General features: G+C 66.6%; 54 protein-coding genes and 1 pseudogene (1 of these 55 cut by a window edge). 32 read left to right on the top strand and 23 right to left on the bottom strand.

What is annotated here, in order from left to right:
* The 6 genes from J2X09_RS24400 to tsaD all read right to left on the bottom strand — a co-directional run.
* On the bottom strand, window positions 1-698 hold the 5' portion of the coding sequence (locus J2X09_RS24400; protein ID WP_204735486.1) for an NAD(P)H-quinone oxidoreductase. 292 nt of this gene lie to the left of the window's left edge; the window shows 698 of its 990 coding nt (coding positions 1-698); the start codon lies at window positions 696-698; the stop codon falls past the left edge of the window.
* Window positions 699-718: 20 nt separating this feature from the next.
* A complete protein-coding gene (gene pnp / locus J2X09_RS24395; protein ID WP_204735487.1) occupies window positions 719-2,848 on the bottom strand; it encodes a polyribonucleotide nucleotidyltransferase in 2,130 nt (709 codons plus the stop codon).
* A gap of 262 nt (window positions 2,849-3,110) precedes the next feature.
* On the bottom strand, window positions 3,111-3,377 hold the full coding sequence (gene rpsO, locus J2X09_RS24390; protein WP_204735488.1) for a 30S ribosomal protein S15: 267 nt from the start codon (window positions 3,375-3,377) through the stop codon (window positions 3,111-3,113).
* A 131-nt stretch (window positions 3,378-3,508) separates the two neighbouring features.
* Complete coding sequence (locus J2X09_RS24385) at window positions 3,509-4,720, bottom strand: pyridoxal phosphate-dependent aminotransferase (protein WP_310309613.1); 1,212 nt, start codon at window positions 4,718-4,720, stop codon at window positions 3,509-3,511.
* Window positions 4,717-6,021, bottom strand: a complete 1,305-nt coding sequence (locus tag J2X09_RS24380; RefSeq protein ID WP_204735490.1) for a branched-chain amino acid ABC transporter substrate-binding protein — start codon at window positions 6,019-6,021, stop codon at window positions 4,717-4,719. Before J2X09_RS24380 ends, J2X09_RS24385 begins: the two co-directional genes overlap by 4 nt.
* Window positions 6,022-6,135: 114 nt before the next feature.
* Window positions 6,136-7,227 carry a tRNA (adenosine(37)-N6)-threonylcarbamoyltransferase complex transferase subunit TsaD gene (gene tsaD / locus J2X09_RS24375; protein WP_204735491.1) on the bottom strand — a complete coding sequence of 364 codons (1,092 nt, stop codon included), beginning with the start codon at window positions 7,225-7,227 and terminating at the stop codon, window positions 6,136-6,138.
* A gap of 74 nt (window positions 7,228-7,301) precedes the next feature.
* Between tsaD and J2X09_RS24370 the strand changes: the two genes are divergently transcribed.
* The 14 genes from J2X09_RS24370 (at window position 7,302) to J2X09_RS24305 (ending at window position 23,487) form a co-directional block, all read left to right on the top strand.
* Window positions 7,302-8,582 carry a nitrate- and nitrite sensing domain-containing protein gene (locus J2X09_RS24370; RefSeq protein WP_204735492.1) on the top strand — a complete coding sequence of 427 codons (1,281 nt, stop codon included), beginning with the start codon at window positions 7,302-7,304 and terminating at the stop codon, window positions 8,580-8,582.
* A 332-nt stretch (window positions 8,583-8,914) separates the two neighbouring features.
* Complete coding sequence (locus tag J2X09_RS24365; RefSeq protein WP_204735493.1) at window positions 8,915-10,198, top strand: CmpA/NrtA family ABC transporter substrate-binding protein; 1,284 nt, start codon at window positions 8,915-8,917, stop codon at window positions 10,196-10,198.
* Window positions 10,199-10,208: 10 nt separating this feature from the next.
* A complete protein-coding gene (ntrB, locus tag J2X09_RS24360) occupies window positions 10,209-11,132 on the top strand; it encodes a nitrate ABC transporter permease (protein WP_204735494.1) in 924 nt (307 codons plus the stop codon).
* Complete coding sequence (locus J2X09_RS24355; protein WP_204735495.1) at window positions 11,129-11,935, top strand: ABC transporter ATP-binding protein; 807 nt, start codon at window positions 11,129-11,131, stop codon at window positions 11,933-11,935. Before ntrB ends, J2X09_RS24355 begins: the two co-directional genes overlap by 4 nt.
* A gap of 11 nt (window positions 11,936-11,946) precedes the next feature.
* Entirely contained in the window at window positions 11,947-14,436 is a 2,490-nt protein-coding gene (gene nirB / locus J2X09_RS24350) for a nitrite reductase large subunit NirB (RefSeq protein ID WP_204735496.1), read from the top strand.
* On the top strand, window positions 14,433-14,816 hold the full coding sequence (gene nirD / locus J2X09_RS24345; RefSeq protein WP_204735497.1) for a nitrite reductase small subunit NirD: 384 nt from the start codon (window positions 14,433-14,435) through the stop codon (window positions 14,814-14,816). The genes nirB and nirD overlap by 4 nt, the downstream gene beginning before the upstream one ends.
* Window positions 14,813-17,593: a nitrate reductase gene (locus tag J2X09_RS24340; RefSeq protein ID WP_204735498.1), complete on the top strand. Its 2,781-nt coding sequence runs from the start codon at window positions 14,813-14,815 to the stop codon at window positions 17,591-17,593. The genes nirD and J2X09_RS24340 overlap by 4 nt, the downstream gene beginning before the upstream one ends.
* Before the next feature lie 56 nt (window positions 17,594-17,649).
* A complete protein-coding gene (ybiB, locus tag J2X09_RS24335) occupies window positions 17,650-18,579 on the top strand; it encodes a DNA-binding protein YbiB (protein ID WP_204735499.1) in 930 nt (309 codons plus the stop codon).
* Entirely contained in the window at window positions 18,563-19,351 is a 789-nt protein-coding gene (cobA, locus tag J2X09_RS24330; protein ID WP_204735500.1) for a uroporphyrinogen-III C-methyltransferase, read from the top strand. The genes ybiB and cobA overlap by 17 nt, the downstream gene beginning before the upstream one ends.
* Window positions 19,352-19,406: 55 nt before the next feature.
* Window positions 19,407-20,534, top strand: coding sequence for a sterol desaturase family protein (locus J2X09_RS24325; protein WP_204735501.1), 1,128 nt, complete (start codon window positions 19,407-19,409; stop codon window positions 20,532-20,534).
* A 108-nt stretch (window positions 20,535-20,642) separates the two neighbouring features.
* Window positions 20,643-21,326: a methyl-accepting chemotaxis protein gene (locus J2X09_RS24320; protein WP_204735502.1), complete on the top strand. Its 684-nt coding sequence runs from the start codon at window positions 20,643-20,645 to the stop codon at window positions 21,324-21,326.
* Window positions 21,327-21,345: 19 nt separating this feature from the next.
* Complete coding sequence (locus J2X09_RS24315; protein WP_310309612.1) at window positions 21,346-22,566, top strand: BaiN/RdsA family NAD(P)/FAD-dependent oxidoreductase; 1,221 nt, start codon at window positions 21,346-21,348, stop codon at window positions 22,564-22,566.
* A gap of 151 nt (window positions 22,567-22,717) precedes the next feature.
* Window positions 22,718-22,930 (top strand): 30S ribosomal protein S21, encoded by a 213-nt coding sequence (rpsU, locus tag J2X09_RS24310; protein ID WP_056273869.1) that lies wholly within the window; start codon window positions 22,718-22,720, stop codon window positions 22,928-22,930.
* A gap of 107 nt (window positions 22,931-23,037) precedes the next feature.
* The gene (locus J2X09_RS24305; protein WP_204735503.1) at window positions 23,038-23,487 is read left to right on the top strand and encodes a GatB/YqeY domain-containing protein; all 450 of its coding nucleotides are present in this window, start codon (window positions 23,038-23,040) and stop codon (window positions 23,485-23,487) included.
* Between the two features lie 95 nt (window positions 23,488-23,582).
* Here J2X09_RS24305 and pmbA read toward each other — a convergent pair whose 3' ends face one another.
* The gene (gene pmbA / locus J2X09_RS24300) at window positions 23,583-24,998 is read right to left on the bottom strand and encodes a metalloprotease PmbA (protein ID WP_204735504.1); all 1,416 of its coding nucleotides are present in this window, start codon (window positions 24,996-24,998) and stop codon (window positions 23,583-23,585) included.
* A gap of 71 nt (window positions 24,999-25,069) precedes the next feature.
* Here pmbA and yjgA point away from each other — a divergent pair, with 71 nt between their 5' ends.
* From yjgA to J2X09_RS24285, 3 genes are read left to right on the top strand one after another with little or no spacing between them, the layout of a single operon-like run.
* The gene (yjgA, locus tag J2X09_RS24295) at window positions 25,070-25,723 is read left to right on the top strand and encodes a ribosome biogenesis factor YjgA (protein WP_204735505.1); all 654 of its coding nucleotides are present in this window, start codon (window positions 25,070-25,072) and stop codon (window positions 25,721-25,723) included.
* Window positions 25,720-26,316, top strand: a complete 597-nt coding sequence (gene mog / locus J2X09_RS24290) for a molybdopterin adenylyltransferase (protein ID WP_204735506.1) — start codon at window positions 25,720-25,722, stop codon at window positions 26,314-26,316. Before yjgA ends, mog begins: the two co-directional genes overlap by 4 nt.
* Before the next feature lie 19 nt (window positions 26,317-26,335).
* Window positions 26,336-26,812 carry an FKBP-type peptidyl-prolyl cis-trans isomerase gene (locus J2X09_RS24285; RefSeq protein ID WP_204735507.1) on the top strand — a complete coding sequence of 159 codons (477 nt, stop codon included), beginning with the start codon at window positions 26,336-26,338 and terminating at the stop codon, window positions 26,810-26,812.
* 23 nt (window positions 26,813-26,835) lie between these two features.
* Here J2X09_RS24285 and cysE read toward each other — a convergent pair whose 3' ends face one another.
* Both cysE and J2X09_RS24275 read right to left on the bottom strand, forming a co-directional pair.
* Window positions 26,836-27,606, bottom strand: coding sequence for a serine O-acetyltransferase (cysE, locus tag J2X09_RS24280; RefSeq protein WP_204735508.1), 771 nt, complete (start codon window positions 27,604-27,606; stop codon window positions 26,836-26,838).
* Between the two features lie 11 nt (window positions 27,607-27,617).
* A complete protein-coding gene (locus tag J2X09_RS24275; RefSeq protein ID WP_204735509.1) occupies window positions 27,618-28,352 on the bottom strand; it encodes an RNA methyltransferase in 735 nt (244 codons plus the stop codon).
* A gap of 122 nt (window positions 28,353-28,474) precedes the next feature.
* Between J2X09_RS24275 and J2X09_RS24270 the strand changes: the two genes are divergently transcribed.
* Complete coding sequence (locus J2X09_RS24270; protein ID WP_204735510.1) at window positions 28,475-29,401, top strand: inositol monophosphatase family protein; 927 nt, start codon at window positions 28,475-28,477, stop codon at window positions 29,399-29,401.
* Between the two features lie 150 nt (window positions 29,402-29,551).
* Here the strand turns inward: J2X09_RS24270 and J2X09_RS24265 are convergent, their stop codons facing one another.
* A complete protein-coding gene (locus J2X09_RS24265) occupies window positions 29,552-32,863 on the bottom strand; it encodes a PAS domain-containing protein (protein ID WP_204735511.1) in 3,312 nt (1,103 codons plus the stop codon).
* A gap of 195 nt (window positions 32,864-33,058) precedes the next feature.
* Here J2X09_RS24265 and J2X09_RS24260 point away from each other — a divergent pair, with 195 nt between their 5' ends.
* Window positions 33,059-34,948, top strand: coding sequence for a sensor histidine kinase, YfiR-like protein-associated (locus tag J2X09_RS24260; RefSeq protein ID WP_204735512.1), 1,890 nt, complete (start codon window positions 33,059-33,061; stop codon window positions 34,946-34,948).
* 5 nt (window positions 34,949-34,953) lie between these two features.
* On the opposite strand, the gene rpoN is transcribed toward J2X09_RS24260, so the two are convergent.
* Entirely contained in the window at window positions 34,954-36,441 is a 1,488-nt protein-coding gene (gene rpoN, locus J2X09_RS24255; protein ID WP_204735513.1) for an RNA polymerase factor sigma-54, read from the bottom strand.
* A gap of 289 nt (window positions 36,442-36,730) precedes the next feature.
* A complete protein-coding gene (locus J2X09_RS24250) occupies window positions 36,731-37,003 on the bottom strand; it encodes a GlsB/YeaQ/YmgE family stress response membrane protein (protein WP_310309611.1) in 273 nt (90 codons plus the stop codon).
* A 149-nt stretch (window positions 37,004-37,152) separates the two neighbouring features.
* Between J2X09_RS24250 and J2X09_RS24245 the strand changes: the two genes are divergently transcribed.
* From J2X09_RS24245 to J2X09_RS24235, 3 genes are read left to right on the top strand one after another with little or no spacing between them, the layout of a single operon-like run.
* A complete protein-coding gene (locus J2X09_RS24245) occupies window positions 37,153-37,629 on the top strand; it encodes a CBS domain-containing protein (RefSeq protein ID WP_204735514.1) in 477 nt (158 codons plus the stop codon).
* 9 nt (window positions 37,630-37,638) lie between these two features.
* A complete protein-coding gene (locus J2X09_RS24240; RefSeq protein WP_204735515.1) occupies window positions 37,639-38,502 on the top strand; it encodes a YihY/virulence factor BrkB family protein in 864 nt (287 codons plus the stop codon).
* Entirely contained in the window at window positions 38,499-39,656 is a 1,158-nt protein-coding gene (locus J2X09_RS24235) for a zinc-binding metallopeptidase family protein (RefSeq protein ID WP_204735516.1), read from the top strand. The genes J2X09_RS24240 and J2X09_RS24235 overlap by 4 nt, the downstream gene beginning before the upstream one ends.
* On the opposite strand, the gene J2X09_RS24230 is transcribed toward J2X09_RS24235, so the two are convergent.
* The 4 genes from J2X09_RS24230 to J2X09_RS24215 form a co-directional block, all read right to left on the bottom strand.
* Window positions 39,647-40,921 carry a sensor histidine kinase gene (locus J2X09_RS24230; RefSeq protein ID WP_204735517.1) on the bottom strand — a complete coding sequence of 425 codons (1,275 nt, stop codon included), beginning with the start codon at window positions 40,919-40,921 and terminating at the stop codon, window positions 39,647-39,649. The genes J2X09_RS24235 and J2X09_RS24230 overlap by 10 nt on opposite strands.
* 81 nt (window positions 40,922-41,002) lie before the next feature.
* Window positions 41,003-41,506 (bottom strand): MgtC/SapB family protein, encoded by a 504-nt coding sequence (locus tag J2X09_RS24225; RefSeq protein ID WP_204735518.1) that lies wholly within the window; start codon window positions 41,504-41,506, stop codon window positions 41,003-41,005.
* Window positions 41,507-41,510: 4 nt separating this feature from the next.
* Complete coding sequence (locus J2X09_RS24220) at window positions 41,511-41,969, bottom strand: response regulator (protein WP_204735519.1); 459 nt, start codon at window positions 41,967-41,969, stop codon at window positions 41,511-41,513.
* A gap of 101 nt (window positions 41,970-42,070) precedes the next feature.
* Complete coding sequence (locus J2X09_RS24215; protein ID WP_204735520.1) at window positions 42,071-42,757, bottom strand: outer membrane beta-barrel protein; 687 nt, start codon at window positions 42,755-42,757, stop codon at window positions 42,071-42,073.
* Between the two features lie 299 nt (window positions 42,758-43,056).
* Here J2X09_RS24215 and J2X09_RS24210 point away from each other — a divergent pair, with 299 nt between their 5' ends.
* Window positions 43,057-43,515 carry a PA2169 family four-helix-bundle protein gene (locus J2X09_RS24210; protein WP_204735521.1) on the top strand — a complete coding sequence of 153 codons (459 nt, stop codon included), beginning with the start codon at window positions 43,057-43,059 and terminating at the stop codon, window positions 43,513-43,515.
* 74 nt (window positions 43,516-43,589) lie between these two features.
* On the opposite strand, the gene J2X09_RS24205 is transcribed toward J2X09_RS24210, so the two are convergent.
* From J2X09_RS24205 to J2X09_RS24190, 4 genes are all read right to left on the bottom strand, one after another.
* The gene (locus tag J2X09_RS24205) at window positions 43,590-43,832 is read right to left on the bottom strand and encodes a hypothetical protein (RefSeq protein ID WP_204735522.1); all 243 of its coding nucleotides are present in this window, start codon (window positions 43,830-43,832) and stop codon (window positions 43,590-43,592) included.
* A 76-nt stretch (window positions 43,833-43,908) separates the two neighbouring features.
* Complete coding sequence (locus J2X09_RS24200; RefSeq protein ID WP_204735523.1) at window positions 43,909-45,345, bottom strand: sigma-54-dependent transcriptional regulator; 1,437 nt, start codon at window positions 45,343-45,345, stop codon at window positions 43,909-43,911.
* A 170-nt stretch (window positions 45,346-45,515) separates the two neighbouring features.
* Window positions 45,516-45,788 carry a hypothetical protein gene (locus J2X09_RS24195; protein ID WP_204735524.1) on the bottom strand — a complete coding sequence of 91 codons (273 nt, stop codon included), beginning with the start codon at window positions 45,786-45,788 and terminating at the stop codon, window positions 45,516-45,518.
* Between the two features lie 150 nt (window positions 45,789-45,938).
* Window positions 45,939-46,196: a hypothetical protein gene (locus J2X09_RS24190; RefSeq protein WP_204735525.1), complete on the bottom strand. Its 258-nt coding sequence runs from the start codon at window positions 46,194-46,196 to the stop codon at window positions 45,939-45,941.
* 119 nt (window positions 46,197-46,315) lie between these two features.
* On the opposite strand from J2X09_RS24190, the gene J2X09_RS24185 reads away from it, so the two are divergent.
* Window positions 46,316-46,690, top strand: coding sequence for a hypothetical protein (locus J2X09_RS24185; RefSeq protein WP_204735526.1), 375 nt, complete (start codon window positions 46,316-46,318; stop codon window positions 46,688-46,690).
* A gap of 10 nt (window positions 46,691-46,700) precedes the next feature.
* On the opposite strand, the gene mdeB is transcribed toward J2X09_RS24185, so the two are convergent.
* Window positions 46,701-49,283 (bottom strand): alpha-ketoglutarate dehydrogenase, encoded by a 2,583-nt coding sequence (gene mdeB / locus J2X09_RS24180; protein ID WP_204735527.1) that lies wholly within the window; start codon window positions 49,281-49,283, stop codon window positions 46,701-46,703.
* A 103-nt stretch (window positions 49,284-49,386) separates the two neighbouring features.
* Between mdeB and J2X09_RS24175 the strand changes: the two genes are divergently transcribed.
* The 7 genes from J2X09_RS24175 to J2X09_RS24145 all read left to right on the top strand — a co-directional run bounded on the left by J2X09_RS24175 (window position 49,387) and on the right by J2X09_RS24145 (window position 54,062).
* Window positions 49,387-49,857, top strand: a complete 471-nt coding sequence (locus tag J2X09_RS24175) for an Lrp/AsnC family transcriptional regulator (RefSeq protein ID WP_204735528.1) — start codon at window positions 49,387-49,389, stop codon at window positions 49,855-49,857.
* Between the two features lie 49 nt (window positions 49,858-49,906).
* The gene (locus J2X09_RS24170) at window positions 49,907-50,032 is read left to right on the top strand and encodes a hypothetical protein (RefSeq protein ID WP_310309604.1); all 126 of its coding nucleotides are present in this window, start codon (window positions 49,907-49,909) and stop codon (window positions 50,030-50,032) included.
* 112 nt (window positions 50,033-50,144) lie between these two features.
* Window positions 50,145-50,546, top strand: a complete 402-nt coding sequence (locus J2X09_RS24165; protein ID WP_204735529.1) for a GreA/GreB family elongation factor — start codon at window positions 50,145-50,147, stop codon at window positions 50,544-50,546.
* 88 nt (window positions 50,547-50,634) lie between these two features.
* The gene (locus J2X09_RS24160) at window positions 50,635-51,504 is read left to right on the top strand and encodes a universal stress protein (RefSeq protein WP_204735530.1); all 870 of its coding nucleotides are present in this window, start codon (window positions 50,635-50,637) and stop codon (window positions 51,502-51,504) included.
* Window positions 51,505-51,512: 8 nt separating this feature from the next.
* Window positions 51,513-52,385 carry a hypothetical protein gene (locus J2X09_RS24155; RefSeq protein ID WP_204735531.1) on the top strand — a complete coding sequence of 291 codons (873 nt, stop codon included), beginning with the start codon at window positions 51,513-51,515 and terminating at the stop codon, window positions 52,383-52,385.
* Between the two features lie 49 nt (window positions 52,386-52,434).
* Window positions 52,435-53,559 carry an MBL fold metallo-hydrolase gene (locus J2X09_RS24150; protein WP_204735532.1) on the top strand — a complete coding sequence of 375 codons (1,125 nt, stop codon included), beginning with the start codon at window positions 52,435-52,437 and terminating at the stop codon, window positions 53,557-53,559.
* A gap of 53 nt (window positions 53,560-53,612) precedes the next feature.
* On the top strand, window positions 53,613-54,062 hold the full coding sequence (locus J2X09_RS24145; protein WP_204735533.1) for a GAF domain-containing protein: 450 nt from the start codon (window positions 53,613-53,615) through the stop codon (window positions 54,060-54,062).
* Between the two features lie 11 nt (window positions 54,063-54,073).
* Here the strand turns inward: J2X09_RS24145 and J2X09_RS24140 are convergent, their stop codons facing one another.
* A complete protein-coding gene (locus J2X09_RS24140; RefSeq protein ID WP_204735534.1) occupies window positions 54,074-54,556 on the bottom strand; it encodes an NUDIX hydrolase in 483 nt (160 codons plus the stop codon).
* 288 nt (window positions 54,557-54,844) lie between these two features.
* On the opposite strand from J2X09_RS24140, the gene J2X09_RS24135 reads away from it, so the two are divergent.
* Complete coding sequence (locus J2X09_RS24135) at window positions 54,845-55,189, top strand: hypothetical protein (protein ID WP_310309631.1); 345 nt, start codon at window positions 54,845-54,847, stop codon at window positions 55,187-55,189.
* Window positions 55,190-55,215: 26 nt separating this feature from the next.
* On the opposite strand, the pseudogene J2X09_RS24130 reads toward J2X09_RS24135, so the two are convergent.
* Window positions 55,216-55,515: pseudogene (locus J2X09_RS24130) on the bottom strand (SulP family inorganic anion transporter); the annotation flags it as partial.
* Window positions 55,516-55,897 lie beyond the last annotated feature (382 nt).

The following is a 55,897-nucleotide window of genomic DNA, read 5'->3' as shown; positions in this document are numbered from 1 at the left end:
TCGGCCAGGCAGTCGATTTCCCGGGCCACGTAGGCGCCGGCCACCATGTCGAGGATGACATTGACGCCCTGCTTGCCCGTGATCTCGGCAACGGCGGCCACAAAGTCCTGCGCCTTGTAGTTGATGGCGTGGTCGGCACCGAGCTTCAGGCAGGCCGCACACTTGTCGTCGCTGCCGGCGGTGGCAATCACGCGCGCGCCCATGGCCTTCGCCATCTGGATCGCGGTCACGCCAATGCCACTGGTACCACCCTGCACCAGCAGGGTTTCACCGGCCTGCAGGCGACCCCGGTCGAACACGTTGCTCCAGACGGTGAAGAAGGTCTCGGGCAGCGAGGCAGCGGCAATATCGTCGAGCCCTTCGGGCACCGGGAGACATTGGCCCACAGGCGCCACGCACCACTCGGCGTAACCGCCACCAGCCACCAGCGCGCAAACGCGGTCGCCCACCTTCAGACCCGCTTCGGCCAAGGCCGACACATCGCCCGAATCGATCACCCCCGCCACCTCGAGGCCAGGAATGTCAGATGCACCCGGTGGCACCGGATAGTTACCGGTGCGCTGCAGCACGTCGGGGCGGTTGACGCCCGACGCACGCACGCGAATCAGCACCTCGCCGGCGCCCGCGACCGGCACCGGGCGTTCACCCAGGCGCAGGACATCGGGTGCGCCAAAGGCGCTGATTTCGACAGCTTTCATGGCCGGCACCACCCCGGACCTCAGGCCTGCGGCTGTTGCGGCGCCTGCTCGCCGGCGTTGCGCTCGATCAGGGCTTTCATGGACAGCTTCACGCGGCCCTTTTCGTCCGTTTCAAGCACCTTCACGCGCACCACCTGACCTTCGCTCAGGTAGTCCGTGACCTTCTCGACGCGTTCGTGGGCGATCTGACTGATGTGCAGCAGGCCGTCCTTGCCGGGCAACAGGTTCACCAGTGCACCGAAGTCGAGGATCTTGGTGACCGGGCCTTCATAGACCTTGCCCACTTCCACTTCGGCCGTGATCTGCTCGATGCGGCGCTTGGCTTCGTCGGCCTTGGCCGAGTCGGTCGAGGCAATGGTGATCGTGCCGTCTTCGTCGATGTTGATCTGCGTCCCGGTCTCTTCCGTCAGCGCACGGATGACAGCGCCCCCCTTGCCGATCACGTCGCGGATCTTTTCCGGGTTGATCTTCATGGTGAAGAGCTTGGGCGCGAAGTTGGACACTTCGGTCTTGGCTTCGCCCATGGCTTCCTGCATCTTGCCGAGGATGTGCATGCGGGCTTCCTTGGCCTGGGCCAGTGCGACCTGCATGATTTCCTTGGTGATGCCCTGGATCTTGATGTCCATCTGCAGCGCCGAGATGCCGTTCGCCGTACCGGCGACCTTGAAGTCCATGTCACCGAGGTGATCCTCATCACCCAGGATGTCGGTCAGCACGGCGAAGCGGTTGCCGTCCTTGATGAGGCCCATGGCAATGCCGGCCACGTGCGCCTTCATGGGCACGCCAGCGTCCATCAGCGCCAGGCAGCCGCCGCAGACGGAGGCCATCGACGACGAGCCATTGGACTCGGTGATTTCGGAGACCACACGCATGGTATAGGGGAACTCTTCCTTGCTCGGCAACGCGGCGACCAGCGCACGCTTGGCCAGGCGGCCATGGCCGATCTCGCGGCGCTTGGGCGTGCCGAAGCGGCCGGCTTCACCGGTGGCAAAGGGAGGCATGTTGTAGTGCAACATGAAGCGGTCTTCGAACTCGCCTGCCAGTGCGTCGATGCGCTGTGCGTCGCGGTCGGTGCCGAGCGTGGCCACCACCAGAGCCTGGGTTTCGCCGCGGGTGAACAGCGCCGAACCGTGGGTGCGCGGCAGAACGCCGTTGCTGATCTCGATGGCGCGCACGGTGCGTGTGTCACGGCCGTCGATGCGGGGCTCGCCGGCCAGGATCTGGCCGCGAACGATCTTGGCTTCGATCTCGAACAGCAGGGCCTCAACCGCCACGCTGTCGAATTCCACCCCTTCGGCCTTCAAGCCGGCCATCACGTCGGCGTAAGCGGTGCGGCAGGCTTGCGTACGGGCCTGCTTGTTGCGGATCTGGTAGGCAGCTTCGAGCTTGGCCTTGGCCAGTTCGTCGACCTTGGCAATCAACGGCTCGTTCTTGGCCGGCGGCTGCCAGTCCCAGGCCGGCTTGCCGGCGTCGCGCACCAGCTCGTTGATGGCGGCAATGGCGATCTTGCCCTGGTCGTGGCCGTAGACCACGGCACCCAGCATGACTTCTTCGGAGAGTTGCTGCGCTTCGGATTCCACCATCAACACAGCGGCTTCGGTGCCAGCGACCACGAGGTCCATCTGGCTGTCCTTGAGTTGGGTCTGGCCCGGGTTGAGCACGTATTCGCCATTGACATAGCCCACGCGCGCGGCGCCGATGGGGCCATTGAACGGGATGCCACTGACGGCCAGCGCGGCGGAGGTGGCGATCATCGCGGCGATGTCGGCCTGGACTTCGGGGTTCAGGCTCACCACATGCACGATCACCTGCACTTCGTTGTAGAAGCCTTCGGGAAACAGGGGGCGGATCGGGCGGTCGATCAGGCGGCTGGTCAGCGTCTCGAGTTCGCTGGGACGGCCTTCGCGCTTGAAGAAGCTGCCCGGGATCTTGCCGGCCGCATACGACTTCTCGGTGTAGTCGACCGTCAGGGGGAAGAAGTCCTGACCGGCCTTGGCTTCGGTCTTGGCCACGACGGTGGCCAGCACGACGGTGTCATCGATATTGACCAGCACGGCGCCGGTGGCCTGGCGCGCGATCTCGCCGGTTTCCATGGTGACCTGATGGGGGCCCCACTGAAAGCTCTTGGTGACTTTGTTGAACATGCTCATGGTGTCTCTCCGTTGAATGCCGCCGTCGGTGACGGCGATCTCTGCGTGCAGCGAAAGCTGCACAAAACCCGGAGACACAACCCAGAACACGATGCCATTCCAGACGGCCTGTGAACGCCACCGATGGCGCACACAACCCACTTGGAATGACACAGCTTCGCTCTGTTGTCTGTACTCCGGAATCAAAAAAGGCGCATGACAAGCAAAAAACGCCCGAGCCAGCGAACCAACTCAGGCGTTTCGTGTGTCACAGCCGTTCCAATTACTTGCGCAGGCCCAGCTTCTGGATCAGGGCGAGGTAACGCTCGGCGTCCTTGGATTTCAGGTAGTCGAGCAGCTTGCGGCGGCGGCTCACCATGCGCAGCAGACCGCGACGACCATGGTGGTCCTTGGCGTGGGTCTTGAAGTGAGGGGTGAGCTCGTTGATGCGGGCGGTCAGCAGTGCGACTTGCACTTCGGGGCTGCCGGTGTCGTTGGCGGCGCGGGCGTTGGCCGCGACCACTTCGGCTTTGACGGATTGGGCGATCATCTGGGTTTCCTTGGCCAGTTGCCTGGCGTTACGTGCGTCCCGTCGCAGCGAATGCCGCAGCGGGCGTGAATTGCCGTCTGTGAAGACAGCAACCGCGAATTATAGACCAGAAGGTCTCAATCCCGGAAATGTCACTGGCCGTCGAGCCAACCCCGCAGGCGCTCGACGCCGGCCACCAGCCGCGTGGTATCCCTGCTGGCAAAGCACCAGCGCAGCCACCCTGCGGCCTCCGGGCTGAAAGCGCTGCCTGGCGCCAGCCCGAGCCCCGCCTCGCGGACGAGGCGCCTGGCAACGGCCAGGCAGTCGTCCTGCCCCTCCAGCCGGAAAAAGGCGTACATCCCACCCAACGGCTCGGCCATGGTCACACCAGGCAGCGCGCGCAGCAGCGGCGCCAGGGTGTCGCGGCACTGTCGCAGGTGGCCCACCAGGGCGGGCGTGACCTCCGCGCCGCGTTGCAGCGCCACCGTCGCGGCACGCTGGACGAACACGGGCGCGCACGAGGTGTTGAATTCGATCAGCTTGCCAACAGCAGCCGTGAGCGCTGGCGGCAGCACCAGCCAGCCCAGGCGCCAGCCGGTCATGAGGAAGCTCTTGGAAAAGCTGTGCGCGACGATGACGCGGTCATCCGGCTGAGCCACGTCCAGGAAGCTGGGCGCGGCACCGTTGGCCGTATCACCCGCGAAATAGAGGCGCTCGTAGACCTCGTCGGCCAGAATCCAGGTGCCCGTGCGGCGGCAATGCGCCAGGATGGTCCGCTGCTCGTCGGCGCTGAGCGTCCAGCCGGTCGGGTTGTTCGGGGCGTTGACCACCAGCATGCGCGTCGCGGGGGTGATGGCGGACAACAGTGCCGCCATGTCCAGCACCCATGCGCCGGCGCGCGGGCCATCCGTCTGCACGCGAAGAGGCACGCGCCAGACCCTGGCACCCATGATCAGGGGTTGCGCGATCAGATTCGGCCACACCGGTGCCACCACCACGACCTCATCCCCCGCCTCCACCAGCGTCTGCGACGCCAGCATCAGGCCATTGACCCCGCCCGAGGTGACCGCCAGCCGGTCGAACCAGTGCGCGGCGCCACGGCCGGGGTGCAGGCCATCGGTGTAGGCGGCCAGCGCTTCGCGAAGTTCCTGCAAGCCGAGGTTGTGGGCGTAGAAGGTTTCACCCGCCTGGAGGGAGGCAACGGCCGCGTCGCGGATGAAGCCTGGTGTGACTTCATCGCTCTCGCCAAACCAGAACTTCAGCACGTCCGTGCGGCCGATGCCTTCGTTCGCCACCTCGCGGATGCGCGAGGCTTCCAGTTGCTCCACCACTTGTCTCATCGGCGCTCGCTCCTGCGATTTCAAGGTCGCTGCATGGTACAGGTGTGCGGCATCTCGGCCTGTTGCGGTGTCAGGTTGCGGATGACGCGAAAGCCGTACCCCGAGCCTTCGACGTCGAACCGAACGCCGGGCGTGCCCTGCTTGTCCATCACGGCCACGGCCAGGGATTGCTGGAACTGGTGGTCCGCCCCACGCATGCGGGCGCGCTGGCCCGCCAGGGTGACGTCGGCCCTCTCCAGCTGCGCGGCGATGGTGGCGGCATTGACCGGCCCGGCTGCGCCGGCGCGTTCGATCGCTTGCGCCAGCGCTTCGATCATGAGCTGCATGCGCATGTGCACGTAGTCGTCGGCCGGGCTGGGAAAGCGCTCGCGGAACGAGCGGTAGAACGCCTCGGACGCGGGCGTGGGCACGTTCGGGAACCAGTCGGCCACGGCGATCACCTTGCCGATACCCGCATCGCCCATGGCCGCCGGCGCACCCAGCGCGTTGCCGTAGAACGTGTAGAAGCGACCCTCGAAGCCGCTTTCGCGAGCGGCCTTGACCAATAGCGTGAGGTCGTTGCCCCAGTTGCCCGTGAGCACGGCCTGCGCGCCACTGGCCTTGATCTTGGCGGCATACGGCAGGAAATCCTTCACCCGCGCCATAGGGTGGAGCTCTTCACCAACGATGGCGATATCGGGCCGTTGCGCCGTCAGCTGGCTGCGCGCCTCTCGCAGCACGGCCTGCCCGAAGCTGTAGTCCTGCCCAATGAGGTAGACACTCTTCAGTTGCCTGTCTTCGCGCAGCACGCTCATGAGCGCCTTCATGCGCATGTCGGCGTGCGCGTCGAAGCGGAAATGCCAGAAGCTGCATTTCTCGTTGGTCAGCGCCGGGTCGACCGCCGAGTAGTTGAGGAACAGCACCTGGCGCGCCGTGTCGCGCTCGTTGTGCTTGTTGATGGCGTCGATCAGCGCACTGGCGGCGGCCGAGGAATTGCCCTGCGTGACGATGGTGATGCCCTTGTCCATGGCCGAACGCAAGGCCGAGAGGGCTTCGTCGGTCTGCCCCTTGCTGTCGAAACGCTCGATCACCAGTGGCCGGTTGCCATCGGGCAGCTTCACGCCACCGCGTGCATTCACGCGTTCGGTGGCCCAGACGAGGTTGCGGAACACGGCGTCGCCGGTGTTGGCGATCGGGCCTGACAGGCCTTCGATCATGCCGATGCGGATCGGCGCGCCCGTGGCGGGCGTCTGAGCGAGGGAGACAGCGGCGGTCAGGCCGCCCAGGAGCGCAGCGGCCAGGGCGCGGCGGCGCGAAGAGAACAGGACATCAAACAGTTGTTTCATCGGGAAAGTGCTCCGGATCACGCAAACCCGGGGTGGGCTGCGCCTTGAGTCGCATTGGCGACAGCGGCGGAGTCTAATTCATAATTACAAAAATTGCCGCACCGCAGCACGACATCAGGCAGCGATCGCGCCACCCAGTTCGGACAGAGGCCAGCGGGGCTTCACATCGAAGGGATAGCCAACCGGGCCATCGTCAGCGAGCCCGGCCTGCACCCGCATCCCGCCGGCCAGCGCGATCATGGCGCCGTTGTCGGTGCACAGGTGCAGTTCCGGGTAGTGCACGCGCACGCCCGCCTTGGCGCAAGCGGTGCCCAGTTGCTCGCGCAGCAGCACGTTGGCCCCCACCCCGCCGGCCACCACCAGGCGCATCAGGCCGGTCTGGCGGATGGCTGCCATCGACTTCCTGACCAGCACGTCGACGATGGCCGCCTGCACGCTGGCCGCCACATCGGCTTTCTGCTGCGCGTTCAGCGGATCGGCCAGGTGCAAGGTGGCCGGGCCTTCGGGGCTTGCATGGGCAAGTCTCTTCACCTGGGTGAGCACCGCCGTCTTCAGGCCCGCGAAGGAAAAATCCAGATCGCCACTGTGCAGCAACGGGCGCGGAAACTTGTAGGCCTGCGGGTCCCCCTGCAAGGCCAGGCGCGAAAGTGCCGGGCCCCCGGGGTATGGCAGGCCGAGCAGCTTGGCGGACTTGTCGAACGCTTCGCCGGCCGCGTCGTCGATCGTTTCGCCCAGCAGTTCGTACCGCCCGACACCATCCACACGCATCAACTGGCTGTGTCCGCCCGACACCAGTAAGGCCACGAAGGGAAACTCGGGAGGGTCCGCGCTCAGGAAGGGCGAGAGCAGATGACCTTCGAGGTGGTGCACGCCGATGACCGGCTTGCCCAGCGCAAAGCCGAGCGCACAGGCCACACCCGACCCGACCAGCAAGGCACCGGCCAGGCCAGGCCCACGGGTGTAGGCGATGGCATCCACCGCCGACAGCGGCAATCCGGCTTGCGCCAGCACGGTATCGGTGAGCGGGAGAACGCGCCGGATGTGGTCGCGGCTGGCCAGTTCCGGCACCACGCCGCCGTAGGCCTGGTGCATCTCGATCTGGCTGTGCAGGGCGTGTCCCAGCAGCCGCGGGGTGGCGCTGCCGCTGGCATCCACCAGGGCCACGCCGGTTTCGTCGCAGGACGACTCGATTCCCAAAATCCGCATCCTGGAAGTGTACGGGGCGGCATGCTTGTTGCTGGACGGGGGATACTCACTGTGCTCCCACGAACCACCGTCAGATGAAATCGGGCCTGAAATTCCTTGTTGCCGCCAAGCGTTGCGAAATCGCCGCGCTGCGGGAGCTCGCGCTCACCAGCGTGCTGGTCAATGTGACGGGGCGGCTTATCCATGGGCTGCAGCGCGAACGGGGCTTGTCCAACTTGCACATTGGCTCGCAAGGCGCGCGGTTCGCTGACGTGCGCGCCCGGCAGATCGCGGAGTGCCGCCAGATCGAGGCCGAGCTGCGCACCTGCTTCGACAGCCTCGACACGGAGTCGGCCCGCGTGGGCCATGGCGCGCGCCTGTTCAGCCGCATCGCCTACGCCCTGCATGGCCTGGACGCGCTGGCCGGCCTGCGCGAGCGCGTGGATGCATTCGCATGGACCACGCGCCAGGCCACCGACGCGTACGTGCGACTCATCGCCGGGCTGCTGGCCGTGGTGTTCGAGGCCGCCGACAGCGCGAGCGACCCCGAGGTCTCGCGCCTGCTGGTGGCCATGTTCAATTTCATGCAGGGCAAGGAGTTCGCAGGCCAGGAGCGGGCGGTCGGCTCGGCCCTGTTCGCTTCCGGCCGCGCCGAAGCTTCAGAGCAGCAGCGCCTGCTCCACCTGATCGAATCGCAGGAACGCTGCCTGCAGGTGTTCGTGGAATTCGCCAACCCCAAAGCGGTGGACCTGTGGACCGCCAGCCAGGCCAGCGCCACGTTGGCCGAGCTGGAACGCATGCGCCGCGTGCTGTGCACTGCCGCGGCCGGCGCTGCGCTCAATGTGCAACTCAGCCAGGCCTGGTTCGAGTGCTGCAGTCAGCGCATCGACCGCATGAAAGGCGTGGAGGACCGGCTGGCGCTCGACCTCCTGCGCACCTGTGAAGCCAAGATCAGCGCCGCCCAGGCGGAGCTGGACGCCTACCAGTCGTTCCAGACGACGCCGGCGCGCGAGGCCGACGCGCTCTCCTTCTTCAACGGCGCGCCTCTGGCGGCCGCGCCACCCGACGCCTCCGGTTTCGGCGGCGCGCCGCAAGGCTACGGCCTGCAGCTGGAGCGCTCCATTCTCGAACTCGTGCAGGAACAGGCCCATCGGCTCCAGACCATGAGCGAGGAGCTCGACACGGTGCGGGCCAGCCTGAACGAGCGCAAGGTCATCGAACGGGCCAAGGGCTTGCTGATGGCGCACCGCCAGCTCAGCGAGGAAGACGCCCACAAGACCATGCGCCAGATGGCCATGAACCAGAACCGGCGACTCATTGAGGTGGCCGAAGCGGTGCTGGCGATGGCAGACGTGCTGCCCGAACGCCCGCGCTGAGCGCCAATGGGTGTTGCGGCGCACAAGAAGCGTGCTCCCGCACCAGTTTGAAGCCTCGCGCCGAGGCTCATTGTGCGAGAAACCCGAACGGGACGGCCGCAGTTTCTTCTTTGAAATCAACGATTTACTTTGGCGCCCTGGGATAACCCTGGTGCTGGCACGGTAACTGCTTGATCTGCGACAACGAAAGCCGGGCCAATGGCGGCCAGGTTTTCAGCAGTCTTCCCAGACACGGACAACGGCGTCCATTTCCACCTGCGCTTGCGCGGGTACGGAAATGGGCGCCGTTTTGCTTTGGGCTTCCGGTTTTTTTCATCAGCAAGGAGTTGGTCATGAGCGCAGACGTCCCCACCCCCGCCACCGACACGAACACCACCACACCGGCGAAGGCATCGCGCCGGGCGTTCATGCAGAAGAGCGGTGCCATCGGCACGGCGGCCCTCTTCTCCACACTGGGCCACCACGGGGTCTGGGCCGCCGGCTCCGACGCGCCCGAGAAGAAGGAAGTGAGGATCGGCTTCATCCCGCTGACCGACTGCGCGAGCGTGGTCATGGCCTCGGTGCTGGGCATCGACCAGAAGTACGGCGTGAAGATCATTCCGACCAAGGAAGCGAGCTGGCCGGGCGTGCGCGACAAGCTGGTCAACGGCGAGCTGGACATGGCGCACGTGCTGTGGGGCCTGATCTACGGCGTGCACCTGGGCACGGCCGGCCCCAAGAAAGACATGGCCGTCCTGATGAACCTGAACCACAACGGCCAGGCGATCACGCTGTCGAAGAAGCTGGCCGACAAGGGAGCGGTGGACGCGGGCAGCCTCGCCAGGCTCATGGCGGCCGAGAAGCGCGAATACACCTTCGCGCAGACCTTTCCCACCGGCACGCATGCCATGTGGCTCTACTACTGGCTGGCCTCAGCCGGCATCCAGCCGTTGAAGGACTCGAAGATCATCACGGTGCCACCGCCACAGATGGTGGCCAACATGCGCGTGGGCAACATGGACGGCTACTGCGTGGGCGAGCCCTGGGGCCACCGGGCCATCGCCGACGGCATCGGCATCACCGCCGTCACCACGCAGGACATCTGGAAAGACCACCCTGAGAAGGCGCTCGGCACCACGGCTGAGTTCGCGCAGAAGAACCCCAACACCTGCCGCGCCGTGGTGGCCGCCATTCTCGAAGCCAGCAAGTGGATCGATGCCGGCCTGCAGAACAAGCTGAAGATGGCCGAGACCGTGGCCGACCGCGCCTACGTGAACACCAGCGTGGACGTGATCAACCAGCGCATCCTGGGTCGCTACCAGAACGGCCTGGGCAAGACCTGGGACGACCCGAACCACATGAAGTTCTTCAATGACGGCTACGTGAACATGCCCTACCTGTCCGACGGCATGTGGTTCCTCACGCAGCACAAGCGCTGGGGCCTGATCAAGGACCATCCCGATTACCTGGCCGTGGCGAAACAGATCAACAAGATCGACCTCTACAAGCAGGGCGCCGCCGCCGCCAAGGTGAGTGTGCCGAAGGACGAGATGCGCAGCAGCAAGATGATCGATGGCGTGGTCTGGGACGGCAAGAACCCCAAGGCCTATGCCGACGGCTTCAAGGTCCAGGTCTGAGGAGAACGCCATGGTCAGCGCCGTCTTTCACGCCCCCTTGTCGCCCGCTTCGGCGGCCGAACCCGACACCGCGCCCTTGGTCCGCAAGGTGGCCTCGGTGAAGCCCGATACCGTGCAGCCCGTCAAAACCGCATCGCCTCGCATGCCGTTCGACGGCCGCACCTGGTTCATGCGCACCGTGCCGCCCTTGCTGGGGCTGGGTCTGCTGGTCCTGCTCTGGGAGCTCGTCGCACGCTCCACCGGCAGTGGCATTCCTGCACCCGAGGAAACCTGGAAGGCGGCCGTCGAACTCTTCAGCGACCCGTTCTATTCGAACGGCCCGAACGATCAGGGCATCGGCTGGAACGTGCTGTCCTCGCTTCAGCGCGTGGGCATGGGCTTTGGCCTGGCGGCGCTGATCGGCATCCCGGTGGGCTTCGCGATCGGCCGCTTCGAGTTCCTCAGCCGCATGTTCAACCCGCTCATCAGCCTGCTGCGCCCCGTCTCGCCACTGGCCTGGCTGCCGATCGGCCTGCTGGTCTTCAAGGGTGCCAACCCCGCGGCCATCTGGACCATCTTCATCTGTTCGATCTGGCCCATGATCATCAACACCGCGGTGGGCGTGCAGCGCGTACCGCAGGACTACATGAACGTGGCGCGCGTGCTCAACCTGAGCGAATGGAAGATCGCCACCAGGATCCTGTTGCCGGCTGTCTTGCCCTACATGCTCACGGGTGTGCGCCTGGCCGTGGGCACGGCCTGGCTGGTGATCGTGGCCGCCGAGATGCTCACCGGCGGTGTCGGCATCGGCTTCTGGGTGTGGGACGAGTGGAACAACCTCAACGTTGCCCACATCATCATCGCGATCTTCACGATCGGCCTCGTCGGCCTGCTGCTGGAGTTCGCCCTCATCAAGCTGGCCACTGCCTTCACCTACGAGGACGTGAAATCATGAGCAACGACGCCAAGTACATCGAAATCCAGGGTGTCGAGCAGACCTTCAAGACGCAGAAAGGCCTGTTCCCCGCGCTGCGCGACATCAACCTCACGGTCGCCAAGGGCGAGTTCGTGGCGCTGATCGGCCATTCGGGTTGCGGCAAGTCCACGCTGCTCAACCTGGTTGCCGGCCTGACCACGCCGACCGAGGGCACGCTGCTCTGCGCCAATCGTGAGATCGCGGGGCCCGGGCCCGAGCGCGCAGTGGTGTTCCAGAACCATTCGCTGCTGCCCTGGTTGACGTGTTTCGAGAACGTGCACCTCGCGGTCGAGCGTGTGTTCGGGGCCTCCGAAACGAAGGCGCAGCTCAAAGCCCGCACCGAGGCGGCACTGGCGCTGGTGGGCCTCACGGCGGCTGCGCAGAAGCGCCCTGGCGAAATCTCCGGCGGCATGAAGCAGCGCGTGGGCATCGCACGCGCGTTGTCGATGGAACCCAAGGTGCTGCTCATGGACGAGCCTTTTGGTGCGCTCGACGCCCTCACCCGCGCCAAGCTGCAGGACGAACTGCTCGAGATCGTGGCGCGCACGCGCAGCACGGTGGTCATGGTCACCCACGACGTGGACGAGGCCGTGTTGCTGTCCGACCGCATCGTGATGATGACCAACGGACCTGCCGCCACCATCGGCGATGTGCTCACCGTGGACCTGCCGCGCCCGCGCCACCGCGTGGCACTGGCCGAAGACCCGCGCTACCAGCAGTGCCGCAAAGCGGTGATCGATTTCCTGTACACGAGACAAGCCCACGTCGAGAAGGCTGCCTGAAGGAGAACGCCATGGACATGCGCGTCAAACCCACACAGAAGATGAAACTGGTCATGGTCGGCAACGGCATGGCCGGCGTGCGCACGCTCGAGGAGCTGCTCAAGATCGCGCCCGGCCTGTACGACATCACCGTCTTCGGTGCCGAGCCTCACCCGAACTACAACCGCATCCTGCTCTCGCCCGTGCTCGCCGGGGAACAGACGCTGGACGAGATCGTGCTCAACGACTGGTCCTGGTACACCAACAACGGCATCACCCTGCACGCGGGCAAGACCGTGACCGAGGTCGACCGCGTCAAGCGCGTCGTGCGTGCCGGCGATGGCCAAGGTGGCGTGATCGAAGCGCCCTACGACCGCCTCATCCTCGCGACCGGCTCCAACCCGTTCATGCTGCCCATTCCGGGCAGGGAACTGCAAGGTGTTCTGGCCTACCGCGACATTGCCGACACACAGGCCATGATCGACGCGGCCACGCGGTACCAACATGCGGTCGTCATCGGTGGTGGCCTGCTGGGCCTGGAAGCGGCCAACGGCCTGATGAAGCGCGGCATGACGGTGAGCGTGGTGCATGTGGCGCCCTGGCTCATGGAGCGGCAGCTCGACGACGTGGCCGGCAGGCTGCTGCAGCAGTCGCTGGAGCAGCGTGGCATGCAATTCCTCATCGGTGCCCAGACGCAGGAACTGGTGGGCGGCGAAGACGGCCGGGTGAAAGCCATCCGCTTCAAGGATGGCAGCGAACAGCCGGCCGATCTGGTGGTGATGGCCGTGGGCATCCGGCCCAACACCGCGCTGGCCGAATCGATGAACCTGCATGTGAACCGCGGCATCGTCGTGAGCGACACGCTGCAGACCGTGACCGACCCACGCATCTACGCCGTGGGCGAGTGCGCGGCGCACCGCGGCATTGCCTACGGTCTGGTGGCCCCGCTGTTCGAGCAGGGCAAGGTGCTGGCCACGCACCTCGCGGAGTTCGGCATCGGCCGCTACATCGGCTCGCTCACGTCCACCAAACTCAAGGTCACCGGCATCGACCTGTTCTCGGCTGGCGACTTCATGGGCGGCGAAGGCACCGAAGAGATCGTGATGAGCGACCCGGCCGGCGGCGTCTACAAGAAGCTGGTGATCCAGGACGACAAGCTGGTCGGCGCCTGCCTGTATGGCGACACGGTCGACGGCAGCTGGTACTTCAAGCTGCTGCGCGAAGGACGCAGCGTGGCCGACATCCGCGATCGCCTGATGTTCGGCGAATCGAACATCGGCGACGTGGGCCATCAGGGCCACAGCAAGGCCGCCGCCATGGCCGACAGCGACGAGGTGTGCGGCTGTAACGGCGTCACCAAGGGCAGCATCTGCAAGGCCATCAAGGACAAGGGCCTGTTCACGCTCGAAGAAGTGCGCAAGCACACCAAGGCCAGCGCCTCGTGCGGTTCGTGCACGGGGCTGGTGGAACAGATCCTGATGTTCACCGCGGGCGGCGACTACTCCGCCACACCCAAACTCAAGGCCATGTGCGGATGCACCGACCACGGCCACCAGGCCGTGCGCGATGCGATCCATGAACGGAAATACCTGCGCATTGCCGACGTGTTCGCAGGCATGGGATGGCGCACCCCCAACGGCTGCGCAACTTGCCGCCCAGCCGTCAACTACTACCTCATCAGCACCTGGCCCAAGGAGGCGAAGGACGACCCGCAGAGCCGCTACATCAACGAGCGCGCGCACGCCAACATCCAGAAGGATGGCACCTACAGCGTGATCCCGCGCATGTGGGGCGGCGAGACCACCGCCGACGAACTGCGCCGCATCGCGGACGCGGTGGACAAGTACAAGATCCCCACGGTGAAGGTGACCGGTGGTCAGCGCATCGACCTGCTGGGCGTGAAGAAGGAAGACCTGGTCAACGTCTGGAAAGACATCGGCATGCCTAGCGGCCACGCCTACGCCAAAGCCCTGCGCACGGTGAAGACCTGCGTGGGCAGCGAGTGGTGCCGCATGGGCACGCAGGACAGCACCCAGATGGGCAAGGACCTGGAGCGTGCGATGTGGCGCATGTACGCGCCGCACAAGGTGAAGTTCGCCGTCAGCGGCTGCCCGCGCAACTGCGCAGAGGCCGGCATCAAGGACGTGGGCATCATCGGCGTGGACTCGGGCTGGGAGATGTACATCGCCGGCAACGGCGGCATCAAGACCGAGGTGGCCGAGTTCTTCACCAAACTCAAGACCGCCGAGGAAGTGCTGGAGTACACCGGCGCCTTCATGCAGCTCTACCGTCTGGAGGGCTGGTACCTGGAGCGCACGGTGCACTACGTGCACCGCGTCGGCATGGACCATGTGAAGAAGCGGATCCTGGAAGACGCCGAGGGCCGCAAGGCGCTGTGGGAACAACTGCAGTTCGCGCTCGACGGCGAACCGGATCCCTGGTTCGAGCACCAGAAGGCCGCAGTGGACACGCGGCAGTTCGTTCCCATCCAGCCGGTGGCCATGGAAGGGAGCGCCGCATGAAAGACTGGATTCCCGTTGCGCGGGTGAACGACATCCCCGTGCTCGGCGCGCGCTGCGTCCAGCGCGAACAGGGCCTGGACGTCGCCGTATTCCGCAACGACAAGGACGAGGTGTTCGCCCTGCTCGACCGCTGCCCGCACAAGGGTGGCCCCCTGAGCCAGGGCATCGTGTTCGGCACGAACGTGGCCTGCCCGCTGCACAACTGGACGATCGGCCTGGGCAACGGCTGTGCGAAGGAGCCCGACGAAGGCTGCACGCCACGTTTCGCGGTGAAGGTGGAAGAAGGCGTGGTCCACCTGGACGCGCACGAACTCGCCACGCAGGCGACGGACCTCACCCGACCCCTGGCGGGCCCCATCCGGCGCACTGCCCCGGCATGACGCCGATCACCACCCGCTCGACCTGCCCCTACTGCGGTGTGGGTTGCGGCGTGCTGATCGAGAGTGAGGGCAGCCAGATCACCGGCGTGCGCGGCGACCCGCAACACCCGGCCAACTTCGGCAAACTTTGCACCAAAGGCCAGACACTGCACCTCACCACGACCCCGGCGATCACGAGACAGGCCCGGTTGCTGCACCCCATGCAACGCGTGCAGCGGGGTGCACCCGCGCAGGCCATCGCCTGGGACGCCGCACTCGACCTCGCCGCCGACCGTTTCGCCAGCACCATCGAAGAGCACGGCCCCGACGCGGTCGGCTTCTACATCAGCGGCCAGTTGCTCACCGAGGACTACTACGCCTTCAACAAGCTGGCCAAGGGCCTGATCGGCACCAACAACATCGACACCAACTCGCGCCTGTGCATGAGCAGTGCGGTGGCCGGCTACAAGCTCACGCTCGGCGCCGACGCACCCCCCGCCTGCTACGACGATGTGAACCACGCGCAATGCCTGTTCATCGTCGGCAGCAACGCGGCCTTCGCGCACCCGGTGCTGTTCCGCCGCATCGAGGAAGCGAAGCGGAACAACCCCGACATGAAGGTGATCGTGGCCGACCCGCGCCGCACCGACACCGCCGGCCTCGCCGACCTGTACCTGCCGCTGCAACCCGGCAGCGACGTGATGCTGTTCCACGGGTTGCTGCACATCATGTTGTGGGAGGGTTGGACCGACAACGCGTACATCGCCGCGCACACCACCGGTTTCGAGGCGCTCAAGTCGCTGGTGCGCGAACACACGCCCGAGCGCGTGGCCCAGGTGTGCGGCCTGACGCGCGACGACCTGTTCACCGCCGCCCGCTGGTTCGCGCAATCGCCCGCCACCCTCAGCCTGTACTGCCAGGGCCTGAACCAGAGCAGCAGCGGCACCGCGAAGAACGCCACCCTGATCAACCTGCACCTGGCCACAGCCCAGATCGGCAAACCCGGCGCCGGCCCGTTCTCCCTCACGGGGCAGCCCAACGCCATGGGCGGGCGCGAGGTGGGCGGGCTGGCCAACCTGCTCAGCGCGCACCGGGACATGGCCAACCCCCAGCACCGCGCCGAAGTCGCCGCACTCTGGGGCGTGCCATCGGTGCCCGAGAAACCTGGGCTGAGCGCCGTGGAACTGTTCGAGGCCGCCGCCGACGGCCAGGTGAAAGTGCTCTGGATCGCCTGCACCAACCCGGCCCAGTCCATGCCCGACCAGGCCACCGTGCGCCGCGCACTGCAGCGCGCGGAGTTCGTGGTGGTACAGGAAGCATTCGCCACCGCCGCCACCTGCGACTTCGCCGACCTGCTCCTGCCCGCCACCAGCTGGGGCGAAAAGGACGGCACCGTCACCAACAGCGAACGCCGCATCAGCCGCGTGCGCCCGGCGGTACCCGCCCCGGGCCAGGCGCGGCACGACTGGCGCACCGCGGTCGACCTCGCACAACGGCTTGAGGTGCGCCTGCGCCCCGGACAGCCCACGCTGTTCCCCTATCCCGATGCCGAGAGCCTCTGGCTCGAGCACCGCGAGTCCACGCGTGGCCGCGACCTCGACATCACGGGCCTGTCCTACGCCATGCTGCAGCAGCAAGGGCCGCAGCAATGGCCGTTGCGGGCCGGTGACGCGCAAGGCAAGCCCCGGTTGTACGAGGACGGCGTGTTCCCCACACCGGACGGCAAGGCCCGGTTCGCTGCATTGCCCTTCGTCCCGCTGGCCGAGCCCCGCGAATCGCGCTACCCCTTCTCGCTCATCACGGGCCGCCTGCGCGACCAGTGGCATGGCATGACGCGCACCGGCTCCCTGGGGCGCCTGTTCGGCCACGTCGCCGAGCCCTGTGTTCAACTGCATCCGCAGGACATGGAGCGGCGCGGACTCCGGGAAGGCGATCTGGTGCAGGTGACCAGCAAACGCGGTTCCATCCTGTTGCCGGCACAGGCGTCCGATGAAGTCGGCCTGTCACAGGCCTTCATCGCCATGCACTGGGGCGCGGAATACCTCAGCGGCCAGAGCAACACCGGCGAGCCGCTCGCGGGCGTGAATGCGCTCACCACCTCGGCGTACTGCCCGGGCTCGAAACAGCCCGAGCTCAAGCACGCGGCGGTGAAGGTGCTCAAGGCCGAACTGCCGTGGACGCTGCTGGCTGTGGGGTGGCTGCCCGAAGCACAGGCGCTGGCCGCCCGCGAAGGCCTGCGTGCGCAGATGGCCCGGTTTCCCTTTGCCTCCTGCGTGCCGTTCGGCCACGAACGCACCGGTGTGCTGTTCCGCGCGGCGGCTCACGAAGCACCCGAGCCGGCGGTGATCGACCAGATCGAGGCCTTGCTCGGGCTCAACGCGTCCGACACGCTCCGCTATGCGGACCGGCGACTGGGCCAGCGCCGCACCGCACGCCTGCTGCGCGAAGGCGAATCCACCCGGCTCGCCGCCTTCGTGCTCGCGGGAGACACCCGGGCCGGGGCCTGGCTCAAGCCTCTGCTGCAGGACGAACTGCCCGCCGACGCCTATGGCCGCCTGCTGCTCATGCCGGGCGCCAGCCCCCCCGTGGCGGTTGTGGCCCGGGGGCGTCAGGTGTGCACCTGCTTCAACGTCACGGAAGACGCCATCCGTGTGCGACTGGAGGCCTGCGAGGGCACCGAGGATCAGCGACTGGCTTCACTGCAGGGTGATCTCCGCTGTGGCACCAACTGCGGCTCCTGCGTGCCCGAACTGCGGCGGATGGTGCGCTCCACCCTGCCCACCCTGCAGACCGCCTGACCGGCCCCATTTCCATATAACGCCAAGTCATCAAACTTGACTCACAATCGCGCGCAATGGGAATCAGCCACTACATCAAGGAAATCGGCCGCGGCAAGGACGGGGCCCGCGCCCTCACGCGCGACCAGGCGGCGGACCTGCTCGGCCAGGTGCTGGACGGGGCCGTGACCGACCTTGAAGTGGGCGGCTTCTGCCTGGCCATGCGCATCAAGGGCGAAACGCCGGAGGAGATGGCGGGCTTTCTCGATGCGGCACACGCGCGGCTGAAAAAGCTGCCCGACAACGGCATCACCACCGTGGTGCTGCCCAGCTACAACGGCGCACGCAAACTGCCGGTGCTGACGCCGCTGCTGGCATTGCTGCTGGCGCGCCGAGGTGTGGCGGTGCTGGTGCACGGCACGGCCACCGAAACGCAGCGTGTGTTCGCGTCCGAAGTCTTCGAGGCACTCGGTATGCCGGCCGCCGGGGAGGTGCCCACGCTGAGCGGGGGCGAGGCGACCTTCGTGCCCACCGAGGTGCTGTGCCCCAGCCTCAAGCGCCTGCTCGATGTGCGCCGCGTGGTTGGCCTGCGCAACCCCGCTCACAGCCTGGTGAAACTCATGAACCCGTGCGAGGGCCGCACCTTCCTCGTCGGGAGCTACACGCACCCCGAATACGCGACCTCCATGGCCGCCACCTGGGCGCTCACTGGTTCGCACGCCTTGCTGCTGCGCGGCACCGAAGGCGAGCCTGTGGCCGACGCGCGCCGCACCCCGCGCATGGACGTCTTTCGCGACGGCACCCGCACCGAGGTGCAGGCACAGCAGGAAGGCCCGCTCGCCAAGCTGCCATCGCTGCCCGCCGTCGACGCGCTGCAGACGGCCGCCTATATCCGCGCCGTGCTCGACGGCACGCAACCCATCCCCACACCGATCGCCTTGCAGGTGGAACACATCTTGCGAGAGACGGTGCAACATGAACCCGCAACCCATGCCCTCGCCATCTGAGTTCCTGCCCGGTACCGTGGCCCTGGTGGGCGCCGGCCCCGGCGACCCCGAACTGCTCACGCTCAAGGCGGTGAAAGCCATCAGCGCAGCCACGGTGCTGCTGGTCGACGATCTGGTGAGCGAGGGGGTGCTGGCCCACGCGTCGCCGCGCGCGCGCATCGTGCATGTCGGCAAGCGCGGTGGCTGCAAGAGCACGCCGCAAGCCTTCATTGAAAAGCTCATGGTGATGGCCGCGCGCGAGGGCGAGATGGTGGTGCGCCTCAAGGGTGGCGACCCGTTCATCTTCGGACGCGGTGGTGAAGAGGTTGAGCACCTGCGCGCGGCGGGCATCGAGGTGCAGGTCGTCAACGGCATCACCTCGGGCCTGGCGGGACTCACGTCGCTGGGCGTGCCGATGACGCACCGCGAGCATGCGCACGGCGTGGTGTTCGTCACCGGCCATGCGAAACCCGGCGACGCGGGCACCGACTGGCAGGCCCTGGCCGCCACGGCGCGCGACGCCAAGCTCACGCTCGTCATCTACATGGGCGTGTCCAGCGCCGCACAGATCGAGCAGGATCTGCTCACCGGCCTGCCTGCCGCCACACCACTGGCCATCATCCAGCACGCCACCCTGCCCCACCAGCGCCACGCCGTCACCACACTGGGGCAGTTGCGCGCCACCATCGAGCACGAAAGCCTGGGCAGCCCGGCTGTGATCGTGGTGGGCGATGTGGTCAGTGGCATCGCCGCCGTGCAGACGGCCCCCGAAGCCATCGTACGCAGCGCCTGAGCACGTCGCTACACTCCCGGCACGAGCGCCACCAGGCGCCGGGGAGGAAGTCGACATGCTCAAGAAACTCAACCAATTCACCGAAAGCCACGGCGCATTGCGCCCTGGACGCGGCCTGGTCACCGGGGTGATCGCGCTCACACTGGCCATCCTCTGCTTTCTCGGCGTGATGGCTTTCCACTTTCCGCAGTACCTCACCACGCCGGAGCTGCGCAAGCAATACGACATCGCCCTCATGCGCCAGTTGCTGTTCGGCGCCCTGGTGGTGGCGGGCGGGCTGAGCCTGGTGAACGTGCTGTTCAACCGGGCGCGCTGGCTTTCCGCCTTCGCCTTCGCGCTGGTCGCACTCAGCGCGCTGCTGGGAGGCCACAAGGTCGAGGTCGACCCCAACTTTCCCGACCACACGCCCTACATCGGCATGGACTGGTTCATCCTTGACCTGCTGGGCTCTGCGTTGATCTTCATCTTCATCGAAAAGCTGTTTGCCCTGCGCAAGGATCAGCCGGTCTTCCGGCCCGAATGGCAGACCGATTTCCATCACTTCATCGTCAACCACATGGTCATCGGCGTCATGCTGCTGGCCACCAACCTGCTGGTGCACAACCTGTTCGGCTGGGTGCCGGTGGACGGCGTGCGCGGCTGGATCGCGACACTGCCCTTCTGGGCCGCCCTGCCCCTCATCATTCTGGTGGCCGACCTCGCACAGTACTGGACACACCGCGCCTACCACGAAGTGCCCTTGCTGTGGCGCCTGCACGCGGTGCACCACAGCACCAAGCACATGGACTGGATGGCCGGCTCACGCCAGCACATCCTGGAAACCGTCATCACGCGCACCCTTGTGCTGGGGCCCATCTATCTGCTGGGCTTTTCCAAGGAAGTGATCGACGCCTACATCATCGTGGTGGGCTTCCAGGCTGTGTTCAACCACGCCAACGTCAGCGTGCGCCTGGGTCCGCTGCGCTACCTCATCGTCACGCCGAACTTCCACCACTGGCACCACAGTCAGGACCAGGAAGCGCTGGACAGGAACTACGCCGCTCACTATGCCTTCCTGGATCACCTGTTCGGCACCGCCGTCAACAGCCCCAGGACCTGGCCGGAACGCTATGGCGTGCTGGGCGACTACGTGCCCAAGGGTTTCCTGAAACAACTGGCGTTTCCGTTCACCTGGAAGGGCTGACGCGCGGGCGATCCGCTCCCCGGGCGCAGACCCGCCGCACGCCACCCTGGTGCACGGGTCACCGATCGGGTCCGGGATTCATGGCCCGGCGCTTGCTTGATGTGGGCCATGACCTCGCTTGCCACACCTCGTCCCGACACAGTCCGTCACGACACCCCGGCACACATCGCCGGCCTGTCGCTCGTCAATCTCGCCGCGCGCCAGCGCATGCTGTCGCAACGCATGATCCTGCAGACCGTGCTGGCCGCCGGTGGCGACACCGAGCGGTTGAAGGCCGCGCAGCGCAGCCTGCAGATGTTCACCGAAAGCCAGCAGCATCTGCTCGGCACGGTGAAGCAGATCGAACCGGCGGGTGCGCACCGGATCGAGGAAACCTACCACGGCCCGCGCGGTGTTGGCCCCGTCGTGCAGTCCTTCATGCAACTCATGCGCAACGCGCTCGAGCAGATCGAAACCGGCCACTCGCTGATGGCCCGCACGATCGACGAACTGGTCGGCCAGACCGACCGCATTCTCGAAGCCCTCAATACCGCCACCACCGCGTTCGACGATGTGGCAAAGGCCCGGTCCGACGCGATGATGAAGGAGCTCGCCGGCATCGTCGGTGATATCCAGAGCGTGGCAAAGGAGGCCAAGGTCGTGAGCTTCAACGCGCAGGTGATGGCCGCACGCGCCGGGCAGCATGGTCGTGAGTTCGCAGTTGTCGCCAACGTGCTGTCGGATATCACGAACGAGATCGACCTGCTCACGCGAAAGGCCGCGGTGCTGGCGGAGCGCAGCCGCTTCCAGTAAAGCCCCCACTGCCTCGCGCATGGCTACACTGCGCGCCATGCAGGAATTCGATGCCATCGTCGTCGGCGCAGGTGCCGCCGGTCTCTTCTGTGCGGGTATTGCGGGCCAGCGCGGCCGGCGTGTGCTCGTGCTGGACCACAGCGAGAAGGTGGCGGAGAAAGTGCGCATCTCCGGAGGCGGCCGCGCCAATTTCACCAACCGGGAGCTCGACCCCCAGGCACCGCACAAGCACTTCCTGAGCGCCAACCCGCACTTCTGCCGTTCGGCGCTCTCGCGCTACACGCCAGCCGATTTCATCGACCTCGTGCAGCGGCACGGCATCGCATTCCACGAAAAGCACAAAGGCCAGCTGTTCTGCGACCGCTCCGCCGAAGACCTGATCCAGATGCTGCTGCGCGAATGCGACGCGGGTGGCGTGCAGCGCTGGCAACCTTGCAGCGTGAAGGCCTTGCGCCAGGGTGGCGATGGCGCCTACGAACTCGACACCGACCGGGGGCCCGTGCGCGGCCGCTCGGTGGTGGTGGCCACTGGCGGCCTGTCCATCCCCAAGATCGGCGCCAGCGATTTCGGCTACCGCATCGCCACACAGTTCGGGCTTCGCCTGGTCGAACAGCGCCCAGGCCTGGTGCCACTCACGTTCGACGGCGACGCCTGGAAGCCCTACGCCGGCCTCGCCGGTCTGGCGCTGCCCGTGCACATCGAAACGGGGGAGAAAAAGGGCCGCATGGCCTTCCTGGAAGACCTGCTGTTCACCCATCGCGGGCTTTCTGGCCCCGCGGTGCTGCAGATTTCCAGCTACTGGCGGGAAGGCACACCGATCCGCCTGAACCTCGCGCCTGAAACCGGACTGCCCGCCGCGCTGGCGCATGCCAAGGCCACGTCGCGCAAACTGCTCGTCAACGAACTGGCCGGCCTGGTGCCCAGCCGCCTCGCGGAGGCCTGGGTCCAGCAGGACGCCGACTGGCAACGCCCTGTGGCCGACACCTCCGACAAGGCCCTGGCGCGCCTGGCCGAGCGGCTGTCGCGCTGGGACATCGTCCCGACCGGCACCGAGGGCTACCGCAAGGCCGAGGTCACGCTCGGCGGCGTGGACACGCGCGATCTGTCGTCCCAGACCCTGGAATCGAAGCAGCCCGGGCTGTATTTCATCGGCGAGGTGGTCGACGTGACCGGCTGGCTGGGCGGTTACAACTTCCAGTGGGCCTGGGCCAGCGGTCACGCCTGCGCCCAGGCCCTGTAGCCAATCCGGTGGAAATGGCTATAATCCAAGGCTTTGCTGGCAAATCCCCGTCGGCCAATACTAGTTAATGACGGGACATTTTGCGGAAACGACGCCCGGGCCCGATCTTCCCGGTCATCCTCTTTCCGCGCATTCTGGATATCTTTCGCCAATGACGACCATCCGTGTAAAAGACAACGAGCCCTTTGACGTCGCCCTGCGCCGTTTCAAGCGCACCATCGAAAAGCTCGGCCTGCTGACCGATCTGCGCGCCCGCGAGTTCTACGAAAAGCCGACCGCCGAGCGCAAGCGCAAGAAGGCCGCCGCCGTGAAGCGCCACTACAAGCGTGTGCGCTCCATGCAGCTGCCCAAGAAGCTGTACTGAGCCCCGCCACCGGGTCACGCCCGGTCGCCCGAAAGCCCGCTGGAGGACGCTCACGCGGGCTTTTTTGTTTCCGACCACCCCGACATCCCCTTCTCCCTGGAGCCGCCATGAGCCTCAAAGACCAGATCACCGAAGACATGAAGAACGCCATGCGTGCCAAGGACACCGAGCGCCTGGGCACCATCCGCCTGCTCACCGCTGCGATGAAGCAGAAGGAAGTGGATGAGCGTGTGGAGCTGGACGACGCCATGGTCATCGCCATCGTCGACAAGCTCGTCAAGCAGCGCAAGGACAGCATTGAAGCCTTCACCAAGGCACAGCGCCAGGACCTCGTGGACAAGGAAGCCGCCGAAATGGCGGTCCTGCAGACCTACCTGCCCCAACGCCTGTCGGCGGACGAAGTCGCTGCCGAGGTGAAAGCCATCGTCACCGAACTCGGCGCCAAAGGCCCCGGTGACATGGGCAAGGTCATGGGTGCGGTGAAAGCCCGCCTGGCCGGTAAGGCCGACATGGGCCAGGTGTCTGCAGCGGTAAAAGCCGCCCTCTCCGGCGCGTAAGACACCATCCAGAATGCCGTGGGTCCGGCTCCGCCGGCCCACAGGCATTGCCCCCTTGAGAGGGTGACGCGCTGAAAGCGCGGCGCGGGGGCGGGTCAGCTCCCCGCGATCTTCATCCGGTTGACCAGGATGGAGCCGGTGGTCTTGGCGCCATAATTGTAGGCGTCCGCACCCACGGCCTCGATGCCCAGCAGCATGTCCTTGAGGTTGCCGGCGATGGTGATCTCGTGAACCGGGTGGGCAATCTCACCGTTCTCCACCCAGTAGCCCGACGCACCGCGCGAATAGTCGCCGGTCACGTAGTTCACGCCCTGGCCCATGAGCTCTGTGACGAACAGGCCGCGCCCCAGCTTCTTCAACATGGCGCGCAGATCGTCGTCCGGCTGGGTGAGCCGGCTGGTGAGCGTGAGGTTGTGCGAGCCACCCGCGTTGCCGGTGGTGCGCATGCCGAGCTTGCGCGCCGAATAGGTGGAAAGAAAGTAGCCCTGCACCCGGCCGGCCGACAGCACCTGGCGTTTCGTGGTGCGCACGCCTTCGTCATCGAACGGGGCGCTTCCCTTGCCGTTGCGCACATGCGGGTCTTCCAGGATGTCCAGGTGTTTCGCCATCACCCGCTTGCCCAGGCTGTCGTGCAGGAAAGTGGTGTTGCGGTAGAGCGCGCCGCCGCTGGTGGCCTGAACGTAGCTGCCCAGCAGGCCGGCAGCCAGGGGCGACTCGAACAGCACCGGACACTCGGTGGTCGCGATCTTGCGGCCGTTCAGCCGGGCCAGCGTGCGCTCGGCGGCGTATCGCCCCACGGCTTCAGGCGTGGCCAGTTCATCGGGCGCGCGCATGGAGCTGTACCAGTAGTCGCGCTGCATGTTCGCCCCCCTGCCGGCAATGGGCGCCACCGACAGGCTGTGGCGCGAGCTCGCATAGCCGCCACTGAAAATGCCTGGCCTGCCACGCTCGCCACCACGCAGATGTGCGGTGAAAAAGTGCGATTGCTGGGCCGACACACCGGCACCTTCGCTGTTGCTGATCTTCCGGCTGGTGGCGAAGGCGGCCGCCTCGCAGGCCAGGGCGATGCGCGCCGCCTCTTCCGAATCCAGCGACCAGGGGTGGAACAGGTCCAGGTCGGGGTAGCTGTCGGCCACATCCTGGGCGTCAGGCAGGCCGGCCACGGGGTCTTCCGCGGTGAAACGCGCGATGTCGTACGCGGCCTGCACGGTCTGGCGCACGGCCGCAGCAGAAAAATCGGAGGTGGACGCGTTGCCGCGCCGCTGGCCGAGGTAGACCGTGACGCCAAGGGACTTGTCGCGGTTGCGTTCGACGTTTTCCAGCTCGCCCTTGCGCACCGAGACACTCAGGCCCGCGCCTTCAGACACCTCGGCGGCGGCATCGACTGCGCCAAGCTGTTTCGCATGGCCCAGCGCGAGGTCGACCAGTTCCTCGAACTGGGCGCGCGCGTACTGGAAACCGGAGAGGGGGAGGCGGGGGTCTGCCGCAGGGGCTTGAGAGGGGTTTTTCATGTCGACGGCTATGATACTTGCCGCCCCTTCCGGCCGCTGCCGTCCGCGCAGAAGCCCATTCATCGATCCACATGTCCCGCAAACCCACCAAAGGCTATTTCGTCCGTGGCCAGTTCGTCGCCCTGGGCAGCGAACTCGACCAGGAGCTCAAGCGCGAGCTCAAGGGCGACGTCGAGCTGAGCAAAACCGACCTGAAGAAAGAGAGCGCGCGCCTGCAAGCCCTGGGGGAAAACCTGCTGACACTGCGCGCGGAGCTGATGCAGCGCCTGGACCTGCCGGAGAAACTGCAGGACGCGCTGGCCGAGGCGCGGCGCATCACCAATTTCGAAGGCCGTCGGCGCCAGATGCAGTACATCGGCAAGCTGATGCGGTCGCTCGACGAAGAGCAGCTCTCCGCCGCCCAGGCCGCGCTCGATGAACAGAACCTCGGCTCGGCCCAGGCCACGCTTTCGCTGCACCAGGCCGAGCAATGGCGTGACCGCCTGATTTCGGAGGACGACGCGCTCACCCGGTGGCTGCAGCTTGACGCCAGCGCCGACGTGCAACACCTGCGCGCGCTCATTCGCCAGGCGCGCAAGGACGCGCAGGCCACCCAGACGCAGGAGCGGCCTGGTGAGGCCGTGCGCCACGGCAAGGCCTACCGAGAGATTTTCCAGATCGTCAAGGCCACCCTGAACCGGGAAGACGGTGACGACACACCCGCCACGAATGAAGGCCCGCCATGAGCAACACCACCACCGACCCGGTGCGCATCGGCATCGTGTCCATCAGCGACCGCGCCAGCACCGGCGTGTACGAAGACAAGGGCCTGCCTGCGCTGCAGGAATGGCTCGCGCGCGCGCTGAAGAATCCGGTCACGTTCGAGCCGCGCCTGATTCCCGACGAACAGGCGCGCATCAGCGCCACACTGATCGAACTGGTCGACGCGGGTTGCTCGCTGGTGCTCACCACGGGCGGCACGGGTCCGGCGCTGCGCGACGTGACACCCGAGGCCACGCTGGCCGTGGCGCACAAGGAGATGCCTGGGTTCGGCGAACAGATGCGCCAGATCAGCCTGGCCTTCGTGCCCACGGCCATCCTCTCCCGCCAGGTGGCCGTGGTGCGTGGGCAGAGTCTCATCATCAACCTGCCTGGCCAACCCAAGGCCATTGCCGAAACCCTCGAAGGCCTGAAGAACGCCGATGGCACGCAGCGCGTCAATGGCATCTTCGCCGCGGTGCCGTACTGCATCGACCTGATCGGTGGCCCGTACCTCGAAACGCACGACGACGTCTGCAAGGCCTTCCGGCCCAAGTCGGCTGTGCGACCTGCCCGTTAACCTTTTCAAGCGACCCGCCATGAAGATCACCAAAGACACCATCGTCACCCTCACCTTCCGTGCCGTCGATGCCAAGGGCAAAGTGCTGGAAGACGGCAAGGAACCCCGTGCCTACCTGCACGGCGGCTATGGCAATACCCTGCCCGGCGTCGAGATGGCGCTGGAAGGCCAGGAAAAGGGCTTCAGCACCACCGTGAAACTGCTGCCTTCGCTGGCCTTCGGCGAACGCGACGAAAGTCTGGTCACGACCATCTCGAAGAAGGACTTTCCTCCGGGCGTGAAGGTGGGCGGCCAACTCGAAGGCAGCGATGCCGAGGGCAACCGCCAGATCTTCACCGTCACCAAGATCAAGGGCGACACCGTCATGCTCGACGGCAACCACCCCCTGGCGGGTCAGGACCTGACCTTCACCCTGAACGTGATCGATGTGAAGGCGGCTTCCGCCGAAGAGATCGCCCACGGCCACGCCCACGGCGCGCACGGGCATCATCATTGAACGGGCCGCGCGTGCGGCGCGGCTTACTTCCCGACCAGCTGGTTGAGCTTGTCGGCCTCGAAGCTCTCCTGGCGCGCCGCGTCCTGCGGCACACAATCGCGCTTCCTCGTTTCGGCCAGCGTCTCGATCGCCTGCCACAGCAGCGCGATCTGGTGCTCCTGGCCCGCGGCGTTGTCGATCAGGCCGCGCATGGCCTGTGACAGAGGGTCGTCTTCCTGCGTGATGCCGTAGGCGCTGAATTTCTGGCCCTGCTCGGTCACATCGGCACTCTCGCCCGTCTTGCTCGGAATGATGCGGGCAGGAATGCCCACCGCCGTTGCGCCGGCGGGCACGGGCTTGATGACCACCGCGTTGCTGCCGATCTTGGCGCCGTCTCCGACCACAAAGCCACCGAGCACCTTGGCACCGGCACTCACCACCACGTCCCTGCCCAGTGTGGGATGGCGCTTGGTGCCTTTGTAGAGCGAGGTGCCCCCCAGCGTGACGCCCTGGTAGATGGTGCAGCCGTCACCGATCTCGGCCGTCTCGCCGACCACCACGCCCATGGCGTGGTCGAAGAACACACGTTCGCCCAGCCTGGCGCCCGGATGGATCTCGATGCCGGTGAACCAGCGCGAGACGTGGGAGATGAAGCGGCCCAGCCACTTGAAGCCGTGATTCCAGCACCAGTGGGCCGGGCGATGCAGCCACACCGCATGCAGACCCGGGTAGCAGGTGACCACCTCCCAGGTGCTGCGCGCGGCCGGATCGCGGTCCAGGATGCACTGGATGTCGGAGCGGATGCGGTCGAACATAAGGCGGCAGTCTATCGCTTCGCCCTGTCGGCGGTCTGCAGCATGGCCTTGGCGACACCTCGAAGAATGTGGATTTCCTCGTCGCTGGGCGCCGCCCGGTTGAAAAGCTGGTTGAGCCGGGGCATGAGCTTCTTCGGTGCCTCGGGGTCGAGAAAATCCACCGCCACCAGCGCCTGCTCCAGATGTTCGAGCATGCCAGAGAGAGCTTTCGCATCGGCCTGGGGGCGCTCGGCCTGCGGGGCAGGCGCACCGAAACCACCCAGCGCCTGGCGCCAGTCGTAGGCGATCAGTTGCACGGCGGCGGCCAGGTTGAGCGAGCCGAAGCCGGGTGCGGTGGGTATGCTGAGCGCCACGTGGCAGCGGTAGACGTCCTCGTTGCGCATGCCGAAGCGTTCGGAGCCAAACAGGAAAGCGACGCCGCCCGGCGGGTTGCCGGCACCCAGCACCTCGCTGAAATGCTCACGCGGCGAGCGCGTGGGCGGACCGAAGTCGCGTGGGGTCATGGCGGTGGCACAGAGATGGCTCATGCCCTCCAGCGCCTCGTCCAGGGTGTCGACGATGCGCGCCCTGGCCAGCACATCGTTGGCGCCACTGGCGCGCTGGATGGTCTCCTCGCGCCGCAGCACGTTGGCCCAGCGGGGCTGCACCAGCACGAGGTCGTCGAAGCCCATGACTTTCATGGCGCGGGCCACCCCGCCGACATTGCCGGCGTGGCTGGTCTGGATCAGGACAAAACGGGTGCGCATGCGGAAAAAGGCGGGGACGGTAAAATCCCGGGTATTGTCACCGCCCGCATCGCCGGGGCCCCGCATTCCGCTCATCCACTGTCGCACCCTGCTTTTGCGAAGCGTGCCGAGGTTCACAATTCATGTCGTCCACACTCCATCCCATGCTCAACGTGGCCATCAAGGCCGCACGCACCGCTGGTACCCTCATCAACCGCGCCGCGCTGGACGTGGAGTCGGTCCGGGTCTCTGTCAAGCAGACCAACGATTTCGTGACCGAGGTCGACCAGGCCGCCGAGGCAGCCATCATCGACACCCTGCTCACGGCCTACCCCGACCACGCGATCTGGGCCGAGGAATCGGGCAGGCGGGCAGGCCGGCATGGCGGCGCAGACCATGTCTGGATCATCGACCCGCTGGACGGCACCACCAACTTCATCCACGGCTTCCCGGTCTACTGCGTGAGCATTGCACTCATGGTCGGCAACCGGATCGAGCAGGCCGTGGTCTACGACCCCTCCCGCAACGACCTCTTCTGCGCCACGCGCGGACGCGGCGCCTACCTGAACGACCGCCGCATCCGCGTGGCCAAGCGCACGACGCTGCGCGAATGCCTGGTGTCCACCGGCTTTCCGTTCCGTCCCGGTGATGCCTTCCAGACCTACATGCAGATGCTGGGCGACGTGATGCCCCGGGTGGCCGGCGTGCGTCGCCCCGGCTCCGCCGCGCTCGACCTCGCCTATGTGGCCGCCGGCTTCACCGACGGTTTCTTCGAGATGGGCCTGTCGCCCTGGGACGTGGCCGCCGGCGCGTTGCTGGTGACCGAGGCCGGCGGGCTGATCGGCAACTTCACCGGCGAATCGGACTTCCTCGAACAGAAGGAATGCCTCGCAGCCAACCCGAAGATCTACGGCCAGTTGGTCGGGCTCACCGGCAAATACAGCAAGTTCGCCAGCGCGGGCGACAAGGCTGCGGTGCGCCAGGCGCGGGCCCGCAACAATGCCCCCTCCGACGCAGCGCCGGATGCAACCGCCTCGGACGAGGCCGCATCCGACAGCACGGGCAACTGACCCGGCGCGCGATCCGCAACGCACGAAGTAGCGTCCACCAGAGGCACCGAGGGTCCGGCTCCGCCGGCCCGAGACGCCGCCCCCCTCGAAGCGCTGAAGGCGCGCCACGGAGGGGGGGGGGAAGCCGCGCAGCGGCGCAGGGGAGTGTCCCTATCGACCCTGAGGCAGGCGCAACCAGAACGTGGCCCCCTGACCGGGCGCCGATTCCGCCCAGACGCGCCCGCTGTGGCGTTCCACGATGCGCGACACGATGGCCAGTCCCACACCCATGCCGGGCACGCTGCTGCCAGTGTGCAGACGCTGGAACAGGCCGAAGAGTTTGTCGGCATGCGCCATGTCGAAACCCATGCCGTTGTCGCGCACAAAGTACGCGCGCTGGCGCGAGTCGTAGCCCACCGCCAGCTCGGGCTGTGCGAGATGGCGCGAGTACTTGAGGCCGTTGTCGATCAGGTTGGAGAGCACCTGTCGCAGAAGCGTCGCGTCGCCCATGGCTGCCGGCATGGCCTGGATCTCGATACGGGCGTGGCTGGCCTGCGGCGACAGCGACTCCACGACCGATTGGGCCAGCGCGCGCATGTCCACCGGCACGGGTTCGAGATCCACCCGGACCACACGCAGCAGCTCCAGCATGTCGGTGATCATCTGCCCCATGTTGCGCGATGAGCGCGCGATGCGTTCGAACATGTCGCGACCGCTCGCACTCAACCGATCGATCTCTTCTTCCAGCACGACGGCGGCAAAGCCATTGACCGAGCGCAATGGTGCCCGCAGGTCGTGCGCGATGGAGTACGAGATGGCTTCCATGTCCCGCATGGAGCGTTCCAGCTCAGCGGTGCGTTCGCCCACCCGGTGCTCCAGGCTCGCGTTGAGCGCGCGGACCTGCTCCTGCGCCGCGACGCGCTCGGTGATGTCCAGGTGTGTACCCGACATGAACATGGGCCGGTCCTGCGCATCGCGTTTGTGCACGCGACCGCGCGTGTTCACCCAGATCCAGTGGCCGGCCTTGTGCCGCATGCGGATGTCACACTCGTAATAAGGCAGCGTGCCGGCGATGTGCTGGTCCCGGATCTCGTTGGCCAGCCGAAGGTCGTCGGGATGCACCAGTGCCTCCCAGGTCTCGGCCCGCATCGGCTGCAGCTCGCGAAGCGTGTAGCCCAGCATGCCGGCCCAGCGTTCGTTGACGGTGAGCACGTTCTCGACCATGTTGTTTTCCCAGATGCCCGGCCGTGTGGCCTCCAGCACCCACGCCAGGCGCTGGCGTTGTTCGCGCAAGGCTTCCTGGGCCTGCATGTACGAGCTCACATCGGTGAAGGTCCGCACCATGCCGCCATCGGCCAGCGAGCGCGAGCGCATCTCCAGCGTGCGACCGTCGCGTGTCTTGCGCCAGTATTTTTCGGGCGGAGGCACCTGCGTGCCATGCACGATGTGGCTGTGCGCGATCGGGTCCACCCACGCCAGGCCGGGGCCGAAATCGCCACGCTCGGTCTGGAAGCGCAGCACCTGGTCCAGCGTGGGCTGGCCCTGCAAGAGCGCCTCGGGCAAGTCCAGCAATTCAAGCAGGCGCTGGTTGTAAGCCGTCACGCGGTTCTCCGCGTCCACACGGCACAGCCCCTGCTCAATGGTCTCCAGGGTGGCCTGCAGGTCCAGGCTTTTCTCTGTCAACAAGGCGCTGGTGACTTCCAGCTGCTCGCGGGTGCGCCGACGCTCCATATGCCCCCGCCAGGCCATCACCAGCTGACGCACCGCACCCAGCAGGGGCTGGAGAAACTCGATGTCCTCTTCGCTGTAGCCGCCTGGCTGGTTGGCCAGGCCGACCATCGCGACCAGCCGGTCCCCCACCGCCAGGGGAACGCCCATGAAAGCCTCCAGCAGGGGATGGCCGCCCGGCAGACCGCCAGCGCGGGGATCGGTCGCGGGCTCGTTGGCGATCACGGGCTGGCCCGTGACCATCGCATGCCCGAACAGCGTGTGCAGGTTTCGGAACGCCATGCCGGCCTGGGCCTGGCTGGCGTACATGAGCCGCGATGCCTCGTCCCATGCGATGTTCGTGACGGCGCTGGTGCGCAGGTAGGGCACGCCGTCGTCGTTGTAGAGCACTTCACCCACGAAGCCGAAGGCGCTGCCGGTGACCGAAAGGAACGCCTGCAGCAGGCCCTCGAACGCATCGCGCTTGTCGTCGGCCTCGATGTAGACGGACTGCGCCAGACGCACCGCCTCGATCATGCGGTGCTGCCGCTCCAGCCGCTGCGTGGCCAGGCGCGCCTCGGTCACGTCGGTGGAAAAGCCATGCCAGACCACGGTGCCATCCGGCTCCCGGCGTGCCACGGCTTCCACATGGTGCCAGCGGGTGCCGCCCCGGGGCAGGCACACACGGTACGTCTGCCGCCACGGGTTCAGATGTCGGGCAGACGCGGCGAGGTTGGCCACGACCTCGCCACGGTCCTCGGGGTGAACGCGCTGGAACAGGATGCGCGCGTCCCTCTCGAGTTCAGCGGGCTCGAGTTCGAGCATGGTGCGGACCCTGTCGTTGACGTACGAGATGACGCTCGTGCCATCGGGGCGCAATCGCGCCTGGTACATCATGCCGGGCACCTGGGCCGCGATGTTCTGCAGCAGCTTGAGCTGCTCACCCAGACGAAGGATGGCTTCGCGTTCGGCGGTGATGTCCTGCACCACACCGAAATCGGTCTGCGGATGGCCGGCCAGGCTGGTCTGGCCGATGCGTGTGCGGAACCACCGCTGCAGCCCATCGGGCCGCTGCCAGCGAAACTCGACCTGGCGCCCATCCATCGCATCCCGCGCGGCCTGCCAGGCCGGCATGTCGTCGGGGTGGATGCCGGCGCGGCCATCGGCTGGCGGCACTTGCACCCTCGCGTCCAGACCGGTGATCTCGAACAGGCCGAGCGACCAGGCCACGCTGTCGGTGCCATGGGGGTTGGTCCAGTGGCCCACACGGGCCAGCTTCTCGATGGCGGCATGCAACTCGACCCGCTGGTGCAGTTCCCGGTTGGCCTCGCGCAGCGCCTGCTCCGAAAGTTCGCGGGCCTCGACCGCCTCGTGCTCGCGGGTGGCCTCGGTGAGGTACACCAGCGCCAGCGCCTCGGGCTGCACCTCCAGCACCGTGGTGTGCAGGCGCACGCGGTGGGGCAGACCATCGCGAAGACAGAGCACCTGCACGGTGTCGGCCGTGGGCAGCTGTTCAATGTAGCTGGCGCGGTCACTCGCGCTGGGCCAGTGGCCAATCTCGACGGTCGTGCGCCCGATCACATCCTCACGGCGCAGGCCGGTGAGCCTGATCCAGGCCTCGTTGACGGCCAGCAGCCGGCCATCGCTCAGGCGCGAGACGGAGGCCGCCACCGGCGACGCCATGAAGATCGCCTCGAACGGCAGACCCGCGCCCGGCTGTGGAACATGCGCTTCGTGTGCGACAGTGGGCAGGGTTCCGGGAACAGCTTCGGCCATGCGCGCTCGTGTGATTGGAAAAAAGAGATCAAATTGTGCCGGACAGCGCGGGTCGCGGTGCGTGGAAATGGCCTGCTAAAGTCGCTACCAGGTTGCCCGCCGGCCTTCCGGAGGGGAAACACCCGCGGCGAAGCGCACAGGCCACGAACTTTCGAGGTACACCCCCAAGGTGATCGTGCTCAGGAGACGCCTTTCATGTCCATGGGATCCACATCGCTGCGCCAGCAACTCACGCGCGCGGCCATGCTCACCACACTGCTGGCGATTCTGCTGAGCGCCGGGGCGCTGCTCGTCTACGAACTGACGGTGTACCGCAACGCGGGCGTGGCCGACATGCGGACGCAGGCCGACCTGATCGCCCGCTCCACGGCCACGGCGGTCGAGGCCAAGGACACCCGCTCGGCCTGGGAGAGCCTCTACCTGCTGCGGCAGCAGCCCCAGATCCGTGCCGCGGCGGTCTACGGCGATGACGGTGCGCTGATCGCTTCGCACACCTCGCAACAGGGCCACCAGGTGTATGCGCGCGTGCCCATCGACTCGGATGCCTGGGGGCCTCGCTTCCACGGCTCGCTGCTCGAGGTCATCCAGCCCATTGAACTCAACGGCCGGCGCGTCGGCATGCTGTATCTCAAGGCCGAACACGGGGTGTGGGAGCGTTTCGCGGCCTTTGCCCTGATCGTGCTGGCCGTCAGCGGCGTGAGTCTGGTCGCGGCGTACTACCTGTTCGTGCACCTGCAACGCCGCATCACCGCGCCGCTGGAGAAGATGACAGAAGTCGCGCGCGACGTGATCGGCAGCCACGACTGGTCGCTGCGCGCCCCGGCCACCGCCTACCGGGATCTCGATGTGCTCGTCGATGCCTTCAACCGCATGCTCTCGGAGTGCGAAGTGCGCACGTCCGAGCTGGAGCGCGAGATGGTCAGACGCGAGGGTGTCGAGCAGGCGTTGCGCCAGGCAGACCGTCACAAGGACGCCTTCCTGGCCACGCTCGCGCACGAGCTGCGCAACCCGCTTTCACCGATGACCAGTGCCGTGGCACTGCTGCAGATGCCCGACGCCCCGGCGCCCGCGCGCGACAAGGCTCTGGCGGTGCTCGAACGCCAGTTGCAGCACATGGTGCGGATGATCAATGACCTGCTGGACGCCTCGCGCGTGGCCACCGGCAAGCTCTCGCTCAGCATGGCACCGTTGAACCTGGGCGATCTCCTGCGAACTGCGTGCGACGGTGCCCTGCCTCTCGCACAGAAACAGGGGCTTCAGCTCCATGTCGAACTGCCGCGAGAAGCGCTGTACGTGAACGGCGACACGGTGCGGCTCACGCAAGTCTTCGCCAACCTCCTGAACAACGCCTGCCGCTACACACCAGACGGCGGACACGTGCGGGTCAGCCTGTCGGCCGAAGGCGGTTCGGCGATGGTGTCGATCGCGGACACGGGCATCGGCGTGGAAGCCGGCATGCAGGAGCGCATCTTCGAGCTGTTCGAGCAGGCCGACCAGACGTTGCAGCGCGGCAGCGCCGGCCTGGGTGTGGGCCTGACGCTGTCGCGCCAGATCATCCAGTTGCACCAGGGCACGCTGTCGATGCGCAGCGAAGGGCTGGACCAGGGCTCGTGCTTCACGGTGCGCCTCCCCTTGCTGCAAGGTGAGCCCCGGCCACCCGAGCCTGAGACGCAGAAGAGCACACCAAGCCCACTGCGCCCGCTCCACATCCTGATCGCCGACGACAACGTCGACCTCACCGCCAGCTTTGCTGCGGTGCTGTCGTCGTACGGGCATCGGGTGGAGGTGGTGCATGACGGCGTGGCAGCGATGCGGGCGGTGCGTACCCGTGTGCCCGACGTCGCACTGCTCGACATCGGCATGCCCGGACTGGACGGCTACGAGGTGGCGCGGCAGCTGCGCGCCGATGCTGCCTTGCGCGACATCCATGTGGTGGCCATCACCGGTTGGGGCCGCGATGCCGATCTCGAGGCAGCGCGCGATGCAGGGTTCGACCGCCACCTGCTCAAGCCGGTCAACCCCGAAGACCTGCTGCGGCTGCTCGCGGAGCTGTACAGCCAGCCACCAGGTGACGTGAACGCCTGAGCACCTCAGGCCACGCCGGCCTCGGTGTCGTGCCGCTTGCGCCGCCCCACGGCTTCGATGCGCAGCATCTGCCGGTACTTGGTGACCGTGCGCCGCGCCACCGTCAGGCCCTGCCGGGCCAGCTGCCGCGTGATCTCGGCGTCGGACAAGGGCTGATCGGACGACTCTGCCTCGATGATGTCCTGGATCAGACCGCGTATCGCGGTGCCCGAGCAGGCCTTGCCGTTGGCACTCACCATCGCGCGCGAGAAGAAGTGCTTGAGCTCGAACACCCCCGTCGGCGTGGCCATGTACTTGTTGTTCGTCACGCGAGACACGGTGGATTCGTGGATACCCACCTCCTCGGCAATCTCGCGCAAGCCCATCGGCTTCATCGCCATCGGGCCATAGTCGAAGAAATGGCGCTGGCGGCGCACAATGGCCTGGGCCACGTCGAGGATGGTGGAGAAGCGCTGCTCGACATTGCGCAGCGTCCAGCGTGCCTCCTGCAAATGTGCGCCCATCTCGACGTTCTCCGCGCCGCGATGGCGCTGAAACAGCTGGGCATACACCTCATTGAGCCGCACGCGCGGCACGATCGCGGGGTTGAGCTGCACGCCCCACGAACCGCGCACCTTCCGCACGATCACATCGGGCACGATGTAATTCACCCGCGACGAACTCAGGCGCCAGCCGGGCCGCGGATCAAGGTGCCGGATGCGGTCACACACGGCTTCGACTTCGCCGAGCGGCGCATCGAGCGACCGCGCCAGTGCCGGCACGTCCCGCGCGGCAAGGCCGTCCAGATGATCGCGCACGATCTCCCGAGCCAGGGCGCGCTGGCGCGGGCAGGCGATGGCGCCGAGTTGCAGGCCCAGGCACTCCGCCACATCGCGCGCACCCACACCAGCAGGCTCCAGCGACTGCACCAGTTTCAGGGCGATCTGCATCTCTTCCAGCGTTGCGGCGGGCTCCAGGCCTGCCACACCCAGCAGCTCATTCAGGGGCGTGCGCAGGTAGCCGTCGTCATCGAGCGACTCAACCACCGTGGCCGCCAGCAGCAGGTCACGCTCCGACATTGCGAGCGTGCCCAACTGCGCGTGCAGGTGCATGTTCAGCGTCGTTTCTTCCACCATGAAGTCGAGCGCAGACACATCACCGTCGTGCCCTGTTCGCGAGCCGGTGGCACCGTCGGCCAGCCACACATCGCTGTCCGACACGCGCTCCGGCGGATCTGCCATGTCGGAGGCCTGCGCCTGATCGGCCTCGACCGGTCCGTCGTACACATCGCCCGTGCCGCTGTCCTGGAACTCCGTTGCGTCTGTCTCGAGTGCGGCGGCCGACTCTTCATCGTCCTCCTCGGCGACCTCCAGGAATGGGTTGCGGCCGAGCACATCCCGCACCACCGTGCCGAAGTCCAGCGAAGACATCTGGAGCAGGCGCACCGCGTGCTGGAGTCGGGGGGAAAGGGTCTGGCTCTGGCGCTGCTCCGCGCGGGTATCCATCAGGATCATGCGTCTCCTCCAGGGTTTTGTGTGGGCGGTGCGGCCGTGTTGCGACCGCAAGTCCTGCATGCCACGCAATGCCCGTGCCGGATCCATTGAAGAGACACAAATTCAAACAAAACCGCTGGCCACACCCTCAGATGGCCTTGGCACCCGCCGCCAGCGGTGGAGACATCCAGATACAGCCACACACCTTCGCTGGAGCACGGCAAAGCCTGTGCGGGCTTTTGCGGCAAATTTTGCCGAAAGCTTGGTCGAACGCGGTGCCGATGCGGAGGCGCCGCGATGGCTGCAGGACCTAGCTCACGGGGTCCCGCCGAAGGACATTCATGATCGCCAGGAGAACAACGGACACCACGAGCGACACCAGCAGAGCGCCGACATTGAGCATGCCCGGATGGATCGTGCCCACGCCCATGTGCGGCGATATGAGCCACCCACCGATGGCCGCGCCGACAACCCCGGCGGCCACATTGCGGAGCAGGTCCCGCTGGCCATCGGTGTACATGATGACGCTGGTCAGCCAGCCGATCAGGCCGCCTGCTGCCAGCCAGATGCCGACATTGATCATGGCGAGTTCCTCGCAGGAAATGAAGATGGAATACTTGCGTTGCACAGTGCGGCAAGCCATGTGCCCACGGCGGGCACGGCAACTGCCCTTGCAGGGTCGAGGCGTGGCACAAGGTGGCCCGCGCCCCCAACCGCGACAGGAGACGGCTCATGAAATCGGTGAAGGATGTGATGACCAGTGGCGTGCGAACCCTCAACCCGAGGGACACGGTCGCACTGGCCGCCCAGGCGATGGAAGAACTCGACATTGGTGCCGTGCCCGTGTGCGACGGCCAGCGCATCGTCGGCATGGTCACCGACCGCGACATCGTCGTGCGCGGCGTCGCGCAGGAGTTGCCCGCCAGCACGCCGCTGGAGGCGGTGATGAGTGCCGAGGTGGAGTGGGTATTCGAGGATGAGGACGTCGACCAGGTCGCCGCGAAAATGCAGCAGCGCCAGATCCGGCGTCTGCCCGTGGTCGATCGGGACAAGCGCCTGGTGGGCATCCTCTCGCTCGGTGACCTGGCCGCCAAGGGCCATGCGAAGGAGGCCGGCCATGCGTTGGCCGACATCTCCGAACCGGCGCGGCCCACGCGGTCCGGCCAGTCGGCCGCCAGCGGCCCGGCAGGAGGTGGTGAGACCCACTGAGGACGGCCGATGCTCTGGCGCGTGCTGAAAGCCACCGTGGTCAACTGGCTGGAGGACGAAGCACCCAGCATGGGCGCGGCGCTGGCCTTCTACACACTGTTTTCCGTTGCCCCCATCCTGCTGATCGTGATCTCCGTGGCGGGCCTGTGGTTCGGCGAAGCCGCGGCCCAGGGCGAAATCTTCGCGCAGCTCGCCGAACTGGTTGGCAGCGACAGCGCACTCACCATCAACAAGCTGGTCGAAGGGGCGAACCGCCCGGCCGCTGGCATGGTGGGCACCCTGGTGGGCGTGGTCACCCTGTTGATCGGCGCGACCACGGTCTTCGCGGAACTGCGCAACGCCATGGACCGCATCTGGCGCACGAAGGGCGAGGCACGCCAGCGCGGCGGTGTCGGGGAACTCCTGCGCTCCCGCCTGATATCGCTCGGCCTGGTGCTGGCCATCGGCTTCCTGCTCATGGTCTCCCTGGTGCTCAGTGCCGCGCTCGCGGCGCTGAGCAAATGGGCTTCACCATGGCTGGGCCAGCTGGCCGTGCTGGCCAGTGCGATCGACTTCGCCCTGAGCCTGGGCTTCCTCAGCGTTTTGTTCGCCATGATCTTCAAATGGATGCCGCGCGTGAAGCTGGCCTGGAGCGATGTGTGGATCGGCGCGCTGATCACCGCCCTGCTGCTCACGCTGGGCAAGTCCCTGATCGGCACCTACATTGGCCGCAGCGGCGCGGCATCCGTGTTCGGCGCCGCGTCCTCGCTGGTGATCTTCCTGCTGTGGGTCTACTACTCGGCGCAGGTGTTCCTGCTGGGCGCAGAATTCACGCGGGCCTTCACCGAACGGCACGACCAGTGCACCCGAACCGAAAGACAACCACCACCGTGAACCGCGCTTTCACCTGTGCCTGCGGGCAACCCATCTTCTTTCGCAACAGCGTGTGCCTGGGGTGTGGCAAGGCACTCGGCTACGACGCCGCGCGCGGCAAGCTGCTGCCGCTGGAGCCAGACGAGGAACCCGGGTGGTGGCGCAGCGCCGAAGACGTGGCGCGCCCTCGCCGCTACCGGCGCTGCGACAACCTCGCCTCACCCGCCGCCTGCAACTGGCTCATTCCGGCCAGCTCCAAACCCGGCATCGCGGCGGGCCTGTGCCTGTGCTGCCGCCTCACGCGCACCCTGCCCGATCTCGGCACGCCCGAGCACGCGGACTGGTGGCACCGCATTGAACGGGCGAAACGGCGCATGGTGTCGTCCCTGCTGTCCCTGCGCCTGCCCGTCGTCCCGCGCAGCGAGGATCCTGTCCGCGGCCTTGCCTTCGACATCCTGGTCACCCTGCCCGGCGGGCCGCCGGTCGTCACCGGGCATGCCGACGGGGTGATCACCCTGGACGCTTGCGAAGCCGACGACGCCACCCGCGAGCAGCGGCGCGCGATGTTGCGCGAGCCGTACCGCACCTTGCTGGGCCACCTGCGCCACGAATCGGGTCACTACTTCTGGCAGCGCCTGGTCGACGGTACGCCCTGGATCGAGCCGTTCCGCACGGTCTTCGGCGACGAGCGTGCCGACTACGCGCAGGCCCTGCAGACTCATTACAACAATGGCGCACCGCCCGACTGGAGTTCTCGCCACGTGAGCGCCTATGCCAGCAGTCACCCCTGGGAAGACTGGGCCGAGACCTGGGCGCACTACCTGCACATGCGGGACACGCTGGGTACGGCTCGCGGCTTTGGCATCCGGGGCGACCGGGTGGAACTCGCCTGCGAGCTGTACGGGCCGGAGGCATTGGCCGACGGCCCGCTGGAGGGTGGTGGCCCGCCGGTGCTGGACGCCACCGACGAACGCTTCCTGCTCTGGCTCAACCATTGGCTGCGGCTGACCGTGGCGCTCAATGAGATGTCCCGCAGCATGGGTGTGCCTGACTTCTATCCCTTCGTGCTGTCACGGCCGGCGGTGCGAAAGCTGCACTTGGTGCACCGCATCATCGCGCACCGCGCACCGCGCGACCGCAGTCGCAGGCGCCCTCTGCAACCCGCTCAGTCGTAGGCGCGCGGAAAAAGGATCCGGAACGTCGTTCCCGAGGTGTCCGAATCCACCTGCACAGTGGCGTCGAGCACCTCGCACATGCGCTTGACGATGGACAGACCGATGCCTTCGCCATGGGCGTCGACGCCGGGCGATTCGTCGGGCTCGGGCACGCCACCGTTCTCTTCGCGGATGTGTGTGATCTGACGGGCCTTGGTGTCGGCCACCACCTGCTGCGCGTGCTGGGTGGCCACCTCCAGCGCGTCCTTGATCTCGGGCGCTCCGGCCTGCTGGATGCCCGGGCCGGTGTCCCTCACGATCAACTGCCAGCGCTCCAGATCCTGCGCCCCGCCATCGGCCCACGACACGTGCACACTGCCGGTGCGTGTGTAGCGCACCGCATTGAGCACCAGGTTCTGCACGATGCGGCGCAGCTTCACCGCATCGGTTTTCACCACGAATGGTTCTGGCCCTTCGAGCGAGAACGCCAGACCCTTCTGCTGCGCCTGATCGTCCAGCGCATCGCCCAGGTCGCGCATCAGTGGCGCCACGTCGACGGTATCGATGTTGCGTTCCTCCTGGCCACTCTGCAGCCGCGCCAGGCAGGTCACGTCGTCCAGCAGCCGATGCAGGGCCTGCACGTTGTGCCCGAGCAACCGCAGGAAGGTTTCGCGCGCGGCCGGATCGGCCTGGCGCGCCCCGAGGCCCGCGGTGGCGTTGCTCACCACGCCCAGGTTCCCGCGCAGGTCGTGCGCAGCCTCTTGCCAGAGCAGCGCGCGCTGGTGTTCCATGCGGCGCAGGGTTTCCAGCGCCTGCTCCAGGCCTCGCGCATAGGCGGTGGCTTCGAGTTGCTGCAGCTTGAAATACTGCGTCGTGCTGGCGGTCACCGCCAGGCTGTAGACCTGGGCCCACACCGCGCGTGCCATCGCCATGGCCGCGCTGGAATGGCCTGGTGCCAACGCCTCGAGTTCGGCCACCACGCATTCGTTCAGCCGCCCCAGCTCGCGCACCACCTCGGACAGACCAAATCCCTGCTGCCACCGGTGCAGGCCGTGCGCGGCCGCATCGCCCAGGTGCGTGGTCTCCACGCGCGGCGCCCGCAACTGGTTCTCGAACCCCTCCAGCACGGCGGGGATGTGGTCATTGAGCTGGGTGTGCGGGAGCGAGTCCCCCGTGGTGAGGGTCGCGTCGGCGGTGACGCTGGCGCGCCAGTCCTGCAGGATGGCGTCTCGCCGGTCGGTCAGCTGGTCCGCCAGCGCGATGAGTTCGTTTCCATGCAAAGGCATTGGACTCCTTGGGCAGAGATCGGTGCATCGTAGGTGGCGCCATTCTGCCCTCGAAACGCCCGGGAATGTTCAATGTTCGTGTCAGGACGGTGGCCCCGCTTGCTTCTCACGCTGAATGGAACGGCCCAGCCGGCGCAGCCACACCAGCACCAGCAGAATGAACAGGGTGGCCAGGATGGCGGTACCGGTGCGGCCGAGGCCGGCCGCGACGCCGATGGCGGCGGTGGCCCAGATGCTGGCGGCGGTGGTGAGACCGTGGATGCGTCCTTCGCTCTGGTCCTTGAGAACAGCGCCCGCCCCCAGGAAACCGATACCGGACACGAGGCCCTGGATCACGCGGCTGATCTGTTCTTCGTTCATGCCCGACTCCATCGGCACCAGCACGAACAGGGCAGCACCCAGGGCCACCAGCATGTGCGTGCGCAGGCCCGCTTCGGCGTCGCGGCGCTCCCGGTCCCAGCCGATGGCCGCGCCCAGCACCAGGGCTTCGCCCATGCGCCAGGTGGTGCGCGTGATGCGCTCGACATCGCCGAGGTCCGAAAACTCGGCCTGGATCGTGGACCAGATGGTGGCCAGCACCGACATGCGCTCAGGCCCTGACCAGCGGGGATGGCGAGCCCCCCTCTTCACGCCATCGCAGGATGCAGCTCATGAGGGTGCCCAGAGCGACGGGCTTGGTGAAATACTGGTCGAACCCCGCGTCGCGCGCGCGGGCGCGGTCCAGGTCGTTCGAGCGACCGGTCACGGCGACAAGAAGCATGCGGTGCCCGGGCATGGCCTCGCGGATGTGGCGCGCCACGGCGTTGCCGTCCATGCCTGGCATGCCGATGTCGAGGATGGACACATCGGGCAACAGCGCGCCGGCCATGGTGAGCGCCTGGGGTCCATCGTTGGCGATGTGAACGACATGCCCGTCCAGCTGCATCAAGAGGGCCAGTGACTCGGCCGCATCGCGGTTGTCGTCCGCGATCAGCAAGCGCAGGCCGCTGCCCGCGGGTGCTGGCTGGGGTTCGTACATCTGCTCGGCGTTGGGGGTGGAAAGAACCATTGTGTACCCCACGGGTTGACGGATCAAGTCCCGCCGGCAAACGACGTGCCTGCCCGCAAGAAGGGATGCCGGATGCCGGCATCCCGGGGAACTGCGTGCCTTCAGAACCGGTGCATGTAACCGATGCTGGTGGTGTCCACGTCCTGCTTGCCAACGCCGACGAATCGCACCTGGTGGCGGTTCCACTCGAGCACGATGGAGGAACGCGGGCTGAGGTCGAAACCGACCCCTGCTCCCATCGAGGGCTCCCAACCCTTGTCCTTGCCGGTGGTCAGACCCGACAGCGGACTGGCCGTCACTTCCGAACGGCTGTAGGTCGCACCGACCTTGCCGAAGAGATGGACCACACCCAGAGGCAACCGTCCCACCAGGCTCAGGTTGATGCCGTGTGCCTCGGTCTTGCCGCCCCCACGCTCCATTTCGCCGAGATTCACGTATCCGAGCTCGGCGCCCAGGTAGCGGTTGAACATGCCACCCGTGTAGAGGTGGTAGGCGGTGCTGCTGTCGGAACACGAGAAACCGCCCACGCAGGCGAGGTCGTAGTCGGGTTTGCCGACATTGATACCGATGTAGCCGTGCGACGTGTAAGGAATGACCGAGAAATTGCCTTCACCGGGCGCATAGGCACGCCGCTGCGCGGTGGTGGTGGTTGTCGTGGTGGCCTGGGCCAGTGTGGTGTCGAGAGGTGCTTCGCGCGCCGCGTCTGTCTGGGCGGAAACCGAGCAAGCAACGGCCAGGCCGACGGCAGCCAGCGGCCACGTGCGGAGATGATGAAGTGCATGTTTCATGGGAATGGTCCTGGTTGATGGAAGAACACGGTGTCGGCATGAAGCCGGTACGCGCGGACTTTGAACGGCAAGCGGGGTGCCAGGCTGGCCACCCGGCAGCGACGCCTTCCCATCCACGGCGCCCAGCCCCTTGCCGCAAATCTTGCAGCAGCCTTCCGTGATGCCACGCCTCTGATGCGATGCCAGCGCGGGCATGGGCAGGTACGCCATGTGCCAAGACACAGGGTCGGATGCGGCGGACTGCACGTCCACCCGCTTCGGCCTCTCACCCATTCATCCATTCGAAGGAGCAAGACGTCATGCACGACAAACAGACCATCAAAACGTTGAACGACCTCATCGAGACCTGCAAGGACGGGGAATACGGCTTCAAGGCCAGCGCCGAACACGCCGTGGATCCGCAGATCAAGTCCCTGTTCGAGACCCGCGCACAGGACTGCCGCCGCGCCGCGGCCGAGTTGCAGACCATCGTGATGCAGCAGGGCGGCAAGCCCGAAGACAGCGGCACCGCATCCGGCATGGCCCATCGGGGATGGGTCGCTGTGAAGGGCACGCTGGCCGGATACAGCGACCTGGCAATGCTCGAAGAGACCGAGCGCGGCGAAGATGCGGCCCTGGCGCGCTACCGCGCCGCACTCAAGGAAGAGCTCCCCATGGAGATCCGCAATGTGGTCGAGGCGCAGTTGCAAGGCGTGAAGCGCAACCACGACCAGATCCGCGCGCTGCGCGATCAGCACAAGGCCGCGGTCAGCCATTGACAGCCCGCACGGCGCATGCCGTGCCCACCCCATTTTTTGCCCGCACGCCGCGGGCTTTTTTTTGACCGCGCGTCTCAGTCCCTGGGGTGCTGCTCGGCCCACTCTGCATCGCTGTGGCCATCGCCCACCGGGTCGGCACTTTCGTCCTCGGGCGGCGCGGGCGCGGGCGTGGCGGGCTGGGGTGCCTGTGTCCCAGGCGCATCGGCGCACAACAGGGCACAGGGGCGCGCACTGTGCACGGGGCAGTCTGCGGCCTCCGGCGAGGCGGTCTCAAGAGCGCAGGGCTTCCTGTCGAACGATGCAATGGCGCTGGACATGGGGGCCTCCTGTGGGGTGGGCGACGGGCTTACCGCGCAACGGGGCAAGCCACGTGCCCTGCCAGGCGCGCCATCCTCAGGGGCCAGGCTTGCCGTCCGCCTTGTCGTCGGCAGCGTACTGCTTCAGGCGGTTGTAAAGCGTCTTCAGGCTGATGCCGAGCGCCGCTGCCGTGCGCTCCTTCTGGCGGCCATAGTGCTGGAGCGTGGCGAGGATGAGGGTCTGCTCGGCCTCGGCCAGCGAGATACCGAGCGGCAACACCACCGTGGCGGCCGCCTCCCCTGCACTGCCCCCCACCGGTGGCACCACAGCGGGCGCGGGCTCCATCGCGGGCACGGGTGGCTGCACCGGCAGGGATGGACCTCCGCTCGGCAGCCATTGCGCGTCGATCGTTCCGCCAGGCGCCATCACATAGGCACGTTGCACCGCGTTGCGCAGTTCGCGCACGTTGCCCGGCCAGTGGTAGGCCGCGAGCCGTTCCAGCGCCTCGGGTGAGAAGTGTTTCACCTTGCCTTCCTGTTCCCCGATGAGACGCAGGAAGCGTTCGGCGAGGAGAGAGACATCCGACAGCCGCTCGCGCAGCGGCGGCAACTCGATCGGGAACACATTCAGGCGGTACATCAGGTCGGCACGCAGGCGACCATCGGCCACGGCCTGCATCGGCAGACGGTTGGTCGCGGCGATGATGCGCACATCGGTTTCCTGGCTTTGTGTGGCACCCACGCGCATGAAGCGCCCGGTCTCCAGCACGCGCAGCAGCTTGACCTGCAGGTCCAACGGCATTTCGGTGATCTCGTCGAGGAAGAGCGTGCCACCGGCTGCGCGTTCGAAGAAACCCTGGTGCTGGCGATCGGCCCCCGTGAAGCTCCCCTTCTCGTGGCCGAATATCTCGCTTTCGATCAGGTTGGGCGAAATAGCCCCGCAGTTCACGCCGAGGAACGGCATCTTGCGGCGGCGGCTGAGTTCGTGGATGGTCTGTGCCACCACTTCCTTGCCTGTGCCGCTCTCACCGGTGATGAACACCGTCACACCGGTACCCGCCACGCGCGTGATCTGCTCGTACACGCGCAGCATGGATGGCGAACGCCCCCAGAGCTGGCCGAAGTTGCCGGAACTCGCCACGCTGGCGGTGAGGCCAGCCACTTCGGCCTTGAGCACGGCGGGCTTGGTGACGCGCGAGAGCACCCCCTGCAGTTGCTTGGGCGTGATGGGCTTGACGATGTAGTCCACCGCACCGAGGCGCAGCGCCAGGATGGAGGTCTCCAGGCTCGCATGGCCGGTGACGAGCACCACCTCGGAATTGGTCAGCAGATCGGGGTCGGCGAACAGGTCCATGCCGCTGCCATCGGGCAGGCGCAAGTCCAGCAGCACGAGATCCGGGGCCTGCAAGGCGAGCTGCTTGCGCGCATCGCGCAAGGTGTTCGCGGTGGCCACGGTGAACCCTTGCATCGCGATCAGTTCACCGAGCATCGCGGAGGAATCGACGTCGTCATCCACGATCAGCACATGGGTCATCGTTGTGGGCTTTCCTTTTTTGGATTTCTCGCGTGCAACGGGACTGGCCCGCAGGCACGCGACGGTGATCGGAGGCGCGCCAGGTCATGAGCGCTCAGGGCGGCGCTGATGATGCCATCTTTTCCCGCCAGTGCCGTGCGGCGCAAGGCCACGGGCGTGACTGGCAGGCGTCAATGCAGTGACACGATGGGGGGCGGCCTGCGTGGCGGATCACCTGCCGGGGGCGTCTGTTCGTCGGGCACGTCGGGCTCGCGAATGTCCGGTGGAAGGTCGGTCGGCACCTCGGGTGGCGCATCCGGCGGTTGATGAGGGGGTGGCACCGGCACGGGTGGACTGGGTTTTGGGATATCCGGCACGTGGGCAGAGGCGATGGCCCACACCAGGGCCGACAGGCGAGGATCCGTTAGCAACTGGCCAACGGGTGGTGCGGGGTTGTGAATCATGAGGATGTTCCTGGGTATTGATGGGGTGCGTGACAGGCCTGTGGGCAAGTGACGTGCCGGGCATGCGCTACCGCTGCAGAAAAATGTTCCGCAACGGCAGGCGTTGCACACCAGCGCGCCGCGCATGCCCTGACGCGCGGTGCGTGACCTTTACGGGGTGGTGCCGCCCGGCGCGGGCGTGCCGGGCGCGGCCGGGGCAGCAGGAGCGGCGGGATCGCTGACGGGCGGCATGCCCGGCGTGGCGGGCGTGCCCGGCATCGGGGAGGGCGATGTGCGGTCCCGCTCCATTTCGTTGGTCGTGGGGGGCGGAACATCGGTGGCTCTGCGGTCACAACCGGCCAGCAGGACGACAGACGTCATGGCCACCGCCACGCCGAGCACCATGCGGGAGGAAAGCAGTGTGTTCATGGGATTCTCCTGAATGCGCGCAGGTTTGCGCGGGTGCCCTCAGGCCGGCAAGGCGGGTGCCCGTGGCTGGTGGGCATCCCGCTTGCTGACAGATGGCACCGTCCACCCAGGAGACCGACATGCCCGCAGCCCCATCCGCCCGAAAAGACAAGCCCTCCCGCCCCGACGGCCGCTCACACGGTGACCCGGAGAACCCCGTCCAACGCTCCCCACGGGCACCGGGATCGTCACCCGCCTCAGAGGCCGACGAGCACCTCGAGCTTCCCCACGAGCGCGATCAATCCACGAAGACAACCGCCTCGGCGCCCGACCGGGGCATGCGCCAGGCGCAGAAGGACCTGGAGGCCGGTCAGGTGGATACGGACATGCGCGTCACGCCGGGCCTGGACGCAGAACAACGTGCCCGCTACGTGCCCGGCGCCGGTGGGCGGGCCCCCTCCAGAAGCACGGATGCGCCCTCGCCTGCGGCGCCACGCAAAGGGCCCCGCCCTTGAGACAGTGTGCTCAGTGCTGAACGGCCAGGGCGGCCAGGGCCTGTTCGAGGATGCTGTTCGCATCGACCCGGAAGAACCGGCGCAGTGCCGCGCGCGTGTCACTGCGGCCAAAGCCATCCGTGCCCAGCGTGAAGTAGCCCCGTCCGGCCGGCACGAAGGCGCGCACACTCTCGGGCACGGCGCGCACGTAGTCGGTCGCGGCAATCACCGGGCCAGCCGTCGCGCCCAGCAGCTCCGCCAGAAACGCCTTGTCATGCGCCATGCCATCGCGCGCCAGTTCACTCCAGCTGGTGATGCTCAGCACATCCACGCCGATACCCTGCGCGGCCAGCTGATGCGCGGCCTTCACCACTTCGGTGAGGATGGCGCCCGAGCCCAGCAACGTGACTCGCCGGCCTTCACGAGGGCCCTGGCGGCCCAGGCGGTAGCCGCCACGCAGCACGTGCCTTTCCACGCCCTCGGGCAGGTCGACCTGCGCGTAGTTCTCGTTCATGAGCGTGACGTAATAGAACACGTCCTGCTGCTCGACCAGCATTTCGCGCATGCCGGCATCGAGGATCACCGCGAGCTCGCCGGAGAATGCCGGGTCGTAGGCCTTGCAGTTGGGGATGGTGGCCGCGATCAGGTGGCTGCTGCCGTCCTGGTGCTGCAGGCCCTCGCCACCCAGTGTGGTGCGGCCCGAGGTGGCGCCGAGCAGGAAGCCGCGCGCGCGCTGATCGGCGGCAGCCCAGATCGCGTCGCCCACACGCTGAAAGCCGAACATGGAGTAGTAGATGTAGAACGGCAACATGGCCAGACCGTGCACGCTGTAGCTGGTGGCTGCCGCCGTCCAGCTGGCCATGGCGCCGGCCTCGCTGATGCCCTCTTCCAGGATCTGGCCGTCCTGCGCCTCGCGGTAACTCAACACCGAGCCGATGTCTTCCGGTGCGTAGCGCTGGCCCACGCTGCTGTAGATGCCGACCTGCTTGAACAGGTTGGCCATGCCGAAGGTGCGCGCCTCGTCGGCCACGATGGGCACGATGCGCGGGCCGAGTGTGTCGTGCTTGAGCAGGTTGCCCAGCATGCGCACGAAGGCCATGGTGGTGCTCATCTCCTTGCCTTCGGGGCGCAGCGCGAACTGCGCGTAGCTGGCCAGTCCGGGCACCGGCAGCACGTCGCATGCCGTTTCCCGCCGGGGCATGGCACCCCCCAGGCGTTCGCGGTGTTCGCGCAGGTAGCGCATCTCGGCGCTGTCGTCGGCCGGCCGGAAGAACGCCAGGCCCTTGGCCTGCTCGTCGCTCAGTGGCAGGTTGAAGCGGTTGCGGTAGCCGAGCAGTTCGTTTTCATCCAGCTTCTTCTGGCTGTGCGTGGTCATCTTGCCCTGGCCGGCACTGCCCATGCCGTAGCCCTTCTTGGTGTGCGCCAGGATCACCGTGGGCTGGCCACGGTGCGCGGCAGCCATGGCGTAGGCCGCGTGGATCTTCACCAGGTCGTGCCCGCCGCGCTTGAGGCGGTCGATCTGCTCGTCCGTCATGCCCTGGGCCAGCAACGCGAGTTCGGGGTTCTGGCCGAAGAAGTTCTCGCGGTTGAAGCGCCCGTCCTTGGCGGCGAAGGTCTGCATCTGGCCGTCCACCGTGCTGGCGAAGGCACGCGCCAGCGCGCCCTGCGTGTCGCGGGCGAACAGGCCGTCCCAGTCGCTGCCCCAGAGCAGCTTGATCACGTTCCAGCCGGCACCGGCAAAAAGCTTTTCCAGCTCGTCGACGATGCGCCCGTTGCCGCGCACCGGACCATCGAGCCGCTGCAGGTTGCAGTTGACCACCCACACCAGGTTGTCGAGCTTTTCGCGCGCGGCCAGGGTGAGCGCGCTCATGCTCTCGGGTTCGTCCATTTCGCCGTCGCCGAACACACCCCACACCTTGCGGCCCTCGCAGTTGAGCAGGCCACGGTGCGTGAGGTAGCGCATGAAGCGCGCGTGGTAGATCGAGCTGATCGGCCCGATACCCATCGAACCGGTAGGGAACTGCCAGAAGTCGGGCATGAGCCACGGGTGCGGGTAGCTGGAGAGGCCGCGTGCGCCGCTCTCGGGCGCCGTGATCTCCTGCCGGTAGTGGGCCAGGTCGTTCTCGCTCAGGCGGCCTTCGAGAAAAGCGCGCGCATACACGCCCGGCGCGCTGTGCGGCTGGAAGAACACCAGGTCACCCCCGTGCGTGGCACTGCGTGCGTGGAAGAAGTGGTTGAACCCGGTTTCGAACAGGTCGGCGGCACTCGCGTAGCTGGCGATGTGCCCGCCGAGTTCGCCATACGCCGCGTTGGCCCGCGCCACCATCGCCAGTGCGTTCCAGCGCATCAGCGAGGCCAGCCGCTCCTCGATGGCCAGATCGCCAGGGAATGCAGGCTGGTCTTTCACGTCGATGGTGTTGACGTAAGGGGTATTCAGGTCCGGCTGCCAGCCGATGCGGTGCTGACGCGCCAGCCGCGCGAGTTCATCCAGGATGTACCGCGCCCGCGCGGGGCCCTCTGCCGCCGCCAGCGCCTCGAAAGCAGCGCGCCATTCCGCCGTTTCCAGCGGGTCTTGGTCCAGGTCGGACAGGATGGGTTCATGAGGGGCATTCATGCCGCTCAATGTATCGGTGAACGCGGCGCATGGGCTTCCATTTCATCGGCATAAGCCAAATACATGCAGCATTAAATGCCTCAGATGGATCAAAATGCAGCACATGAAGCTGGACACCATCGACCTCAGGATTCTGGACGAGCTGCAGCGCGACGGCGCACTCTCCAACGTGGAGCTGGCACGCCGGGTGAACCTGTCACCGTCCCCCTGCCTGGCGCGGGTCAAGGCGATGGAACGTGCCGGGGTGATCCAGCGCTATGTGGCGCTGACCAACGCCGCGGCCCTGGGGCTCGGCCTGAACGTCTTCATCTCGATCCGCCTCAAGACACAGAGCCGGGAAACCCTGGCCGCGTTCGAGGCGCAGGTGGAAGTGTTCGACGAGGTCATGGAGTGCTACCTCATGACCGGCGACAGCGACTACCTGCTTCGCGTGGCCTTGCCCGACATGGGTGCGCTCGAACGCTTCATCCTGGAGAAGCTCTCACCCATTCCCGGCGTGGAGCAAATCCGCTCGAGCTTTGCGCTCAAGCAGGTGCGCTACAAGACCGCATTGCCACTGCCTCTGCACCGCTGAAATCCGCGTGCGCCTTGCCGGAATCGGCTCCGTGCCTACAATACCCCCCATGGCATCCCGGTCCACCCTGTCCTCTCACCTGCACACGCGCCTGCCCTTGATGGCCAGCGCGGCCGTGGCTGGTCGCAAGCAGATGGGCACGGCCGGACTGCGCCAGCCGGCCGCACATTCCTGAGCCCGGCGATACCCCTCCTCCCTTTTGCGCAAACCATCATCGCCGGGCCCCAGCCCAGCGCGATCGCGGCCGCTGCCCACGCGCAGCGCCACCGCAACAGATGGAGTGCAAGATGCACAAGACTTTCACCGGTGAACGCGTTCTCACCGAACTCGACCATTCGCGGTTGAACAACCTGCGTGGCGGCGCCCTGCCGCCTGAACTCGCCGACACACTGGATTCGCTGGACCTCGTGCCTTCGCGCGAAATCCCGCCCGATGTCGTCACGATGTACTCGCAGCTCATCCTGGAAGACCTGGCTTCCGGCAAGCGCCAGAAGCTCACGCTGTGCTACCCGGCCGATGCGGAGCCGCACAACGGCTTCATCTCGGTGCTGTCGCCCGTGGGCGCCAGCCTGCTCGGCCTGCGGGTGGGCGCGGTCGCGCGCTGGCAGACCCCGAACGGGGACCACTGCGAAGCGGTGGTGGCTTCGCTGCTGTTCCAGCCCGAAGCCAGCGGCGACTACACGACCTAGTCTGGCGCTGCGGCGCTTCTCCTCTCTTCGTCACGCACCCATCGGCACCCTGCCGGAGGGTGGGCCCCAGCACGTCCAGGAATGCCCCATGACCATCGAATCCATCCTCGCCATCACCGACTTCACGCCATCATCCGAACACGCTCTGGACCGCGCTGCGCTGCTCGCGGCACGACATGGCGCACGGCTGCGGCTCATCCACTTCGCCGAAGAGCCGCACCGCTTCTTCTCCGACCCGGTGGCGCGCCTGTCCCAGCGCGCCCGGCAACTGGCGCGCCGCCACGGCATCCGCGCACAGACCGTGGAACGCCAACCCGCGACGCCGGATGCCGTGCTGCAGGAAGCGCTGAACGCCCACCTGCTGGTCATGGGACCCATGTGGCAGCGCCGCTGGCGCAACTTCTACCGGGGCACGACACTGGACCAGCTCGTGCACGGCACCCCCTGCCCGCTCCTTGTCGTCAAGCAACCGGCCGAACGCGCCTACGGACCGGTGCTCGTGGCGGTGGACCTGTCCCCCCGAGCGACCGAACTGGTGGCCTACGCCCGACACTTCACCAGCCTGTCCGGCCTGCAGCTGTTTCACACCATCGACACCATCGACGAGTCCCGCCTGCGGTCGGCGGATGTGTCCTTCGAGGCCATCCGCGCGAATCGCCTCGAGTCGCGCCAGCAGGCCAGGGACCGGCTTCTTCAGCTCACACACACACTGGGCGTGGCGGGCAGTGCCGTGGCCTTCGACGTGGGCAACGGCGATCCCGCCTACCAGACCGCCGTCCAGCAACAAGCGACCGGTGCCGACCTGGTGGTGGTCGGCAAGCGCACCGTCTCGGCGCTCGCCCGTTTTCTCACGGGCAGCGTCGCGCAGCGGCTGGCCAAGTGGGCAGGCAGCGACGTGCTCGTGGTGCCGTTCGACGCCCTGCCGTCGCCAGCGCCGCAGATGGCGAATCCGGCATGAGGTGCGCCATGGACCTCAACAGGCAATTCATCAAGACCAAGCAACCCTGCGCCGACGGTTTTCGCTGGTTCCTGCGCCACCATCAGGACGGCAGCAACTACCAGGACCTGCTCGACGCTCTCGTCAACGCCGGGCGGGTGAGCGACGCCTGCTGGCTGCTCGCGCAGTTCGGCCCCACCAGCGCGGTCATGTCGGTGGACGCGCTGGCCGCCGAGGCCCTGGTGTTTGCCGGGTCGCTGGAGGTGCGGGGCAACATCGAAGTCGACACCCTGCTGCGCACCGGCCGTGGCATGAGCGCGGGCGGCAGCATCGTGGTCGGCCAGTCGCTGGTCTCGGGCGACCACATCAAAGCCGGCGGCAACGTGCGCAGCGATGGCCTGCTCGAAGCCGATGGACACCTGCGGGCGGGCTGGGGCATCGAGGCGGCCGAGCACCTGCGCTGTGGCGGCGACATCCGCAGCACCAGGGACCTGTGGTGCGGTGGCACCCTGCGCCTGACCGGCAACGCCGCCGTGGGGCAAGACCTGATTGCTCAGGGCGCCATCGAGTGCGGCAAGAGCCTGGTGGTGGGCGGCCGCCTCACGGCGCGCGACAGCATCCGCGCTGGCAACGGCATCCAGGCCGGTGGCAGCATCGAATGCGCCATGCACCTGGAGGCGGGCTGGGGCATCAAGGCCGGCCGCTCCATCCTGGCAGAAGGCGCCATCCGCGCGGGCGAGAGCCTCAGTGCCCAGGAGGTCATCCGCGCCGGGCCGGGTTATGGCGTGTTCGCCGGACTCAACGTGCAGGTGGAAGCGTGGGAATGCAGCGCCAGGGTGTCCGCCTGCACCAGGCCACCGGGCCTCATGAGCGGCTGGTGGGCCGGGGCCAGCTCCGTCTGAACCTCCGGGGGCGACAGCGCGGCGCGGGCCCTTCTGAAATAATCGACCGATGCCTGAAGCCCCCACCTCCGACGGCCGGCCGGACGACCCAGCCACCGCGCCCGACACCCCCTACGCGCTGCAGTACCCCTGCGGCGAACCACCCGCACCGGGCCAGGTGCGCGAGGTCGCGCCCGGCGTTCTCTGGCTGCGCATGCCCCTGCCCTTCGCGCTCAACCACATCAACCTCTGGGCCGTGGCCGATGAAGACGAGCACGGCACTGGCTGGGCCGTCATCGACACCGGCACCAAAACGCCCGAGGCCATGGCAGCGTGGCGCCAGCTCATCTCGCCCGAAGGCCCGCTCGCGGCCACGCCGCAGGGCGCGCGCATCACCCGCGTCTTCTGCACCCACATGCACCCTGACCACGTCGGCATGGCCGGCTGGCTCACGCGCAAGTTCCAGTGCCGCCTGTGGATGACGCGGCTGGAATACCTCACCTGCCGCACGCTCGTGGCCGACACCGGCCGCGAAGCGCCCGACGACGCCATCGACTTCTACCGCCGCATGGGCTGGAACGAAGAAGCGCTGGACATCTACCGCTCGCGCTTCGGCGGCTACAGCAAATACATGCACACCCTGCCCGACAGCTTCCGCCGCCTCAGCGACGGCGACACCGTGCGCATCGGCGCGCACGACTGGCGCGTGATCGTGGGCCGGGGGCACTCGCCCGAACACGCCTGCCTGATGAGCGACAGCCTCGGGGTACTGGTCTCGGGCGACCAGGTGCTGCCGCGCATCTCGTCCAACGTGAGCGTGTTCCCCACCGAGCCCGATGCCGACCCGCTGGGCGACTGGATCGAAAGCCTCACGCGCCTGCGCAGCACCCTGAGCGACGACCTGCTCGTGCTGCCCGCGCACGGTGAACCCTTTCGCGGCCTGCACGCTCGGCTGGACCGCCTCATCCACGGCCACGAGCGCGGTCTGCAACGCCTGCGCCGCACCCTGGCCGAAGCACCCAAGCGCACGGTGGACGTGTTCAGTGCCTTGTTCGCGCGCGCGATCGACAGCAATGGCGAACTGCTGGGCATGGCGACCGGCGAAGGCGCGGCCCACCTCAACCACCTGCTGGCGCTGGGCGAGGCCGTGCGCGAGACGGGTGCGGATGGGGTGTACCGGTATCGGATGAAGTGAATGGGCAGCTGCGTATCCGGTACGCTCGGCGCCTCAATCCTGCGGAGACAGACATGACTTTCACCGTCGAGCGCTTTCACAGCGAGGTGCGGCAGGGCGGGCTGGCCAAAGGCCTGCAACTCCTGAATGACGCCATCGAGCACCGCTACACCGGCATCTACCGCCTTGACGGCGGCGTGCTCAGGAACGTCGAGCTGATCGACAAGGAAGGCGAGATCAAGCCCGAGTTCCTGATGGAGGTGCCGCTGGAAGAAAGCTTCTGCCAGTTCGTGTTGCGAGACGGCGTGTTCCGCACCAGCGACACAGGCAGCGAGTCGATGCTCGACGGCCACAAGTACCAGGGCGTTCTGCTGTCCTACACCGGCGTGCCCATCGTGGATGGCGACGGAAAGCTGTACGGAACGCTGTGCCACTTTGACGCGCTCAAGCGCGACCTTACAGAAGAAGATTTCGGGCATCTGAAAGATGCCGCCCGTCTCGTCTCAGCGTACCTTCCGGACTGAATGCCTGGCGCTCACGGCCCCACGCGGGGCGTGCCTTGCACAACGTGTTGCGGTGCGGCGCCCCGGGCAAAGCTGGCGGTCCTCAGAAACTCGGGGAAGAGATTGACGCCGGGCAGCTCATCCAAGGAGAACCAGCGGTACTCCAGCGGATTTCCCGATTCAATCCCGGCGTGACTCCGGGACTTGTCGCGCAGGCGGGGTGACACCAGGGTTGCCCATGCATAGAACCCGATTTCGTGCACGGGCACGCCCTGCCAGTCGAAAAAATTCTCGACGATGAAGGCCAGCTCCTGGCATTCAACGGTCTCGCCGGTCTCTTCTCTCAGCTCACGAACGATCGCGTCACCCGCTGCCTCGCCAGGCTCGACACGGCCGCCGGGAAGCGACCAGATCGCATGGTCCCTGGCGCGGTGGAGCAAAAGATGACCGTCATCAACGATCAGTGCCGCAGCGCGAAGATTGAAATGAACGCCACCGATGAGGAATGAAAGCATGTCGACCAGGTTGTTGAACGCGGTTGGCGATTTTCACCGCCAGAACGTGGCGGGGAGAAAGGGAGGCATCGGGAGAGGACAACCTTCACGCCAGCATCTGTCGCGCAGGGTTCCTTCGTCTGTCGATCCAGAGCGTGCTTTTCACAGCCTGGAAGCAGCAACATCGCCCGGAATGCGAAATCAAATCGAATCCGCGATGCATGAATTCCTCCAACCAAGCGCTTTCTGCAAACGTCCTTTTCGAGCCTCGGCTACTATGGCAGTTATCGGCCAGAAGCGGACATTCCTATGACCCTCACTGAGTATTTCGCAGAGTTCCAGAACGCAGTCGCTTTGGACGCGCGCTACCCGATAACTTCCCAAGTGGCTGCGGAACTCGCAGCAGGTCACTCCATCGGCCTCAGTATTGACCAAATGCGTGCCTTTCTCGCGCGACGCACCGCGATTTCCAATGTGGCAGTCGCACTCGTGGGGCACACGCTCTCGCCCGAGCAAATCGCCCGCATTGACATGGCTCGCGCAGGTGAGGCCGTGTTCCCAAAAGATGTCATCGCAAGCGCTTTTTCGCCGGAAGAGATTCGTCCGAACATGCATTCCAAGGTGTTCGGTGAAGAAAGTCCGCGTGGCGCATAGGCGGCCATCGGCCAGAAGCGGTCTCTCGCCACCATCGCCAGCAGGAAGAAGCTTGAACTCTTGGATGCTTCCGCAGGTTCCTTAACGACGCCAGTTGAAGGCGACGAAGGACACCACAATCATCACGGCGACCAGCGTGGAGAGGCACTCCGTACCGCCGGACTTCACGTTGATGACTGACTCGCCAATCATGGCGCAGCCCGCCATTCCACCGATGAAGCCAGTGGCGATATCGGCCACGCCCTGACCCATGCACTCACAGTCCTCTTTAGGGTGGCCGTCATCAAGGATTCCAGCAGGCCCACTACCACCTGGAGGATAGGAACACTCCTACAGGCGGGAAGTTTTCACTCCTACTCCGCCGTCCTAGCGTCGAATTGAGACTTCGCCTCAAGACTTCAACTTGAGGATTTCTTGATGGCTAGATACCTGTGTTGGTTTTTCGAAGGCTTGAGCGCGCTCGCTGGGTTGGCGGCATTCGTCACCTTGGCCGTGGCTTTTGTCCACGATGAGGTGCCTTGGAGTTCGTTCGCATTCCTTGGCGTTGCGATCGTTTCCGCAGTGCTGGCCTGTGGCCTCACGCTCAGAAAGACTTCCAAACTGGTTGTCCGTCTGAAGTCCCCTCGAAAACCTGAACCAGTTGGAAGTAGAGAATTCCCTCAGCAGGAGTCTCTACATGAAGAAGTCCAGATTCAGTGAAGCGCAGAT

The sequence above is a fragment of the Hydrogenophaga laconesensis genome, assembly GCF_031457235.1.
Taxonomy (GTDB): Bacteria; Pseudomonadota; Gammaproteobacteria; order Burkholderiales; family Burkholderiaceae_C; genus Hydrogenophaga; species Hydrogenophaga laconesensis.
This window is presented reverse-complemented; position numbering and strand designations above follow the sequence as displayed.

Coding starts and splice junctions, on each gene's coding strand:
- J2X09_RS24195 (WP_204735524.1), bottom strand. CDS start 45,788: ATGATTCACAACCCCGCACCACCCGTTGGCCAGTTGCTAACGGATCCT.
- J2X09_RS24145 (WP_204735533.1), top strand. CDS start 53,613: ATGACTTTCACCGTCGAGCGCTTTCACAGCGAGGTGCGGCAGGGCGGG.
- J2X09_RS24245 (WP_204735514.1), top strand. CDS start 37,153: ATGAAATCGGTGAAGGATGTGATGACCAGTGGCGTGCGAACCCTCAAC.
- mog (WP_204735506.1), top strand. CDS start 25,720: ATGAGCAACACCACCACCGACCCGGTGCGCATCGGCATCGTGTCCATC.
- J2X09_RS24365 (WP_204735493.1), top strand. CDS start 8,915: ATGAGCGCAGACGTCCCCACCCCCGCCACCGACACGAACACCACCACA.
- J2X09_RS24220 (WP_204735519.1), bottom strand. CDS start 41,969: ATGGTTCTTTCCACCCCCAACGCCGAGCAGATGTACGAACCCCAGCCA.
- cobA (WP_204735500.1), top strand. CDS start 18,563: ATGCCCTCGCCATCTGAGTTCCTGCCCGGTACCGTGGCCCTGGTGGGC.
- J2X09_RS24190 (WP_204735525.1), bottom strand. CDS start 46,196: ATGAACACACTGCTTTCCTCCCGCATGGTGCTCGGCGTGGCGGTGGCC.
- ntrB (WP_204735494.1), top strand. CDS start 10,209: ATGGTCAGCGCCGTCTTTCACGCCCCCTTGTCGCCCGCTTCGGCGGCC.
- J2X09_RS24370 (WP_204735492.1), top strand. CDS start 7,302: ATGAAATCGGGCCTGAAATTCCTTGTTGCCGCCAAGCGTTGCGAAATC.
- J2X09_RS24175 (WP_204735528.1), top strand. CDS start 49,387: ATGAAGCTGGACACCATCGACCTCAGGATTCTGGACGAGCTGCAGCGC.
- J2X09_RS24325 (WP_204735501.1), top strand. CDS start 19,407: ATGCTCAAGAAACTCAACCAATTCACCGAAAGCCACGGCGCATTGCGC.
- nirD (WP_204735497.1), top strand. CDS start 14,433: ATGAAAGACTGGATTCCCGTTGCGCGGGTGAACGACATCCCCGTGCTC.
- cysE (WP_204735508.1), bottom strand. CDS start 27,606: ATGTTCGACCGCATCCGCTCCGACATCCAGTGCATCCTGGACCGCGAT.
- J2X09_RS24265 (WP_204735511.1), bottom strand. CDS start 32,863: ATGGCCGAAGCTGTTCCCGGAACCCTGCCCACTGTCGCACACGAAGCG.
- nirB (WP_204735496.1), top strand. CDS start 11,947: ATGGACATGCGCGTCAAACCCACACAGAAGATGAAACTGGTCATGGTC.
- J2X09_RS24225 (WP_204735518.1), bottom strand. CDS start 41,506: ATGTCGGTGCTGGCCACCATCTGGTCCACGATCCAGGCCGAGTTTTCG.
- J2X09_RS24355 (WP_204735495.1), top strand. CDS start 11,129: ATGAGCAACGACGCCAAGTACATCGAAATCCAGGGTGTCGAGCAGACC.
- J2X09_RS24230 (WP_204735517.1), bottom strand. CDS start 40,921: ATGCCTTTGCATGGAAACGAACTCATCGCGCTGGCGGACCAGCTGACC.
- J2X09_RS24165 (WP_204735529.1), top strand. CDS start 50,145: ATGCACAAGACTTTCACCGGTGAACGCGTTCTCACCGAACTCGACCAT.
- J2X09_RS24270 (WP_204735510.1), top strand. CDS start 28,475: ATGTCGTCCACACTCCATCCCATGCTCAACGTGGCCATCAAGGCCGCA.
- J2X09_RS24205 (WP_204735522.1), bottom strand. CDS start 43,832: ATGTCCAGCGCCATTGCATCGTTCGACAGGAAGCCCTGCGCTCTTGAG.
- J2X09_RS24215 (WP_204735520.1), bottom strand. CDS start 42,757: ATGAAACATGCACTTCATCATCTCCGCACGTGGCCGCTGGCTGCCGTC.
- J2X09_RS24150 (WP_204735532.1), top strand. CDS start 52,435: ATGCCTGAAGCCCCCACCTCCGACGGCCGGCCGGACGACCCAGCCACC.
- J2X09_RS24305 (WP_204735503.1), top strand. CDS start 23,038: ATGAGCCTCAAAGACCAGATCACCGAAGACATGAAGAACGCCATGCGT.
- J2X09_RS24160 (WP_204735530.1), top strand. CDS start 50,635: ATGACCATCGAATCCATCCTCGCCATCACCGACTTCACGCCATCATCC.
- J2X09_RS24315 (WP_310309612.1), top strand. CDS start 21,346: ATGGCTACACTGCGCGCCATGCAGGAATTCGATGCCATCGTCGTCGGC.
- J2X09_RS24200 (WP_204735523.1), bottom strand. CDS start 45,345: ATGACCCATGTGCTGATCGTGGATGACGACGTCGATTCCTCCGCGATG.
- ybiB (WP_204735499.1), top strand. CDS start 17,650: ATGGGAATCAGCCACTACATCAAGGAAATCGGCCGCGGCAAGGACGGG.
- J2X09_RS24275 (WP_204735509.1), bottom strand. CDS start 28,352: ATGCGCACCCGTTTTGTCCTGATCCAGACCAGCCACGCCGGCAATGTC.
- J2X09_RS24135 (WP_310309631.1), top strand. CDS start 54,845: ATGACCCTCACTGAGTATTTCGCAGAGTTCCAGAACGCAGTCGCTTTG.
- rpsU (WP_056273869.1), top strand. CDS start 22,718: ATGACGACCATCCGTGTAAAAGACAACGAGCCCTTTGACGTCGCCCTG.
- pnp (WP_204735487.1), bottom strand. CDS start 2,848: ATGAGCATGTTCAACAAAGTCACCAAGAGCTTTCAGTGGGGCCCCCAT.
- J2X09_RS24155 (WP_204735531.1), top strand. CDS start 51,513: ATGGACCTCAACAGGCAATTCATCAAGACCAAGCAACCCTGCGCCGAC.
- mdeB (WP_204735527.1), bottom strand. CDS start 49,283: ATGAATGCCCCTCATGAACCCATCCTGTCCGACCTGGACCAAGACCCG.
- J2X09_RS24185 (WP_204735526.1), top strand. CDS start 46,316: ATGCCCGCAGCCCCATCCGCCCGAAAAGACAAGCCCTCCCGCCCCGAC.
- pmbA (WP_204735504.1), bottom strand. CDS start 24,998: ATGAAAAACCCCTCTCAAGCCCCTGCGGCAGACCCCCGCCTCCCCCTC.
- tsaD (WP_204735491.1), bottom strand. CDS start 7,227: ATGCGGATTTTGGGAATCGAGTCGTCCTGCGACGAAACCGGCGTGGCC.
- J2X09_RS24380 (WP_204735490.1), bottom strand. CDS start 6,021: ATGAAACAACTGTTTGATGTCCTGTTCTCTTCGCGCCGCCGCGCCCTG.
- rpsO (WP_204735488.1), bottom strand. CDS start 3,377: ATGATCGCCCAATCCGTCAAAGCCGAAGTGGTCGCGGCCAACGCCCGC.
- J2X09_RS24340 (WP_204735498.1), top strand. CDS start 14,813: ATGACGCCGATCACCACCCGCTCGACCTGCCCCTACTGCGGTGTGGGT.
- J2X09_RS24210 (WP_204735521.1), top strand. CDS start 43,057: ATGCACGACAAACAGACCATCAAAACGTTGAACGACCTCATCGAGACC.
- yjgA (WP_204735505.1), top strand. CDS start 25,070: ATGTCCCGCAAACCCACCAAAGGCTATTTCGTCCGTGGCCAGTTCGTC.
- rpoN (WP_204735513.1), bottom strand. CDS start 36,441: ATGATCCTGATGGATACCCGCGCGGAGCAGCGCCAGAGCCAGACCCTT.
- J2X09_RS24170 (WP_310309604.1), top strand. CDS start 49,907: ATGGCATCCCGGTCCACCCTGTCCTCTCACCTGCACACGCGCCTGCCC.
- J2X09_RS24285 (WP_204735507.1), top strand. CDS start 26,336: ATGAAGATCACCAAAGACACCATCGTCACCCTCACCTTCCGTGCCGTC.
- J2X09_RS24240 (WP_204735515.1), top strand. CDS start 37,639: ATGCTCTGGCGCGTGCTGAAAGCCACCGTGGTCAACTGGCTGGAGGAC.
- J2X09_RS24250 (WP_310309611.1), bottom strand. CDS start 37,003: ATGATCAATGTCGGCATCTGGCTGGCAGCAGGCGGCCTGATCGGCTGG.
- J2X09_RS24320 (WP_204735502.1), top strand. CDS start 20,643: ATGACCTCGCTTGCCACACCTCGTCCCGACACAGTCCGTCACGACACC.
- J2X09_RS24140 (WP_204735534.1), bottom strand. CDS start 54,556: ATGCTTTCATTCCTCATCGGTGGCGTTCATTTCAATCTTCGCGCTGCG.
- J2X09_RS24260 (WP_204735512.1), top strand. CDS start 33,059: ATGTCCATGGGATCCACATCGCTGCGCCAGCAACTCACGCGCGCGGCC.